Here is a 48,953-nt window from a genome sequence, read left to right as displayed (position 1 = left end):
CTTGAGGTCCACGGTTACCTTCTTCGACGCTGAAAGTTACTGCTTGTCCTTCTTCTAAAGATTTGAAACCTTCAGATTGGATAGCTGAGAAATGTACGAATACATCGTCTCCGTTTTCGCGTTCGATGAAGCCAAAACCTTTGTCTGCGTTAAACCATTTTACTGTACCTTGTTCCATAATTGAAAATCCTCCTCGTGCTATTGCACATATATCATACATTGTTGCTAACGCTACGGATCGGAATTTTCGTAATGCAATTCTTTTCTCTAACCCAACAAAATGTTAAATTCATTGTATCATGATTAATTCAATAATGCAAATCGAAATGGCAAACAAATTCGCAATACCGATACAAAATCTTTTTCCAGCGTGCCATTCTGCAATTTTTCGTCAAAAAAAGAACCCGATCCGAAGATCAGGTCCCTATAAGTTTAATTTGAATTAAGCTTTAGTAACGTTTGTTGCTTGAGGTCCACGGTTACCTTCTTCGACGCTGAAAGTTACTGCTTGTCCTTCTTCTAAAGATTTGAAACCTTCAGATTGGATAGCTGAGAAATGTACGAATACATCGTCTCCGTTTTCGCGTTCGATAAAACCAAAACCTTTTTCTGCGTTAAACCATTTAACTGTACCTTGTTCCATAATTGAAAATCCTCCTCGTGCGTTTTGCACTTTATGATACATTGTTGCTAACGTTACGAATCGGAATGTTTTGAAACAATTCTTTTCTGCGCTTCACAAAATGTTAAAGTCATTGTACCATGGATTTTTTGATTGTGCAAGCCCTAACCTCTTTCTTGTGGTTTCAAATTATATAAAAAGAAGCAATCTTTGCGGGATCGCTTCTCTCTTTTTCTTTATTTTTTTTCTTTATCAAGAATTTCGGATATTTTTCTGTCGACATAATTTAAGCCCATACCCATGAAATATTCAGCCAGATCTTCATCGCTGATATCTTTTACATCGTATCCGCCCTGTTTTCTTTTAGCGGCATACCCTTTTCTCATTTTTTCAAGCATATCTTCGGGTAGCTCCACTTGGAATTTCTTCATTGTCATCGCAACCGCCTCCTATGTCGTTGTTAGCCTGAACGATCGGATAAGGTAATGGTACTTCCGCACTGATCAGGTAACGCTTTCATTATACCCTTCTTTTCAAAATATATACAGAATTTTATGTCTGAAGCAGCAATATATTCGATAATTGTTATTTGAATATGACAAAAACCCTTGAAGAGAGTGGATTTTTCAACTCTTCATTCAAAAGATGTGACCGATGCCTACATGATCATCCTCTTTTCCGAGTTACCTGAGCCGATTCATCAAAATCCAGACCGGAAACGCTGGTTAAGGAACTGCGCCTCAACAACGCCTGCATCCTGCTGAAGAATACCGATACCCCAATTGAAACCATCAGCGAACAGATTGGGGTATCGGAACGTCACTTTCTTCTACCAAAAATTCAAACAAGCCTATGACATGACGCCGCATGAATATCGGATGAGTGTGAATTGACCTTGCATTTTCGGGCAAAAAAATGACCGCGCTCCAACTAAAGAGGCGGTCATCGTCATTATTGACTTATTTTCTTTTCTTGAACAGATCCCAAATCGAGAACGTGGCTTTTTTATATATCCGGTTATAGGCGGTCCTTTTGGCGTCACGGATCAAGCCCATTCCTTTTTTACCGTAGAACGGATTTGTTTTTCGCTTGATTGCCCGCTTCACCTTTCCGGTTGTCCTAGCCTTAAATGAACGTTTCAGGCTTGGTTTGCGCATACCGAATTTCATAATGACCAGTCCTTTCTTGCGTACAGATATATTTCTGTTTGATTTTGCTGCGTTTATGGCTCTTGAATCTGCTCAAGTTCCATCTCAGTCACCCACTTGTGGTTTTTGATCGTTTCCCCAGTGACCGTATCTGTATAATCCACCATATAGACTGTTGTCGTTTCAGAGGCATCGATAGTGGCAGTCGCACCGCTCATGCCTTCCGTGTGCTCCGCTTCCAGCACCACTTCACTGCCAACGCCGAATGGGTCTGTTCCGGCATCCATGATTTCCTCCTGGATAACCCATTGATGGTTTTCAACGCGTGGATCCCCGTTGGTTGGATCATAGGAAACTTCGTAAACGATTGTGTCGAAGGCTCCAACGATTGTCGCTTCCGCACCTTCCATGCCTTCCATATGTCCTGCCTGCATGATGACGGAATCGCCAACTTTATATGTAGGATTTTCAGCTTCCATCAACCCTTCAGGAATTACACCGGAATCGTCATGCACCATATCCCCCATGCCTTCTGAACTGCTGGTGGAAGACTCCTCAAGCATGCTTTCCATCGAGACACTTTCCGATCCGACAGAAGCTTCCTCTGTGCCGGTGTCCGTTGAACAAGCGGCCAACAATACGGCAGCCGATAGACTGAACAAACTCATCAACATTTTTCTTTGTTTCATTTCTATCCATCCTTTCTTAATGGTAATGCTTCGCTCTTATTTATAGTGTACTGAAAGTGATTGCGCATTTCAAAGAATAGCCCTTTCAGAAAACCACTGTGATACGCATTAAGCTCCAGAAACCCTTCACTCCGGTTCTGCACAGCTTTGCGATTCTTTTTTGTTTGCGGCAGGCTGCCAAAATATTTTGTGCATAATCCTTGCTTTTTGGAATGGATGCCGTATAATATGAAATGCAAGATAACTCTGTGCATTCCCATAACGGGGACGTTACGGATTCGACAGGTATAGGTCGAGCTTTTGATGCGCTCCGTAGGTTACGTCTACGCTAAAACGTTACAGTTAAAACAACTGACAAAACACAAAACAACACTTTAGCTTTCGCTGCTTAATTGTAGCTAGCTAAGATCCTCCTGGTATCGCCCATGTACTCAGATCAGGGTCTCAATGATGTGGGATACGCTGTGACCTTCCATCTGGAGGAATCAGAAGAGATCAATCAGATTAGCCAACAATAATGCCTGTTAAACGGCTAGTTCAAGGCGAATTCCAATAGTTTAACTATGAGCGTAGACTTGGAAGTGCCGATATGCTTGGACACGGGTTCGACTCCCGTCGTCTCCATACTAGACTAGTATGAAGCAACACCCCACAAGATGCCGATATGAAGCGATTCATTCGACACTTTGCAGGGTGTTTTTTTGTCGTTCAGCAAGTTAGTTGGATTGAGCGGGAGCGGCGGACATCCTGTCTCGGAACAGGATCTCGACTGTTTGGGTTAGTGGCCTGCATCAACGGTCGACATAAGGGCTTTGTCTCGACTGTTTGATTCACCGAAATCCCCAAACAATTGACACATATGCCTTGTCTCGACTGTTCCTGTATCCGGGCCAAGCTAACAGTCGCCATATTCGTCTTGTCTCGACTGCTTAGGTTACCGTCCTGGTCTAACGACCGACACAAACAAATAGAAAAAAAGAGAAGCGGCCGCCCCAACGAGGCAATCGCTTCTCTTTTCTGCTATATTGCTTATTTACTCATGTCTTCCAATTGGAAATGGATGGTTTCCATCGCTTGCAGCAACGCTTCTGCTGTATCCAATGAAGTCAAGCATGGGATGTTGTTTTCGACTGCTTCACGGCGGATCAAGAATCCGTCGGTCTCGCTCGTCTTCCCTTCCGTCATCGTATTGACGACCAGGTTGATGCGTCCGTCGCGGATGGCGTCAAGAATGTCGTTGCTGTTCTCATTGATTTTCTCAATGACGTCGACTTTGATTCCTTCTGCTTCCAACGCTTTGCCGGTACCTGTCGTAGCAACGATGTGGTAGCCCAACGAAATCAAGCGTTTCGCCAATGGGATGATTTCTTCTTTGTCTTTATCCGATACCGTCATCAATGCCGTGCCATAGTCAGGCACATTCACGCCGGATGCGATGAAGCCTTTATACAAAGCTTTCGGCAAGTTGACATCTTTACCGATGATCTCTCCGGTAGACTTCATTTCAGGTCCCAGAACCGTGTCGACTTTCTTCAGTTTACTGAAACTGAAGACTGGCATCTTCACGTATACGCCTGATTTCGACGGAACCAGACCGGTTTTGTAACCCATATCCTTAAGCTTCAGTCCAAGGATTCCTTTTGTGGCCAACTTCGCCATCGGAATGCCGGTCACTTTGCTCAGGAACGGAATTGTCCGGCTCGCACGCGGATTCACTTCGATGATGTAGACGACGCCTTCGCTGATGACGAACTGGATGTTCACCAAACCGATGGTGTTCAGCCCTTGCGCCACGCGGATCGTATAGTCTTCGATCGTTTGGATCAGTTCAGGTGAAAGGTTTTGCGGCGGGTAAACCGCGATCGAGTCGCCCGAGTGGACGCCGGCGCGTTCGATGTGTTCCATGATGCCCGGGATCAGGACGGTTTCGCCGTCGCAGATCGCATCGACTTCCAACTCTTGTCCGATCAGGTAATGATCGACCAGGACCGGACGTTCCGGACTGGCCACGACCGCTTCGCGCATGTATTTCTCAAGGTCGGCTTGGTTGTAGACGATCTGCATCGCCCGTCCGCCCAATACATAGGACGGACGCACCAAGACCGGATACCCGATTTCGTCGGCAACTGCGACCGCTTCTTCAACGGTCACGGCTGTTTTGCCGGGTGCTTGCGGGATATCCAAGTCGCGCAACAACTGTTCGAACAATTTGCGATCTTCTGCGCGGTCCAGATCTTCCAGGCTCGTGCCCAGGATCTTGACGCCGTGTTTCACCAATTTGTCAGCCAGGTTGATGGCCGTTTGGCCACCGAACTGCACAACGACACCCAGCGGTTGTTCCAGATCGATGATGGCCATCACGTCTTCTTCGGTTAAGGGTTCGAAATACAGCTTGTCGGAAATCGAGAAGTCCGTCGAAACGGTTTCCGGGTTGTTGTTGACGACGATTGCTTCATAGCCGGCTTCCTGGATTGCCCAGACAGCGTGCACGGTTGCGTAGTCGAACTCGACCCCTTGGCCGATGCGGATCGGACCGGAACCTAAGACGATGACTTTTTCGCGGTCGCTCGGGAACGATTCCTGTTCCATCCCATATGTGCTGTAGAAGTACGGTGTGAAGGATTCGAATTCGCCCGCACACGTATCCACCATTTTGAAGACAGGGACGATGCCGTTGGCTTTGCGCAACGCGTAGATGTCTTCCGAAGCCATGCCCCACAATTCCGCGATGATTTCGTCGCTGAAGCCGTATTTCTTGGCTTCGCGCAGGATTTCCAGGTCTTTCGGTTCGGCTGCCGCCACTTCCTTCTCCAAGTCGATGATGTGCTTGAATTTGTACAGGAAGAAGTAGTCAATTTCGCTCCATTCATGGATCGTTTCCGGTGTCACGCCGCGGCGCAACGCTTCTCCCAGATAGAACAGGCGCTCGTCGCAAGCGACACGGATATTCTGTTCGATTTCTTCCATCGTCACGGTCTGGCCTTGGTCTTTCGGCAATGCCAGATGGTTGACGCCGTATTCCAAAGAACGGACGGCTTTCAGCATCGATTCCTCGAACGTATGGCCCATGGCCATGACTTCGCCTGTCGCTTTCATCTGTGTGCCGAGGGTGCGGTCGCCCTTTTCGAATTTATCGAACGGGAAACGCGGGATTTTGGATACGATGTAATCCAAAGCCGGCTCGAAAGCTGCGTAAGACGTGCCGGTTACCGGGTTCTTCATTTCATCCAAAGTCAGGCCGACGGCGATCTTCGCCGCCATCTTGGCGATCGGGTAACCGGTCGCTTTACTCGCCAAAGCCGAAGAACGGCTGACGCGCGGGTTCACTTCGATGATGTAGTAGTCGAACGAGTAGGGATCCAATGCCAACTGGACATTGCAGCCGCCTTCGATTTTCAGGGCGCGGATGATCTGCAGGGAGACATCACGCAGCATGTGGTACTCTTTATCGGATAAGGTTTGGGAAGGCGCCACGACGATGGAATCGCCCGTGTGGACGCCGACCGGATCGATGTTTTCCATATTGCAGACGACGATCGCATTGTCGTTGCTGTCGCGCATCACTTCGTACTCGATTTCCTTGAAGCCGGCGATCGATTTCTCCAACAGGCATTGCGTCACGGGTGAGTAGCGCAAACCGTTCGCCACGATTTCGCGCAGGTCAGCTTCATTGTGGCAGATGCCGCCACCGGTGCCGCCCATTGTGAAGGCGGGACGGACAATCAGAGGATATCCGATTTCCGCCGCGAAGCGAAGCGCTTCGCCCACAGTATGGATGATGTCGCTCTCGGGAACCGGCTGATTCAATTCCGCCATCAATTGGCGGAACAGATCACGGTCTTCGGCTTGTTGGATGGAACTCAATTTTGTTCCCAACAGCTCGACATTGAATTCTTCCAATACACCTGCTTTATCCAATTCCACGGCCATGTTCAGACCGGTCTGGCCGCCCAATGTCGGCAATAAGGCATCCGGGCGCTCTTTGCGGATGATGTTCGTGATGAATTCTACAGTGAGTGGCTCCATGTAGACTTTATCGGCGATTTCAACATCCGTCATGATTGTAGCAGGGTTGGAGTTGACCAGGATGACTTTGTATCCTTCTTCTCTTAAAGCCAAGCATGCTTGCGTTCCGGCATAGTCAAATTCAGCGGCTTGGCCGATGATGATGGGGCCTGAGCCGATTACTAAGATGGATTGAATGTCGGTACGTTTAGGCATGTTGTTTTCCTCCTTGGACTGCTTTCATCATATTTACAAAATGATCGAACAAGTAATTGGCATCGTGCGGTCCGGGCGCTGCTTCCGGATGGTATTGAACCGAGAAGACCGGTTTGGTTTTGTGTTTGACGCCTTCATTCGTGCCGTCGTTCAGGGCGCGGTGAGTTGCGACCAAGTCTGTTTGGCTAAGGCTGTCTTCATCCACGGCATAGCCATGATTTTGGCTCGTCAGGCTGATTTTTCCAGTTGCAAGATCCTTCACCGGATGATTTGCGCCGCGATGACCGAATTTCATTTTGTAGGTTGTCGCACCGCCGGCTAATGAGATCAGCTGGTGGCCTAAGCAAATACCGAACATCGGCAGATTATCCTGTGAAATCAATTGCTTGATCGTTTCGATCGCTTCCGGAACGGATGTCGGATCTCCAGGTCCGTTGCTCAACATGATGCCGGCAGGATTGAAGGCTAGAATTTCGTCTGCGCTTGTGTTCCAAGGAGCCAGAATGACTTCGCAGCCTCTTTTCAATAATTCTGCAAGGATGTTGTCTTTGAAGCCGAAATCGAGCAAGACGACGCGTGGGCCTTCACCCGCAAATATTTTGATTTCTTTTGTTGAATTCAATTGGATTTCGTCAACCGGTAATACGTAGGCTTTCAATGATGCAACAATCGCATCCAAGTTGTCCGCATTGCTTACCATTGTGCCACGCATAACGCCGGCGTTACGGATTTTTTTGGTGATGCTGCGTGTGTCCACGCCGTAGATTCCTGGTACATCAAAGTCCTTCAAAGCTGCATCCAATGTTTTGGTGGAGCGGAAGTTGCTTGGATGTTCCGCCACTTCATGCACGACCATCCCTTTCAAGCCCGGAAGCACGCCTTCATAGTCGTCTACGTTGATGCCGTAATTGCCGATCAACGGATAGGTGAAAGTGATGATTTGGCCTGTGTAGGAAGGGTCTGACAAAGTTTCTTGGTAACCTGTCATCCCTGTGTTGAATACGATCTCCCCGATTGCATCCTTTTCTGATCCGAAAGCATATCCTGGATAGCAGCTGCCATCTTCTAAAACTAAAAATCTACGTTGTTTCATGTTGTTCCTCCTGATTTCTGATTGACAAGGTACGTACCTCACTTGCATGAAAAATAGGAAAATGTAAAAAAAACACACCTATTATTGGGCGTGTTTCAACGGTTGTTTACATTAATCGTTTCACATGCCTTGTTAGCCTCTCTGTGCTAATTTAAAGACGTTCTAGCCACGCTGTATCCCGTACAGTATTGTGGATTACGTTAATTTTAGACTATCCGGACGGAATTTTCAATTGATATTTCCAAAAAATGAAAAAAAGATGTGATTTTTAATTGTTCTTGACTCTAAAATACAGAAAAACCCTTGGAAACAAAGGGTTTTGTTCCAAGGGCACTACTTCAATTTATTTGACGTCCTCTTCGACTTTATCGGCAGGCGTCACTTTATGGACTTCCGGTTCCTGCTCATCGCCGGGCGTGAAGTCATCGACAAAATGGTCGGTGCCGTTGTAAAGGTCCAAGTGATAGAAGCCATCCTCATAGCGGACGACCGAAATGCTGGCATTATCCAAATGGCGGTCGATCGAGAAATCAGGAATGACGGCATGGATCATGTTCCGGATCGTCATCCCGTGGGAAACGATCAGAATGTTTGTTTCGGAATCACGGTGCTCGCTGATCAGTTTAATCAAGCCGCGTTCGACACGCAGCCAGAAAGTCATGTAGTCTTCCGCTTCATGGTAAGGATCCATTTCCTTCAATCCGTTCAACTCTTCAATGACGGAGCGGTGGGCATCATAATTAGGCTCACCATCCGCGCTTCCCAGGAATTTATTCAGGTTCCCCCAAGTTTCGGCCGCATCCAGCCCTTCAAAAGAGCCAAAGAATATCTCCCTGAATTCGGGCATGGCCACCACTTTCAAATGGTCGGCATGTTGGTTTTCCTTCAAAATAATCTGCGCTGTTTCAAATGTCCGTCTCAAGTCGCTGCAGTAGACCGCATCGAACTTGACATCGCCCAAGCCTGCTCCGCTTCTCATGACGTCGCGTCTGCCTCTGGGCGTCAATGGGGTGTCGGACCAGCCTTGCATCCGATTGTATTTATTAAGATAAGTTTCTCCGTGTCGCATAAAATAAAACGTTACTCCCTTTTTCAAGGTTAACCCGCCTCTCTCAAGCTACTTTCGCATTAGGATACTTGCTTTCCTTCTCTTATCTTAACAATTCCGGCGAATGATTGCATCTATTTCGTGCAACTATTTGTCGCTGAGCAGATCTTCGACGATTTCGCCGGATTTGTAGGCGCGCAGCAGCTGCTGCAGGTCGATGACTTGCTGGGTCAGCCTCTTGCCGACATCCGTCTGCCTTACCGTCTTGCGCTCCAATTCCTTGTCGACGATGCGTCGGGTCGAAACGATGTCCTTTTCGTTTTCAATGGCATCCTGACGGGAAGTGAACGGCTGATGCGAAACCAGCTGCATCCCGAAGGAGTTGTACAGCAGCGTATAGCCTGCCAGCCCTGTCGTATTCTGGTAGGCTTTCGAGAAGCCGCCGTCGATGACGATCAGTTTGCCGTCCGCCTTCAACGGATTCTCGCCGATCTTTTCTTTGACAGGCGTATGGCCATTGATGATATGGCCCTTCTTCGGATCCAAGCCGAATTCCTTCAGTATTTTGTAGGACATTTCCACATTGTCGCGCTGCTCGTAATACAGGTTCTTCTTCTCGACATGGGTTTCCTTGTCGGCGACGTAGAGGCGCTCGAAAGTCGTCATCTTATCCTTCCCGAACAAGGACGAAGCTTTTCCTTCCCACAGATACCAGATCAAATCGAGCGTGCGGGTGTTGTGCCTCGTTGCTTCGCGGTTCAGATAGCCTCTGCGCAGCACTTCTTCGTATTTGTCCAGGAGGGCTTTACCGCTGTACTTGACATTGGCGATTGCCATCTCCATGAAGCTGCCGTCCGGATTAAGCGGCACACAGCCGTGGAACAAAAGGTTGTCGTTGTAGCTCAAGTACATGCTGCCTTTGCTGAAAAGGAACTGGACATGCTTCTGCAGCCTTTCCGAATTCAGGAACCCGGTCATGAGCCTTTCGACAACCAATATTTCCTCTTCAGTCAAGCGGTAAGGGTCGGCTGGATCGACCGTCGGGAAATAATCGCACAGCATCGGATATTCCTTCCCATCCAACTTCACCGTGCCTTTTTCGTAATCAATGAAGTCCATCACCATCCGGTCGGCCATGTCGAATTCAGGGTGGCGTTTGATGATTTCACCTTCGAGCTTGAACTGGATGATCGAAATGGCTTGGTTCATTTTAGCGATCTGACGGATCTCTTCCGGGAAAATCTTGCTTTCGTCCTCGGTGTTGATTTTCGGCATGAACGGATCGTAACGGTCCTCTTTGTAGATCATTTCGGCAAACGTGATCAGCGGACGCAACGAGATGCCATAAGCGTCCTCGATGATCTCCAAGTTGTTGTAGCGGGCAGAGATGCGGATGACGTTGGCCATGCAGGCTGCTGACCCGCTCGCGGCACCCATCCAGAGTACATCATGGTTGCCCCATTGGATATCCAGCTCGTGGCCATCCATGAAGGTATCTATGATTTTGTCAGGGAATGGGCCTCTGTCGTAGATGTCCCCGACAACATGCAGGTGGTCGACCACAAGGCGTTGGATGACATGCGAAATGGCAGCTATGAGTTCAGTCGCGCGGTCCAAGGAAATGACGGTCTTGATGATTTTTTCGTAATAATCCTCTTTGTTTGTCATGATCGTGTCTTTGAAAAGCAGCTCTTCGATGATGTAGGCATAATCGGCCGGGATCGCCTTTCTGACTTTCGAGCGCGTGTATTTTGAAACGGTGAACGCACAAAGTTCCGTGATGCGCAGCAAGGTCAACGAGTAAAATTCATTGATTTCCTCTTCGGAGTCCAAGCTGTCCACGATCATGTCGATTTTGTCTTCCGGGTAGTAGACGATCGTCGCAAGCTGGTTCATCTCACGGGTGCTCAGCCTCCCTTGGAAAATTTCCCGGATTTTTTCTTTGACGTTCCCGGATCCATTCCTGAGTACATGTTGCACGGCATCGTATTCCCCGTGCAGATCGCTGATGAAGTGCTCGGTTGCTTTCGGCAAGTTCATGATGGCTTCCAAGTTGATGATTTCGGTTACTGTTTTTGCTGCTGTCGGATATTCCTTTGCCAGCAATCGAAGATACTTGTCTTTCGTTATCATTACAATTACACCCCTACTTTTGTCATTTCACTTAGAACGGAACCCCGCAAGGCAAACGTTGCTCACAGGATTATCTTTATTTTTCCTGACAAGATGATTACTTCTATCATAGCTTGAATTAAAAAAAAATGATAGACAAGATACAAAAATTACACAATTGGTCACAATTTCGACAGTGTACCTGTCCGGGGCGGCTTATTTGGATCAAGTCAGCTCCGTTCTGGCTGCCAACTCCGGCGAGGATTGCCTCGTCGGAGTTGGGGGTGGATTTCGCCGCCCTCCTCCTGCGAAACCTGCCTTATCGGAGGTGAGTACGGATTTCGCCGCCCTCCTCCTGCGAAGGGCGGCTTCGCCGGAGCTGGCGTTATCATCCTACCGCCATACAGACACCAAAACCGCAAAAAACGCGCCTGCACTCCATCAGGAATGCGGGCGCGTACGTTGTTCACATTTATGCTTATCTTTCTTTCATCGCTCTGTCGATTTCGCGCTTCATATCTTTCTGCTTCAATGCGTCACGCTTGTCGTAGCTCTTCTTCCCTTTTGCGAGTCCGATGAGCACTTTCGCGACACCATTCTTGAGGTAGACCCGCAACGGCACCAATGTAACACCGGTCGTCTTCGTCTCCTCGATCAGGTATTTGATCTGCTTTTTGTGCAGCAATAATTTCCTGGTGCGCAGCGGATCATGGTTGAAGATATTGCCCTGTTCGAATGGGCTGATATGCACATTCTGCAGGAACACTTCCCCGTTCCGGATGCTTGCGTAGCCGTCCTTTAGGTTGATTTTCGCTTTGCGGACGGATTTGATTTCCGTTCCGGTCAGCACCATCCCGGCTTCTATCGTGTCGAGGATGATGTAATCATGGCTGGCTTTTCTGTTCTGCGCTAAAACTTTTCCTTCGCCTTTTGGCATAATCGGACACCTTCATTTCGTTAGCTTACTTCTTTTTGCCTCTTTCCTTTTTCCCTTTGGCTTTTTTGCCTGGACGGGAATAGAACGGCTCTTTTCCTTTTTCGGTCTTTTTGCGCGGTCCGCTGTCGCGATCGGATTGGCCCGGTTTCCGTTTTTTGCCCTTCGGAATCTTCGCGCGGATCTGTTTGACCAGATCCTGGTCGCTCTGGCTCTGGGTCTTTTCCTTGTCGATGACCAGCGAGAAATCGATGGCGCGCGTGACAGGATCCGAATTTTCTACTTTGATTTTGACCTTTTGGCCGATACGATAGATAACGCCAGTGCGTTCGCCCATCAGAAGCAGATGGCTTTCGATGTAGTTGAAATAATCTTCCGTCATTTTCGAGATGTGCACGAGGCCTTCCACTGTGTTAGGCAACTGCACAAAGATGCCGAATTTCGTGACGGAGCTGATGACACCTTCGAACTCTTGGCCGATTTTGTCCATCATGAACTCTGCCTTCTTGAGCGATTCGGTTTCGCGTTCCGCATCAACCGAGCGGCGTTCCATCTGCGAACTCTGAACGGCGATATCCGGCAATTGCCCTTTCCATTTCTCAATCAACTTCGGATCGACGACGCCTTTTCCATATGTGCGGATCAAGCGGTGGACAATCAAATCGGGATATCTTCTGATCGGTGAAGTGAAATGGGTATAATCTTTCGCAGCCAAACCATAGTGGCCGACCGGAACAGCATCATATTTCGCTTGCTGCATGCTGCGCAACAGCGTGGTCGAAACGACGGCTTCGTATGGTTCGTCCTTGACTTTCGCCAAAACGGCCTGCAGTTGCTTCGGTTTTACGTTTTCATGGGTACCGGTCACCAGAATGCCGAACGTCGTCACGAATTCCAGGAAGCGCATCATTTTGGTCGGGTCCGGTTGATCATGGATCCGGTAGATGAACGGCAGGTTCGCCTTCGTGAAATGATGGGCGATCGTCTCGTTCGCGCTCAACATGAAGGATTCGATTAGGCGTTCCCCGACACCGCGATCCGTAACATAGATGTCCAACGGGTGGCCATTTTCGTCCACGATGATTTTTGCTTCATCGGATTCGAAATCGATGGCACCGCGTTTTTGGCGTTTCTTCAGGAGGATCTCATGCAGGATACCCATTTCTTCGAACATCGGCACAAAATCGCTGTATTTTTCGCGCAGTTTCTTGTCGTGGTCCGTCAAAATAGCATTGACATCGGAATAAGTCATCCGTTGTTTGGACTCGATGATGCTCGGGAAAATATCATAGGCGACCACTTCCCCATCCGCATCCAATTCCATTTCACAAGACATCGTCAAACGGTCTTCATGCGGCAACAAGGAACAGATACCGTTGGATAATTTCTGAGGCAGCATCGGCACGACGCGGTCCGTCAAATAAACGCTGGTGCCGCGTTCATAGGCTTCGCGATCGATTGGGGAATTCTCAGTCACATAAAAGGAAACATCCGCGATGTGCACGCCCAGCAGATAATTGCTATTATCTAGTTTCTTCAAGGAAATCGCATCATCCAAGTCTTTGGCGTCAGCACCATCGATCGTGACGATCTGTTCCGAACGCAAATCCCGTCTGCCTTCCAACGCCTCGGCAGGAATCTCCAATGGAATGCTTTCAGCTTGAGCCAACACATCTTCCGGGAATTCGGAAGGAATGCCGAACTTATAGAGAATGGCAAGAATATCAACGCCCGGTGCATCCTTGTGGCCAATTTCTTTCGTGACCAGCCCTTCCATCTTGACTGGATTCTGCGGTGTAGGGTAGCTAGTGATTTCCACCAGGCAGACACTGCCTTCAACCGGATGTATGCCTTCCGGTTTGATGTAGACAACGATACTGTTGATTTTCGTGTCCCGCGGAACAACGAATCCCAAAAAGCCGGTTTCTTCACGGCGATCGGAATCGTAAGGCACAAATTCACCGACGACTTGATTCGATTTGCGCGTCAAAACAGCCGTTACTTCAGCTTCGACTCCTTTGTCATTCCAAGGCTCCGCTTCTCGGGTGATCTTCAACTCGACCGTATCGCCGTCCATCGCGCTGCCTGTTTTGCCCCGCGGGACAAAGAGGTCACTTTCGTTCGGATCGACCGTCACAAAGCCGAATCCGCGGTCGTTGCTGCGGAAAGTCCCCGTCAAAGTGGCGCCTTGCACCTTCAGACGGAATTGCCCGGTCTTGTTCAGCAACAGGATACCTCTTTCCTCCAATTGCGCAAAAACTTTGACCAATGCTTTGAATTCTTCGGAATCGGTGTAGCCCAACGCTTCACTTACTTCCTTCAATGTCATGCTCTTTCCGGCATGCTCCTGAAAATAGGCTAGAACGTCAATTTGGATCTGATCTATCTTTCTCATACTTATCCCTCATTCCAATTTAGTCGGTTCAAAAATGCCAATACTGTTTCTTCAAATATGTTTCTGTCTTTCCCAACGGTGATGACATGCGTTGCTTCCGGGAAAAAATGATAATCCACTTCAGCATCCACGAGGCTATCCGCCAACAACTTCCCGCAGTCGGCGCTGATCATTTCATCCTTGCCGGACTGTGCGATGTAATAGGGGACGGTGATGTCAGCCAGATTCGCCTTAATCAGTTCCGTAAAGGCATCAATTTGGGCAAGCTGGGCACTCAATTTTGGCTTCATCAACGCCAGTTCGTGTTCGATTTCCAGATTTGCCATGCCGAGTTTCTTCTTCGAAAGCTTGGCGAAATGCATAAAACTGATCGGCACCCGCGATTCCCCAAAGCTGATGATTGGTGAGTTGAAGGAGCCTCCACCGATGAATCCTCCCGTTTCGATGGCCCTTGTCGCCATAATGCCGCCCATTGACAACCCGAATACGGCAAGCTGATTGTAGCCCTTTTCCATCAGTTCATCTTTTGCGCGCATGGCATCAGCGAACCAGGCATCCGGGCCTCCCAAATCAAGAATGTCCTCAAAACGGCCGGTCGCATGCCCCGTAAAATTCGGTGCATATACAGTATACCCGTTCCGTTCCAAAAAACGTCCCAACAAACGCACATCATTTGCGCTGCCGGTGTAGGCATGCAGCAAAAGGACGGCGCGCGGGCCAGCTTCGAAGAAAAAGGGTTCTGGTAAATTGATTGCTTTCATAATATTCCTCCCAACTCGTTCATCTTCATTTTACTGTATTTACAGCTTTTTTCCTAATATATCAGATATTTGCGGACGAAATTTTTTAGCAATTCATAAGCTTCGCCGCATACTTTCGACCAGCTCTCTTTTCAGGCGAAAAAAAAGCAGAACCCGGAAATGTGGTTTCTGCCTGCAATAGTTAATTTGAGGATAGATAGGTTAAAGCCAGGGCGATCAGGATGAACAGTGCTCCCAGAACGACTGTGATCTGACGCAATACCGCTTCAAAGCCTCTTGCCTTTTGTTTGCCGAATAATTGCTCCGCTCCACCTGTAAGTGTGCTGGCTGCGTTTGTTTTTGATGGCTGCATCAGCACAACAATGATCAACAGCACAGAAACAACCAACAGGGCCGTTAATAGTACATCGTATAATGACAAAGGATGGACCTCCCTATAATAATTTTCTACTACTAACTTTAGCACAAACTATAGGGTTTTGCTAGCAATTTCCGAAAAGAAAAGCGCCCGGGCCCGCTCACCTCCACTGGAGGGAACAGCCCGAACGCTTTCGCACTTTTTAAACGTGTTCTGGATCCCAGAAATCTGTGCCTAAGCTGACTACCACACACGGACATAAAGCGTCCGCTTTGTGTTAGTCCTCTTAGTGCTCGATTTCTGACCCGGGATCCATCACACTCTCTTATCTTCTGATGACGCGGACGTTTACGATGCCGTCGATTTTTTTGAAATTTTCAACGACTTCAGCAAGTACTGCTTCTTCTGTTTCGGCGATATCGATGACAGTGTAGGCATAATTGCCACGGCTGCGGTTCAGGATATCTTCGATATTGATGAAGTACTTAGCCAAACCGGAAGAAATCTGGCCGACCATGTTCGGGATGTTCTTGTTGATGATCGTCAAACGGATCGGTGATTGCATCGCGATATCGACTCCCGGGAAGTTCACGGAATTCACAATATTCCCTGTTTCCAGGAAGTATTTCAATGTTTGGGCTGCCATGATTGCGCAGTTCACTTCAGCTTCTTCAGTGGAAGCTCCCAAGTGAGGCATTACAATGATAGCATCGTTGTGAAGCAAAGCTTCGTCAGCGAAATCCGTTACGTATTTGCGGATGCTCTTTTCTTTCAAGGCTGCCAGCATATCAGCCGTGTTGACCAATTCGCCGCGGGCAAAGTTCAAAAGAACAGCATTATCTTTCATTTGAGCCAGGAATGCAGCGTCAACCATGCCTTTTGTTTCGGCATTGACTGGTACGTGAATGGAAATGTAGTCCGCTTTAGCCAGCACTTCAGCGATTGAAGCAGCTTTTTGGACACGACGATTGATGTTCCATGCAGTTTCCACGGAAACATATGGGTCATAACCGATGACTTCCATGCCTAAACGGAAGCCGTCATTCGCCAACATAGCGCCGATAGCTCCCAAGCCGATGACACCCAATGTTTTTCCGGATATTTCTGTCCCCGCGAATTGGCTTTTGCCTTTTTCGACTTGTTTCTCGACATCGTCACCGCTTAATGTTTGGACCCATTCCATTCCTTCTTTGATCGGACGGGCAGCCATGATCAAAGAAGCCAAAACAAGTTCTTTGACCGCATTGGCATTCGCGCCAGGCGTGTTGAAGACAACAACGCCTGCTTCGGAGCATTCTTCAACGGGTACGTTGTTGACGCCGGCGCCGGCACGGGCAATAGCTTTCAAACTTTCAGGAAATTCCATGCCATGCAGTTTTTCGCTGCGCAGGATGATGCCGTCAGGGCTTGCGCCTGAGTTAAGGACGAATTGATCTGCATTCAGTAAATTTAAGCCTTCTGGGGCAATCGCATTGTAAGTTTTAATCTCGAACATTATTTGAATTTCCCTTCTTTAGCTTCAAAAGCTTTCATAAATTCTGTTAATTCTTTAACGCCTTCATAAGGGAATGCATTGTAGATACTTGCGCGCATACCGCCAACGGAACGGTGGCCTTTCAAGTTCAGGAAGCCCAAAGCTGTAGCTTCTTTGACGAACTTCGCATCCAAGTCTTTGTTTCCGGTAACGAATGGGATATTCGTCAATGAACGGGAATTGACTGCAACTGGAGAAGAGAACAAGTCTGATTCTTCGATTGTGCGGTACAGTAAGCCCGCTTTTTCTTCGTTCATTTTCACCATAGCTTCAACGCCGCCCAAGTCCTTCAACCATTCGAAGACTAATTTAGCTACATAGATGGAGAAGCTTGGTGGTGTATTGTATAACGAATCATTTTTGATGTGTGTACGGTAATCAAGCATGCTTGGTAATTTATTCTCAGTCTGGATCAGATCTTCTTTCACGATCACGATCGTCAATCCTGCAGGCCCGATATTTTTTTGTGCGCCAGCATAGATCAAACCGAAGTCATTGACATCGTAACGGTTGGACAGAATGTTGGAAGACATATCGGCAACGATCGGTGCATTCACGAAACGAGGGATCGTTTGGAAAGCTGTACCTTCGATTGTGTTGTTTGTTGTGATGTGGATGTAATCGTAGGCTTCGTCTGTTTCCGGAATTTCAGGAATGTAAGTGAAATTATCCTCTTCGGAACTAGCCAATACTTCCATATTCGGTACTTTTAAGATTTTAGCTTCAGAGATGGCTTTCTTAGCCCATGATCCGGAGTTGATGTAACCGACTTTGCCGCCTTTTCCAAGATTCATCGGAATCATGGAGAACTGCAGGCTTGCGCCACCTTGCAAGAACAAGACTTTATAGCCTTCAGGGATATTCATCAATTCCCGTAATAATTGCTCTGCGTCTGAAATGATCTCTTCGAACAAGGAGGAGCGGTGACTCATCTCCATAACTGACATGCCACTATCTCTGTAGGATAGCATTTCACTCTGTACTTTCTCTAAGACTGATTCTGGTAGTATTGCTGGACCAGCGGAAAAATTTCTTGCTCTTTTCATCCTTTTGTCTCCCCCTTATCAATTGTCCTCATTATTTATTAATAATAATTTAATCTTATTATAGCAGATTACACGGCGAAAGGAAGCGAAAATGCCTATTTCCCGAAAATAATTACATGCGGATGTTAGGAACAAACCTCAAAAATATGAATAAATCGGAGTCTGAGTCAAATTATTCGACTCAAATCCGAACATTAAAGGTTCAGAAAACAAAAAAAGTCCGGCGTTCCAAGCGCCGGACTTCCTTTCGCGTCTGGTTGTTCCAGACGGTCTTTATGTGAAGACAGTGTTCCAAGCAGCTGTCTTCCTGTTAATCAATTAAAATTATTTGTTTTTTAGGTTGTAGAAAGATTTCAAGCCATCGTATACAGCCAATTCGCCTAACTGATCTTCGATGCGTAACAATTGGTTGTATTTAGCGATACGGTCAGTACGGCTTAATGAACCAGTTTTGATTTGTCCAGCGTTTGTTGCAACAGCGATGTCAGCGATTGTAGCATCTTCTGTTTCGCCTGAACGGTGAGAAACAACTGCAGTGTAACCAGCTTTTTTAGCCATTTCGATAGCTTCAAAAGTTTCAGTCAATGAACCGATTTGGTTAACTTTGATCAGGATTGAGTTAGCAACGCCTAATTCGATAGCTTTAGAAAGTTTTTCAGTGTTTGTAACGAACAAGTCGTCACCAACGATTTGAACTTTGTCGCCTAAAACTTCAGTTAATTTCTTAGTACCTTCCCAGTCATTTTCATCCAAGCCATCTTCGATGGAGATGATTGGGTATTTTTTGCATAGGTCAGCGTAGAATTCGATCATTTCATCGACAGTCTTTTCGCCTTCGCCTGAATCAGCTAAGTCGTAAACACCTTTTTCTTTGTTGTAGAATTCTGAAGAAGCAGCATCCATAGCAAGAACAACGTCTTTACCAGGTACATAGCCAGCTTTTTCGATAGCTTCGATGATTACTTCGAAACCTTCTTCGTTTGAACCCAAGTTAGGAGCGAATCCACCCTCGTCACCTACAGCAGTAGAGTAACCTTTAGATTTCAAGATTGCAGCCAATGCGTGGAATACTTCAGCACCCATACGTAGAGCTTCTTTGAAAGTAGGCGCGCCTACTGGCATGATCATGAATTCTTGGAAGTCGATGCTGTTGTCAGCATGTGATCCGCCGTTGATGATGTTCATCATTGGAGTTGGCAAAGTTTTAGCGTTGAATCCGCCTAAGTATTGGTACAATGGGATATCCAGGTAATCTGCTGCAGCGCGAGCTACTGCGATGGATACTGCCAAGATTGCGTTTGCGCCCAATTTTTCTTTGTTAGGAGTGCCATCTAAGTCGATCATTGTTTTGTCGATAGCTAATTGGTCACGTACGTCGAAACCTAAGATAGCGTCAGCAATGATGTCGTTTACGTTTTCTACAGCTTTCAAAACACCTTTTCCAAGGTAACGTGCTTTGTCTCCGTCACGTAATTCGATTGCTTCGTGTTCGCCAGTGGAAGCTCCTGATGGAACCATTCCGCGTCCGAAAGCGCCGCTCTCTGTGTAGACTTCAACTTCAATAGTTGGGTTACCGCGTGAATCTAGTACTTCTCTAGCTAAAATATCTGTAATGTATGGCATGGTTTTCTCTCCTTTGAGTTGGCTGGATTACTTGTCTTACCAAGTATCATTTTAGACAATTTTCTTACTTTATGCAATAGCTGAATCGTTTTGCTTACGCTTTAACGATCAGCGATTCGCCTGTCATTTCTGCTGGTTTTTCTACGTTCAATAAATCAAGCATAGTTGGAGCAACATCGGCCAATTTGCCGTCTGTGCGCAACGTGACGCCTTTTTTGGTTACGATTACTGGAACCGGTACGGTTGTGTGCGCAGTATGCGGCTGTCCATCTTCAGTGGACATAGTGTCCGCGTTACCGTGGTCAGCGAAGATGATGGCATAACCATCTTTTGCAAGGATTGCATCCACAACTGCTCCAAGGTTTTCGTCAACTGCTTCGATCGCTTTGATTGTAGGTTCCAACATACCTGAATGGCCGACCATGTCAGGGTTCGCAAAGTTAAGGATGATGGCGTCGTATTTGTCGTCATTTATCTCTTTCACTAATGCTTCGCCCACTTCATAAGCGCTCATTTCAGGTTTCAAATCATAGGTTGCAACTTTCGGTGAAGGGATCAGGATGCGTCCTTCGCCTTCGAAAGGCTCGTGACGTCCGCCGTTCATGAAGAACGTTACATGCGGATATTTTTCGGTTTCAGCGATACGCAATTGTGAAAGTTTGTGTTGCGCCAGAACTTCACCCAAAACGTTTGTCATCGGGATCGGCTTGAAGGCGATATCCGCGATTACAGTATCTTGGTAAGAAGTCATCGTCACAAATTTCACATTTTTAGCGCGTTCCCCGCGTTCAAAGTTCGTCCACTCTTCGTTGGTGAAGGCATTTGAAAGTTGGATTGCACGGTCCGGGCGGAAGTTGAAGAAGATGATGGCATCATTATCTTTCAATGTTCCGATCGGTTCGCCATCTTTGACGATGACAGTCGGCAATACAAATTCATCCGTTTTGCCATCTGCATAGCTTGCTTCTACAACAGCTTGCGCAGATTCAAATTTCTCGCCTTCGCCGTGTGCGATGGCGTTGTATGCCAATTCCACACGTTCCCAACGGTTGTCACGGTCCATAGCGTAGTAACGACCTGAAACAGTCGCGATTTCGCCCAGTCCGATCTCTTCCATCGCTTTTTCTACTGTTTCGATGTAGCCAGGTGCAGCGTGTGGATCCACGTCGCGGCCATCAAGGAAAGCATGCAGATAAAGTTTTTTGACGCCTTTTTCTTTTGCGCTCTTGATCAAAGCAATGATATGGTTGATATGACTGTGCACACCACCGTCAGAAAGCAGACCGAAAAGGTGCAAAGCAGAATCATTATTGTTGGCGTGATCGTAAGCGCCAACCAACGCTTCGTTCGTCAAGAATTCACCATCGATGATGGCTTTGTCGATTCTGGTCAAACTTTGGTAGACAACTCGTCCGGCACCAATGTTTGTATGCCCTACTTCGGAATTACCCATTTGGCCTTCAGGCAGTCCAACAGCAAATCCGGAAGCTAGCATCGTTGCATGCGGAAAATTGTTCCAATAACGGTCAAAGTTCGGTTTCTTAGCTAGCTTAACCGCATTGCCCATCATTTCGTTTCTCCAGCCGAAACCGTCTAAAATAATTATTGCTACCGGTGTTTTACTCATTATTTAATAGCCTCCAATAATGCTAAGAATGAATCAGTAACTAAACTAGCACCACCAACCAACGCGCCATCAATATGTTCTTCAGCCATGTATTCTGCAATGTTTTCAGGTTTAACGCTGCCGCCGTATTGAATGCGGACTTTATCAGCCACTTCTTGGCCGAAGATTGTAGCAACAGTTGCGCGCACTACGCCGCAAGTGTCGTTCGCATCTTTTGCAGTAGAAGATTTGCCTGTACCGATTGCCCAGATTGGCTCATAAGCGAGAACAAGGTTAGCCACTTGGTCTGCAGTCAGATCTTTCAAAGCAGCCGTAATTTGTCCTGATACCCACTCGTTTGTTACGCCTGCTTCACGTTGTTCCAACGTTTCGCCGCAGCAAACGATAGGCGTCATGCCGTTACGCAGAATAGCATGTGCTTTTTTATTGATGTCTTCATCTGTTTCGTGGAAGTACTCACGTCTTTCAGAGTGTCCGATAATGACGTAGTCGACGCCTAAGTCGCCTAAAGCTTTCGGGCTGATTTCACCTGTGAAGGCACCCTCTTCTTCAAAGTAACAGTTTTGCGCGGCAACTTTCAAATCTGTTCCCTCTGTCGCTGCTACCATGTTTTCTAAAAATAAAGCCGGTGATCCAATAACAGCTTCTACTTTATCAAAAGCAGGAACCTTAGTTTTTACAGCCTCGATGAATGCTTGTGCTTCCTTAGCTGTTTTGTTCATTTTCCAGTTACCGGCAATAATCGGTTTACGCAATATAATCACTCCTTAAGAATAGGTTGCTTATTTGTCAGAAATTGATGCTACACCTGGTAATTCTTTGCCTTCAAGGTATTCCAAAGATGCGCCGCCACCTGTTGAGATGTGCGTGAAATCATCAGCAAAGCCTAATTGCATAGCAGCTGCAGCTGAGTCTCCGCCGCCGATGATTGTTACAGCATCGCTTAATTTAGCGATTGCTTCGCAGACACCGATTGTTCCTTGAGCAAAGTTAGATAATTCGAACACACCCATAGGTCCGTTCCATACGACAGTTTTCGCGCCTTCAAGCTCTTTAGTGAACAATTCGATGGAAGCAGGTCCGATATCCAATGCCATTTGGTCAGCAGGGAATGCTTCGTTTTTAGCGATTGTGATTTCTCCATCGTTGCCGAACTCATGAGCCATTTTAGCATCGATTGGTAAGATCAATTTATCGCCAGCGCTCTCCAACAATTCTTTAGCCAATTCAACTTTATCAGCTTCCAATAAGGATTTTCCGATTTCCAAGCCTTGTGCCTTCATGAATGTGTAAGCCATGCCGCCGCCGATAAGTACTTTGTCGGCTTTGTTCAATAAGTGTTTGATAACACCGATTTTGTCGCTTACTTTTGCTCCGCCAAGGATAGCTACGAATGGACGAACAGGCTCGTCAACAGCTCCGCCGATGAATTTGATTTCTTTCTCCATCAAGAATCCAGCTGCACTTTCAAGGTTAGAAGCGATTCCGACGTTGGAAGCATGAGCACGGTGAGCCGTACCGAATGCATCGTTAACGAACAGGTCGCCTAGGCTAGCCCAGTATTTGCCCAATTCAGCATCGTTTTTGCTTTCTTTTTTGCCGTCAACATCTTCGAAACGAGTGTTTTCGAATACCAAAACATCTCCGTCTTTCAATGCTGCGATAGCAGTTTCCAAAGCTTCTCCGCGTGTTTCAGGAACGAAAGTGACTTCTTTGCCCAACAATTCAGCTAAACGGTCAGCTACAGGCTTCAAGCTCAACTTCGCTTTGTCTTCTTCAGTTTTTACTTTTCCTAAGTGAGAGAAAAGGATGACTTTTGCGTTATTTTCGATTAAGTAGTTGATTGTAGGAAGAGCTTGAACGATACGGTTGTCGTTAGTGATTGCTCCATCTTTCATAGGAACATTGAAATCAGCACGAACCAATACTTTTTTTCCAGCTACATCTAAATCTGTTACAACTTTCTTTGTCATTACGTCGCCTCCTGATATGTGTATCTACATAAGAAAAGCGAGGAAGCGCGTTGCCTCCCCGCTTTTGTTATCTTCTACGATTCAGCTTTCATTAGATGAAAGACTTGATCTTATAAGCTAGCAAATTCTACTAAAGTACGTACTAATTGTGAAGCGTAAGACATTTCATTGTCGTACCAAGAAACAGTTTTAACTAATTGCTTGTCTCCAACTGTCATTACTTTAGTTTGTGTAGCATCGAATAAAGAACCGAAGTTGATGCCTACGATATCGCTTGAAACGATTTCGTCTTCAGTGTATCCGTAAGATTCGTTAGAAGCAGCTTTCATAGCAGCATTGATTTCTTCAACAGTTACAGTTTTTTCCAATACAGTAACTAATTCAGTCAATGAACCGGTAGGAACTGGAACACGTTGAGCAGCTCCATCTAATTTGCCTTTCAATTCAGGCAATACATCGCCGATAGCTTTAGCAGCACCAGTCGTGTTAGGAACGATGTTTGCAGCAGCAGCACGTGCACGACGGAAGTCACCTTTAGGATGTGGAGCATCCAAAGTGTTTTGGTCGCCAGTGTAAGCGTGGATTGTAGTCATTAAGCCTTCAATGATTCCGTATTCGTCGTTCAATACTTTAGCCATTGGAGCCAAGCAGTTAGTTGTGCAAGATGCGCCAGAAACGATAACATCTTCAGCATTTAATTCGTTATGGTTAACGTTATAAACGATTGTTTTAACGTCGCTGCCTGCTGGAGCAGACAATAGAACACGTTTAGCGCCTGCATCAACGTGAGCTTGAGCTCCTGCTTTGCTCATGAAGAAACCAGTACATTCTAATACGAACTCTACGCCAAGTTCTGCCCATGGAAGATCTGCTGGGTTACGTTGTGATAACACTTTGATGTCTTTTCCGTTTACAGTGAAGAATCCGTCATTAACTTCTACATCACCATTGAATCTGCCTTGAGTTGTATCATATTTCAATAAGTGAGCTAACATTTTAGCGTCAGTCAAGTCATTGATTGCTACAACTTCGATTCCTTCTACTTCTTGAATACGGCGGAATGCTAAACGTCCAATACGTCCAAAACCGTTAATACCAACTTTTACTGTCATACTGAGATTTCCTCCTTAGGATAAGTCAAAATTTTTATTTTAAAGGGTTACCCCTTTTAAAATCAGATTAGCTGCGCCCTCATCCGTAATCAGCCAGGTTTGATGCGGGGCATATTTCATAAACGCTTTAATAGCCTTGGCTTTTGTGCTTCCCCCTGCAATGGCCATTGCGTACGGGATCTTCTCGATATCTTCAATCTGAAGTCCGAACCGGGACAATCGATAGACGATTTCACCGTTCTCATTGAAGTAACAACCAAAGGCTTCACCTACCGCATTATGCGCTTCCAGGGACGAAATCAACCCGTGCGACATCCTGCGTCTTTCCATCATTACTTTAGCATTACCGATACTATATAACAAGCAGTTTGCCTTTTTCATGACGGATAAAGTATGTTTGATTGATGGCTCGGATTTCATGGATGCATAAGCCTTATCGCTCAAATTATCGGGAACGAAAAGTGCCATGTTCTCACCGCCGACCAATTGCGCCATACGGTCGCTGACACTGTTGGCTTGTATCGACATGGATTCGCCTAAACCGCCTCGTGTCGGGACAAAAATGAACTCCCTATTCTGTGACAATTCAGGTGAAAAATGTTCGGCAGCCTGTGCCATTGTACTTCCGCCAGCAACAGCTACGATAAATTCGCCTGCCGGCAATAAAGCATGTAATTCTTTGGCTGCAGTTTTTCCGATCTCATCCAGAACAGATGCATCTTCATCACTATCGCCAGGAACAATCCTACAAAACTGGATGTTCAGATAATCCGCTAACGCCTTTTCTTTCGCATTCATATTCAGCAATAACCGCATGAACCTTTCCAGCTGACGAAAGATGTCTTCGCCTTCCTCAGTCAATTCCATCCCGTTCTTCGAACTGGAAAGAAGACCTTGTTTCCGCAAAAAATCTGTCTCAGTCCGCAAAGTCCTTTCTGATAAGGAAACTTTATCGGCCAGGATGCGTCTCCCGACTGGAGCATACATTTGGATATTACGCATGATATGGTAACGATTTTGAAGGACTGACATAATGTCCGGGACTATTTGCTGCAAGACTGAAATAGACTCTTCCATAAAAACCCTCTTCATTTGCACGTGGACGCTTTTCGCCCCGCTGCAATCTTAGGCGGTCCTCGTTTATTTCATATCAGGAGAGATGGAATAGGACTGCTGAAGCTTTTTGCATCCGTCTATTCTCCCTCGTCTTTACTTCATCATTTTAACAGTAAACACTAGACGTTTCAAGCATTTTGGCAAATATATTCGATTTCCTTTAAAATAGATTCGTTCAATATATCACGAGTAACCTATAATCCGATTGCCTTTTAGACGTACGCTTTCAGAAAACCTTGATACAGCAACTTTTTGATAAGGGTCGATAATCGTCCCGTTATTGTTTAGGGTTTCGCATCTTTTTCATTTATTATTGTCGACTCACAGCCTATTCACCGCATAACTGGTGCAACAAAAATGTCCCGCGGTCCGTTTCGATCGTTTTCTCCAATATTTCTTCGCGCATGACAGTCACCGGGATCGCCAAATCTTCTGCCAAACGAATCACATCGAGCGGCTCCAATTCACGGCCTTCAAGGAAAAAACCTTTCTGCAAGCCGCAGATCAATTCTCCCGCTGCAAGCAACAACTCTTTTCTGAATGCCACTGCCGACCGCAGCTGCTCCCACTCCGTTTTCTTAGCTGCCAGAAATTGTTGCACATCCTCATCTTCGTGCTGCATCATCTCTTCATAATAATCTTTTTGGAAAACAACGAAAGGAGAAGCCCACTCATTGTATTTCACTGTCAGATGCCCATCAACCAGTTGCAGATAAAGATCCGGTCTGGGCAATGAAATGCTGGTATCGCCGAATGCTGATCCCGGTGTCGGATCCAAGGTTTGGGCATACTCGAATACCGCTTTCACGTCGGACAGTTCCACATCCATCTCGTCCGCAATTGCTTGCCAGTTCTTGTCACTGAAGGCCGTAAAGTAATTCTCCAGAATATAATAGGCGATTTCCGGTGCATATTCATCGCGCTCCGTTTGCAGCATCAGACATTCCTGCAGATTTCGGGCCCCGACACCCGGGGGATCCAATTGATGCAGCAGCGTCAACGCGTCCAGCATCACAATCGGTTCGACACCCTTCTGTTCCGCGGCTTCATCCAGATCGATTGTGACATACCCTTCCGGATTGATGAATGCCACCAAAAATAAAACCAACTCGCGCAAGGGCGTGTCCCGCATATTTGCATAGATTTGTTCCAACAAGAATGTATCCAGAGCCGGCACTTCTTCAAAGACTTGATCCATAGCGGAAACCGTATCCATCGAATCATCTTTATCCGGCTTATACACTACCGTTTTTTCTTTTACAGCGCGTTCATCGAATTCTTTATTGATTTTCACTTCAATCAAAGGATTGCCTAACGCTTTTTGTTGAAGATAAGCGAACAATTCTTCATTGTCGTACCCCACCAGCCTCAGCGATTCCTCCAAGCTTTCCTTATCCATATGCATACTTGATATAACCGACACACCAATCCCTCCTCACCTTTTCAGAATCATTTTATCACACACAGACTTTTATTGAAATCGTTTTCAATGTTAGGGAGTTAATTTCGGGAGGAATGGGACTGTTGTTTTGACAGGACCTTAGAGGTTCTGCAAAGTAGAATTAGTGCCAAAACCATCGTGCGGATATAGGTCACATTTTCCTCTTGCTATCTTTCACGCTATGGGTTATAATTTTTGATGTTGCTTGTCTCCTTGGTGTAATGGATATCACGTAAGATTCCGGTTCTTGAGATGGGGGTTCGATTCCCTCAGGAGACGTACTATTTTATTGATGCATCAACGTTTTCGGACTTTGAATGCAAATCAAATGCAAAAAATCTCCTTTCCCTAGCGGAAGCGGAGATTTTTTTTATTCCCTTCTTGCCTCACCCTAAATCCGATCTGCATTTTCAAAATCTATTTTTGGACATTTGCTGACTGAAACGATATGATTGACTAAGGTATATTTCATCAGAAAACGCAAGGCTAAAGGCCAAACATTACAATTGACCTTTTCTGACCAATGAGTTAAAATAAACCATGTAAAGAAAAACTGTTCATTCAAACGAACGAGGAGGAAACATATATGAATTTAATCCCTACAGTAATCGAACAATCATCCCGTGGTGAACGTGCGTATGACATTTATTCCCGTCTTCTGAAGGATCGCATCATCATGTTGAGCGGCCCGATCGATGACAACACAGCAAATTCAGTCATCGCCCAATTGCTATTCTTGGATGCACAAGATTCAGAAAAAGACATCTACATCTACATCAACTCTCCAGGCGGCAGCGTTTCTTCTGGCTTGGCCATCTTTGATACGATGAACTTCATCAAAGCGGACGTTCAGACCATCGCAATGGGCATGGCAGCTTCAATGGGCAGCTTCTTGCTGACTGCCGGCGAGAAAGGCAAACGTTTTGCGTTGCCGAATGCTGAAATCATGATCCACCAACCTCTTGGCGGTGCTCAAGGCCAAGCAACCGAAATCGAAATCGCAGCCCGTCATATCCTGCAGACACGCGAACGCCTGAACAAAATTTTGGCAGAACGCACAGGACAACCGATGGAAGTCATCGAACGCGATACAGACCGCGACAATTACATGACCGCCCAGCAAGCGAAAGAATACGGCTTGATTGACGAAGTCATGGTCAACTCAAAATCATTGAAATAAAAATATGCGAAAAAAGCGAAGACGACCAGCAGAGTGATGCTGATTGTCTTCGCTTTTTGTTTGGGGGGTGCGCAGGAAGCAAGGACCTGGCCGTTTATCATGAGCACAGTAGCGGAAGCGATCCCCAGCTCCGGCGAGGCCGCCGCTTGCCGGAGGAGACCGATAGATATCGGTGCGAACTCCTGAGAGGCCATCCTCGCAGGAGTTCGCTCGCCAAATCGCGTCTGTGCTCCGGTAAAGCCTTCATTCACCGGAGCACAGCAAAATAACGGAATGCAAAAAGATCCGAAAGCCCACCACCCGCTCATCTCTGATTCAACAAAAAAGGCAGACGGAACGCAATCGTCCCTTTCTGCCCTTCTTGTTTCCTTAACGGATATAATTGAAGATATGTTCCCAAGTATGTCTGCTGAAGACAAGCATCGGATCGCCGTCACCAAGGACGCCATACCCGACCATCAGACCGGCTCCGAACAGGATGAAGGCCATCAACATGAAAATCAAAACCCACATCACTGTTGACAGTACAGGTTTGAAATCAAATTTCACAGCGATCACCTATCTTCCTTTTTTGATTTTGGTTTTTTGGATCAATCGTGCCAACAATCCGAAAAGCCCACTGGATGGACGGTTCTTTTGATCGATGTTATTCAAGAGGATACCCGTTCCCAAAGCGACAGCATCCAAAGGTTTTTCCGCAGCGAAGACAGGAACTTTCAGCTCGCTCGAGAAAAGTTTCTCGATTCCGCTGATCAAAGCACCCCCGCCTGTCAAAACGATTCCGGTATTGATGATGTCCGCAGCCAATTCAGGAGGCGTCATTTCCAATACTTCCTTCGCTTGTTCCACGACAAGCACCAAGGTTTCGTGCATCGCTTCGTAGATTTCTTTGGAAGTGATGTAGATGGTGCGCGGAAGGCCCGTCACCATGTCACGTCCGCGGATTTCCATTTTTTCTTCCTTTTCAGGTTCCAAAGCGGTTCCGATCGTGATTTTGATCTTTTCAGCTGTCCGCTCGCCGATCAACAATTTGTGTTCCCTTTTTACGAAGTTCATGATGTCGGCATCCAGTTTATCGCCGGCTGTTTTGATTGAGCTGCTCGTTACGATGCCTCCCAATGACAAGACTGCGATATCACTCGTTCCGCCACCCATATCAATTACCATGTTTCCGTTCGGCTGAAAAATGTCAAGACCGGCTCCGACAGCCGCAACTTTCGGTTCTTCCTCCAGATACACATTTTTGCCGCCGCTCTTTTCTGCGGCTTGGATGATTGCTTTTTGTTCGATTGTTGTGATGTTCGTCGGACAACAGATCAAAATATTTGGCTTGGTCAAAAAGCCCTTTACATTCAAACGATCAATAAAGTGGGTCAGCATTGCTTCTGTGATGTCAAAGTCTGCGATGACGCCGCCTTTCAACGGACGGATCACTCTGATGTTTGCCGGCGTACGACCGACCATCATATAGGCTTCTTCCCCAACTGCTAAAACTTTTCCGGTCTTTGTGTCTACTGCTACGACGGAAGGCTCGTTCAAGACGATACCCTTCCCTTTAACGTGAATCAGTACGTTCGCTGTACCTAAATCGATCCCTATATCTCTGGCCACGTTGTTCCCCTCTCAAACATTCATCATTTAGCGATAGCTATCTTGCGGACGACAGTTGTCCGACTTATTTTGAAAAAAGTGCTTCAACATCTGAATCACTGAAAGCCTTCTGTTCATCTTCTGTTACACGTTCGACGTCAGCTCCCAATGCCTGCAGCTTTTTATCGAATTCATAATAACCGCGATCCAAATGCGATAGGTTTGTGACGCGCGTATAGCCCTTGGAAACAAGGCCAGCGATGATCAAAGCAGCTGCCGCACGCAAATCCGATGCGGCCACTTCTGCACCTTGCAGATCCGTGTTGCCATGAATCAGGACCGTCTGCCCTTCGACTTTGAAATCAGCGTTCATACGGCGCATCTCTTCCAAATGCATGAATCGGTTTTCGAATACTGTTTCAGTCATCGTGCTGGTACCTTGGGACACCAATTGCGCAATCGTCATTTGCGCTTGCATATCAGTAGGAAACCCTGGATGCGGCATCGTTTTGACGTCAGTCGCTTTCAAAGTACGCGGACCGATGACACGCAGGCCATTTTCTTCTTCCTGGAAGGCAACGTGCATTTCCTTCAGTTTTGAAATCAGCGGTTTGTTGTGTTCGGCAATCGCATCTTCAATGAACACATTCCCGTTCGTGACTGCAGCTGCGATCATGAACGTTCCTGCTTCGATACGGTCCGGGATGATCGAATGCTCCGTTGCTTTCATGGATGAAACGCCTTCGATACGGATCGTTTCTGTTCCGGCTCCGACCACTTTCGCGCCCATGCGGTTCAAAAAATTCGCCAAGTCAACGATTTCAGGTTCGCGTGCGACGTTTTCGATGATAGTGGTTCCTTCAGCCAAAGTAGCGCCCATCATGATGTTCTGGGTAGCACCGACACTCGGGAAGTCCAAGTAGATGCGTGCGCCGACTAATCTGTCGACTTTCGCTTCCACAAAACCATTTTCGATCTTGATGTCAGCTCCCATCGCTTCAAACCCTTTCAGATGAAGATCAATAGGACGTGTTCCGATGGCACAGCCGCCCGGCAAAGCGATGCGCGCATGCCCCAGACGTGCCAAAAGCGGACCCATTACGACGATCGATGCACGCATTTTGCTGACATAAGCAAATGGTGCTTCAAAATTAATGTCGTTTGATGCATCCGCTAAGATGGTGTTGTTGTTTTCTTGAAATTCAACGCCGACATTCAGATGTTTCAGAACATTATTCATTGTGAATACATCAGACAGTATCGGAACGTTCGTCAATACAGATTGCCCTTCGCTTGCCAAAAGTGTGGCTGCCAAAATCGGCAAAACTGCGTTTTTTGCGCCTTCAACTTTAACTGTTCCTTCAAGACGGTTACCGCCGCGAACAATTATTTTTTCCATAAAAAAATCCCTCCGAAAGTCAATTGTGATCTCATTTGTATGTTTGTATGCAACTATTTGAAAAACCTGGAACTCCGACCTGCCCGCACAGCAACAATGTCTTGTGCAACCGTGAGCGGATCATGAGAACAATAAGTAACTGATGTTCCGCGAAGTCGTCACCAACTCGAGCAGAAACGTACTTACTGTGTAGCCTAAAGCAATCGACAGAAAGAAATAGAGCACCCGTGCTTCGCGTATGTGCCCCTTCCTTATCCATTTCTCCAATCTGATGGCTTTCATCGACCAGAAAGAAATGAAAATGAATATCATATGGGATAGCAATACTATTATACCGTTAAACATCGTTATGTCCAAGCGACGCACTCCTCCCATATTCTCAAACTATACTAACATAAATATTGTGAAAAAAAAACCAGCAAGCTCGTTTTTGTCGGACTATCTCCTAAGAATTCACTAAGAAAATCGTTTACATTTGTTTTCCTAATCAGGTATAATAATATGTTACAACACATCAAGATGAAATTGTGGGCTATTTCTGCAGATGATTTGTTCCTGTTATCTCATCCACTAAACTAATTGTCAGAAAATACATGAATCTACAAAAAAAAGAGGCCGACGATGGCCTCTTTTTTCAGCTGGATCTGTTTTTCGAAACACCGATACGGTTGACGGCTTTCGAAAGCGAGATCTTCGCACGTTGGAATTCTTTTTCGTTTTTGATGTCGCGAGCCTCTGCCATTCGTCTTTCGGCGCGTTCTTTCGCGACTTCGGCACGGTCGATATCGATATCCTTTTCGCGTTCCGCACTGTTCGCAATGATGTTGACGATATTGTCGCGCACTTCCATGATGCCGCCGTTGACGGCAATATGGTTCTGCGCCAGTTCATCGGTCACACGCGTTACGATCAGGTCAGCGATTGCCAATGGCACAATGATCGGGGTATGGTTTGGCATGATGGTAATGCCGCCGTCCGTTGTCTTGGCGGTCACCGCTTTAGCGCGATGCTGAAAGGCGATCCCATCCGGCGTCACTACATTGACTTGCAGGTATGCCATCTTATTCCCCTCCTTTATAGCCTAGTTCTTTCGCTTTGTTCAGGACTTCTTCAATCGTACCGACGTTACGGAAAGCTTCTTCCGGAACTCCGTCGTATTTACCTTCCACAATCCCTTTGAAGCCGCGTACGGTTTCAGCTACAGGGACGTATGAACCAGGAACGCCGGTGAAGGCTTCGGCCACATGGAAGTTTTGGGACAGGAAGAATTGGATTCTTCTTGCCCGGTTGACAGTGATTTTTTCGGAATCGGACAGTTCGTCCATCCCAAGGATAGCGATGATGTCCTGAAGTTCACGGTAACGTTGCAAGATGCGTTGCACTTTTGTGGCCACATCATAATGTTCATCCCCGACGATTTCCGGAGATAAGGCACTGGATGAGGAAGCCAATGGGTCCACAGCAGGATAAATCCCTTGTTCAGTAAGTTTACGCTCCAAGTTGGTCGTTGCATCCAGATGGGCAAAGGTTGTTGCCGGTGCCGGATCGGTATAGTCATCCGCCGGTACATAGATTGCTTGGATGGAAGTGATCGAACCATCTTTAGTGGAACTGATACGTTCCTGAAGTTGTCCCATTTCTGTCGCCAATGTCGGTTGATACCCTACTGCTGAAGGCATCCGGCCCAAAAGCGCGGAAACTTCGGAACCAGCTTGGGTGAACCGGTAAATATTATCGATGAACAACAGCACATTCTGTTTTTCTACATCACGGAAATGTTCCGCCATCGTCAAACCGGACAAAGCGACGCGCATACGTGCACCAGGCGGTTCATTCATTTGACCGAACACCATGGCCGTCTTTTCGCCGACGCCTGACTCCTGCATTTCGTGGTAAAGGTCGTTACCTTCACGCGTACGCTCGCCGACACCCGTGAACACAGAGATGCCGCCATGCTGTTCCGCTACGTTATGGATCAATTCTTGGATCAGTACCGTCTTACCGACACCGGCTCCACCGAAGAGACCGATTTTTCCGCCTTTCAGATAAGGCGCCAGTAAATCGATGACTTTGATGCCTGTTTCCAGGATTTCAAAGTTACTGCTCAACTGATCAAAAGTCGGTGCTTTTCTGTGAATAGATTCACGACGGAAATCATCAGGGATATCGCCCTTCAAATCGATCGCTTCACCCAACACGTTGAACACACGGCCTAATGTGCCTAAACCAACCGGTACTTTGATGGGTGCGCCGGTATCGACGACAGTCAAGCCTCTTTGCAGGCCATCGGTCGATTCCATTGCGATTGCGCGAACAATACCATTCCCCAGTTCGAGCGAAACCTCCAAAACGATGGTTTCCCCTTCTTCATTACTCCCAGCTTTGGGTGCCTTGTGTACGATCAGCGCATTGCGGATGTCCGGGACACCTTCTTCCAATGGGAAGCCAACGTCGACTACCGGCCCGATTACTTGTACAATATGACCTTTTTTCATGCCTTTTCCTCCCATTTTCTAATCTTCCAGAGCAGAAGCTCCACCGACGATTTCGGTGATTTCTTGCGTGATTGCAGTCTGTCTCACTCGGTTGTATTGAATCGTCATATCGTTGATCATATTGGTTGCATTATCGGTGGCACTCTTCATGGCCGTCATGCGCGAAGCATGCTCGGATGATTTAGCGTCGATAATGGCTCCATAAATCAAACTTTCCGCATATTGCGGAAGTAAAATTTCCAAAATTTCTTCTTTGTTTGGTTCAAAAAGATAATCGACTTCGTAACCGACCGCTTCCTGGGAATCCAAGTCCGTCAACGGCAGCATTTTTTCAGCCCGATACTCAGAGATCAAAGCGTTGACATGATGTTTGTAACAAACGTACAACTCGTCAAAAGCTCCATCACGATAAAGCTGGATTGCTTTCACTACTATATCGCTGACTTCCGTAAAGCTGGGTTGGTCGTTCAGATCCCTGATTTCGAACGCAACTTCGATGCCGCTCTTTCTAAGATCATCAGCAACCGCTCCGCCGACAGACAGCACAACAAACTCATCGTTTGAAGCGTGGTCAATCGCAAGCATATCTTTTGTCGCTTTCAGGATCGAGCTATTGTATCCTCCAGCTAAGCCTTTATCGGAGGAGATGATCAGATAGCCTGTTTTACGGATTGGGCGTTCAATCAACATGTCGTGAAAATCGACCAGAACTTGATCGCTCGCTGACACATGCCCGTGCTCTTCAAGCAAAGATAATTGCGTGCTGGCTATGTGTGTTACGATTTCGCGTATTTTTGCTGCATAAAGCTGATATCCCCGCACCTTTTGTTCGGCGCGGATCAGTTTGGAGGCAGAAACCATTTGCATGGCGCTTGTTATTTGACTTGTCTTCTTTGTGGAAGCTATGCGTTTCCGGATGTCTATTAAAGACTCTGCCATATTATCACCTCAATATTATCTGTACATGCTATCCAATCTACTCAACATGCGGAATAAAGATGCCCGCGAATGCACTCAGCGCTTCATCCATGTCTTCCGCAGGCGGTAAGTCTTTTGTTTCCGTGATGATGGAGAACAGATTTGGATAGGACATTTTGACGAATTTGAACAGTTCAGACTCATATCGTTCGATGTCCTGCACCGGAATGGAATCGATAAATCCGTGCGTCAAGGCATAGAGAATGAGAACTTGTTTTTCGACATCCAAAGTCTTGTGCAAGTCCTGCTTCAGTATTTCGACGGTTCTGCGGCCGCGGCTAAGGCGTTTTTGTGTGGAAACATCCAGGTCCGAACCGAACTGGGTGAATGCTTCCAACTCGCGATAGCTGGCCAAATCGATGCGCAACGTTCCCGATACTTTTTTCATGGCTTTGATTTGAGCAGATCCACCGACACGGGAAACGGACAGACCAGCAGATAGAGCCGGACGGATTCCTGAGAAGAACAGATCGCTTTCAAGGAAGATCTGACCATCCGTGATGGAGATGACGTTCGTCGGAATATAAGCGGAGATATCCCCAGCTTGTGTTTCTACGATCGGCAGGGAGGTTATGGAACCGCCGCCCAACTCATCATTCAATTTTGCTGAGCGTTCCAACAGACGGGAATGCAAGTAGAAGACATCCCCTGGATACGCCTCGCGACCTGGCGGACGGCGCAAAAGCAAGGACATTTCACGGTAAGCAGCCGCCTGTTTGGAAAGATCATCGTACACGATAAGAACGTGTTTGCCTTTGTGCATGAACTCTTCTGCCATCGCTGTAGCAGCATAAGGCGCGATATAGAGCATCGGCGCGGATTGCGAGGCACTGGCAGTCACGACAATCGTATAATCCATTGCATGATATTTTTTCAACGTTTCCGTCATATTACGGACTGTCGATTCCTTTTGTCCGATTGCGACGTAGATGCAGATGACATCTTTTCCGCGTTGGTTGATGATTGCATCGATTGCGATGCTTGTTTTCCCGGTTTTGCGGTCACCGATGATCAGTTCGCGCTGGCCTCGACCGATCGGAACCAAAGCATCCAATGCTTTGAGACCGGTCTGAAGAGGTTGTCTGACGGACTGACGATCCATAACGCCTGGCGCTGCATTTTCAACCGGTCTTGTGCCGGTTGTTTCGATGCTGCCCAAGCCATCGACCGGGCTGCCTAAAGCATCCACAACGCGCCCGATCAAAGCATCTCCGACCGGCACTTCCATGATTTTACCTGTACGTTTGACGATATCGCCCTCATGGATATTTTCATAGGCTCCAAAAATGATGATACCGACATCAGTCATCTCCAGGTTTTGGGCCATACCGATGGAACCGTTGGAGAACTCCAACAATTCACCGGACATAACGTTCTCCAAACCTTTCGCGCGTGCGATTCCATCACCGATGTAGGTAACTTTTCCAATTTCTTCAAACTCTGATACAGATTGAAAAGTGTTGATCCTATTTTTGATCAATGAACTTAAATCTTCGTTTTCAGTAGCCACATTATTCACCTCTTCAACCCTATTAATCTTTCAGGATATGTCTCTTCATTTCTTTCAACTTCTTAGCGACGGTGTTGTCGAAGTAGTGGTTTTCCGACTCCAAACGGACGCCACCCATCACCGTGGGATCGACCTCTTCAGTCACAAAGAAGGTCGCTTCCCCGATTTTTTTTGCCATTTTGTCCATGATGCGCGTTTTTTGATCTGCCGTTAAAGGCACCGCAGAAATCAGTTTCATATTCACGAACTCTTTTTTATTTTCATACAATCCATTGAACGCTTTGATGGCAGCCAAGATACCTTCGTTATCAAGATTATCTTGGAGTCCCTCGAGAAAATGGAGCGTCTCAGGAGCGAGATACTTCACTGCCAAATTAAGGTTTGGCTTCTCGCCCACAGCGGCGTCTGCATGATTTAAGGCATCCTTTAACTGTGATAGATCAAGATGGATTCTATCCGCAATCTTCGAGTCTGCCAGGCGGTTATAGTAGGCTTGCACATAGGCTTCTACAGTAGCAATTGCTTTACCGTCCTTGTCCATATCAATCATCCAGCCCTTCAATGAAAGCTTCGATCAAAGTTTGTTGATCCGCTTGATTGATTTCCTTGCCGAGGATCTTTTCAGCGATTTCCACTGATATGACTCCGATTTCGGCGCGCAATCCTTCAAGAGCTTGTTTTCTTTCAAGTTCGAGTTCTTTCTGGGTCACTTGTTTGATCCGTAGTGCATCTTCTTTTGCTTCTTTGATGATGCTCTTTTGAATTTCATTGCCTTCTGCTTGAGCTCTGTTTAAAATATCGCTCGCTGTTGTTCTGACTTCTATCAGCTGCGCATCGACTTCCGCGTGTTTCTTCTCGGCATTCTCGCGCGCTGTTGCCGCTTTATCAATATTTGTGTGTATCATTTCTTCCCGATCCGTTAAGATCTTCATCAAAGGCTTCCATGCGAATTTTTTGATAAGAGCCATCAATATCAGAAATGACAACAGCGTGACAATCGTATCACCTAATGCGGTAATCTCTCCCAATACGAGATTGGCTGTCATTCTCATCCCTCCTGTAGTTATCGGTCTTGCTGGTCCCTATTATTGGAAAATCAGTAAGAAAGCTATAACTACCGCCATGATGGGAACAGCTTCGATCAAGCCGACACCGATAAACATCAAAGTCTGTAATTTGCTTTGTAATTCCGGTTGTCTTGCGATCGCTTCGATTGTAGTAGAGATAACCTTTCCGTTTCCTAATGATGCTCCGATGGCCGCACCGGCAACCGCAATAGCAGCTCCTATAAAGTTCATAATAATAATCTCCTTTTTTTCATATAATAATGCATAGTTATTAAGCTCATGGATCAGCAGCTTATTCCGCTTCGATCTTATGAGCGAGGTAAACCATAGTCAACGTAGTGAAGACGAAAGCTTGGATCGATCCGATAAAGATGGAAAATCCTTGCCAAACCATTTGGAGAGGAATCCCGACTACCCAAGTCAACAAGCCGTAAGAATTCGCTAATGAAGCAATCAACCCCAACAAAATTTCGCCGGCATAAATATTTCCGTAAAGACGCAACGCCAATGTCAATGTGTTCGTAAATTCCTCCAAAATTTTGATCGGCATGAGAGGTGCAACTGGGCGAACATAACTGTTCATGAAATATTCCTTGAACCCATTTTCCTTAATACCAAAGTAATGCGTCAGCAAAATCACCATCAAGGCCAAGCCTAATGTGACGATTGGACTGGCTGTTGGACTCTTCCAATAGGAATGGCCATCGATGTTCAAAATGAACACAAGCCCCAACATATTGGCAACCCATACAAATAGGAACAAAGTGAATCCCAACAAGTGGAATTGTTGCCCGACTTTCCAGTGAAGCGAGCTGGAAATCATGTTCCGGATAAAATCAACCAAATATTCAATCGCCAATTGGCTTTTGGATGTTGGCCTCACCGACAGTTTCCGGGTAGCAATAAAACAAAATAAAAAAACAATGATGCAAGTCGCCAATACACTTATGATGATATTCAAACTGAAACCCAATCCCATAATATGGATGACTTTAGATTCAGCTTCCAATATTTTCACCTCTTTTCAATACAAATAAAAAAACAGCTATGCCAAACCTAATCCATGCTACATTATTTTAAAAGACAGTCGTAAAAGTAGACAACTAATTTAGCTGGACCTCCCATACTCTAGTCACAATAAGTGGCTATTTCATAAGTTTCTCTGCACATCTGTTCAACATCGCTAATCATAACACCAAGTTTATCGAAATTCAAAGCAAATCTACAGAATATAAGGATATTTTCGGCCTTTTCATGAAAATGATGAAAAGATACCGCCTTCATAATCAAAGATACTCAATACATAAATATACTTATAGGATTATGAAAATCCGATGGCTAACCAAAAAGTGATTCGACTGGGGAAATAAAAGCAAATTTATTGTCTTTCATACTACCCTTCAAACCCGTCGGCACTGTAGCATTAAGAGATTTAAGTATAACGAACTTAACTTGCACAAAAAAACTGAGCCAGAAATACCCATTGGGTTTCTGGCTCAGTTCTTTATTTTCATTTTTCAAGATTATGTAAATGGGAAGATCGTTCTCATGATAATATTGACTGTTCGACAATTATGGACACAATTGCCTCGCTGCCATTTTGAACGCTTATTTTGTGCCGAACAGTCGGTCACCAGCATCTCCCAATCCAGGCAGGATGTAGCTGTTTTCGTCCAATCTTTCATCCAAAGAAGCTGCATAGATATCTACATCCGGATAAGCGGCGTGCAATGCTTCCACTCCTTCAGGAGCTGCCACAAGGCAGATGAATTTCATGGAAGATGGCGAAGCGCCTCTCTTTTCCAACGCTTCGATGGCTGCGATAGCAGAGCCGCCTGTCGCCAACATTGGGTCAACGATGAACAATTGACGTTCTTGGATATCTGTCGGCAATTTCACGAAATACTCGACAGGTTCCAATGTCTCATGGTCGCGGTACATTCCGATATGGCCGACTTTTGCAGCAGGCAACATCGCCAAGAAACCATCAACCATCCCTAAACCTGCACGCAGGATCGGAATGATGGCAACCTTTTTACCGGATAATGTTTTTTGAGTCGTTTTCACCAATGGCGTTTCGATCTCGATGTCTTCCAAAGGCATGTCCCTTGTTACTTCATAAGCCATCAACATCGCGATTTCGCTTACTACTTCACGGAAAACCTTTGTTCCGCACTCTTTCTCGCGGATGATTGTTAATTTGTGTTGAATCAACGGGTGATTCATTACATGGAATTCTCCCATATACTTTTGCCCCACTTTCCTATTTTTGCTCAACTTATTGTAATGGAAAACCGCTACAAATACCAGAAATAAAACGATGAGAAAACACTGAATGGTATGTTTAGAGATGCACCAACTCCAGTTATGCTTGTTTTTGGGATAAAAGATGAGGTTGTCGGCTGTTCGGTGTTCTCAATTCCACGTTCAGCCGACATCACGGACTTTCGTCGACTGTTCGGTTATCCTCACTCTGCGTTCAGCAAACACACCGGTCTTTCGTCGGCTGTTCGGTAATCCTCACTCAACGTTCAGCCGACGACGCGGCCTGCTAAGGGCAAATCCTGCTCCGACCGAAGAAAGGAGCCGCCTCATAGAGGCAGCTCCTGGGTAATCTATTTATGCTTCAGTTGCAGCTAATTTTTTATGCAATGGGAAACCTTGCGTGATGGCTTTGACAGCCGCACGGACTTCATCCAATTTCGCTTCATCTGTGTGGTTTTGGATAGTCTCCACGATCAATTCAGCAATCTTGCGTGCTTCTGCTTCCTTCAGGCCTCTTGTTGTGATGGCAGGTGTGCCGATACGGATGCCGCTGGCTTTGTTGGCGCCAAGCGTTTCAAAAGGAATCGTATTTTTGTTGACAGTGATTTCAACGGTATCCAATAATTTTTCTACTTGTTTTCCGTTCAAGCCGCTGCTTGTAACATCCAACAACAATAAATGATTGTCTGTTCCGCCACTGATGACGCGCAAGTCGGATGCATTGAAGACATCAGCCATTGCTTGGGCATTTTTGATGACTTGTCCGATATATTCCGTGTACTCTGGTGTTGCAGCTTCAAAGAATGATACAGCTTTAGCAGCGATGACGTGCTCCAGAGGACCGCCTTGGATGCCTGGGAACACAGCGCTGTTCAACTTTTTGCCGAATTCTTCTTTGGCCAAAATTACGCCGCCGCGCGGGCCGCGAAGTGTTTTGTGTGTTGTTGTGGTTACGATGTGGGCATATTCAACCGGATTTTGGTGATGTCCTGTTGCGCAAAGTCCTGCGATATGAGCCATATCGACCATGAAGTAAGCGCCGACTTCATCAGCGATTTCTCTCAAACGTTTGAAATCGATTGCGCGCGAGTAAGCGCTAGCGCCGCCAACGATCAATTTTGGTTGTTCTTTCAGGGCAATCTCTCTGACAGTGTCATAATTGATTGTTTCTGATTCTTTTTCCACACCGTAAGCAACGAAGTCGTAGGTCTGACCGCTGAAATTCACGGATGCGCCATGCGTCAAGTGACCGCCGTGGCTCAAATCCATACCCAAAATTTTATCGCCTGGTTGAACTAATGCACGGTAAGCTGCCATATTTGCTTGCGAACCGGAATGCGGTTGTACGTTGGCGTATTCTGCACCAAAAATTGCTTTTATGCGATCGATCGCCAAATTTTCGATGATATCGATAAATTCGCAACCACCATAGTAACGACGACCAGGGTAGCCTTCAGCATATTTGTTGGTCAAGATGCTGCCTTGCGCTCTCATAACATCTTCAGATACGAAGTTTTCGGAAGCAATCAGCTCGATTCCGTTCTCTTGTCTTTCGCGTTCTTTTTCAATTGCTGCAAATAATTCTTTATCCATGTTTGCACCCTTCCATCACATTATTCCAAAATTTTAAACATATAAAAAATGTAAGTTGAGTATAGCATAAATTTTCAGAAATAAAACATATAAGCTCCTGGATTTGAATATTTTGTATGAAAAGTAAGCTAAAGACGGATATTAGGCGATTATTTCGCCTGTTTTTTCGGATATTTTGAAGAAGCCGCCTTTTCCAGACGATTCATGAATGCCTTCCCGAGGCCGGCAAGGTCATAAGCTTCCGCCAAAATTACATCGACCGGCTGTTCATCGAGATAACGCAATCCAGCATAGAGACGTTGCGATGCAGCCGCCACATCATCCTTCGATCCCAATGAATAGGTAGCTAGCGCTGCATCCTTATGCACAGCCAGGCGCTCTTCAGATGCTAAAATGCCGATTTGCTTGCCTTCACCGCGATACGCTTCGATGACTGCTTCCCAATCAGCGGCCCTACCATCGATCAGGACGACCGGTTGCGCAGGGGCATAATGTTGGTACTTCATCCCTGGCGCTTTCGGAGCCTCTGCTTCATTTATTGATTGCGCACTGCCCGCCAGTTTGCCGATGATCGGCTCCAACTGCGCTTCCGTGATGGCACCAGGGCGCAAAATGACGGGACCCGCAGCATTCGTCAAATCAAGCACGGTTGATTCCAAACCGATTTGCGTTTCCCCTCCATCAAGGATGCCCGCAATTTTCCCCGAAAGATCGTGCATCACGTGTTGGGCTGTCGTCGGACTCGGTTTGCCTGATGTGTTCGCACTAGGTCCGACCAAAGGAAAGCCGGTTTTTCTGATCAATTCCAGCGTCTGTTCTTGCGCGGGCATCCGCAGCGCGACGGTATTGTGCCCTGCAGTGACGGTCGGCGCAAAAACCCCTTCTTTCATCGGAAAAATCAAAGTCAACGGACCCGGCCAAAAAGCCTCCATCAAGGCTTCCGCCTGTTTCGGCACAAAGGCAACATATTCAGCAATCTCCCGATCGGATACATGAACGATCAATGGATTATCGCTGGGTCTTCCTTTTACTTTATATACATTTTTGACGGCTTCATCATTTGATGCGACAGCGCCCAGACCGTAGACCGTCTCTGTCGGGAAGGCGATCAATTGTCCGGCTTTCAGCAATTCGGCTGCCTCATCGATTGTTGCTGTTTCGTATATTTTTGTTTCCATAATAAATGCTCCTTTCTGAATGGTTTGGCACGCAGCGTCGCCGTTCAGGTTAAAAAAATAGCCGGGGCAATTGCCCGCAGCCATTTTTTTGCCCATGGATAACAGGCGACTCTTTTCATCATAAAATGCTTAATAAACCAGTTGGCTAGCTTCACGAGTTAGTTTTTCTTATTTGACTATCAGCATGCGATCGAGGCCGGACAGATCTTTTTCGATCGTGACCGTTTTATCCGGGAAAGCTTTTTTGTAGAGTTCCAATAGTTTTTCGCCTTGGTTGAATCCGATCTCCATGAACAGGCACCCGTCCGTTTTCAAATGGAACGGCAGCGTGAAGGCCATCTTTTGGTATAGGTCCAACCCGTCGTGATCGGCGAACAAAGCCGAATGCGGTTCGTACTCCAAAACGGAGCGGTCCATCAAGCCAATCTCGTCTTCGCTGATGTAAGGTGGATTGCTGAGGATGCAGTCGAACGTCTCCAGTTGCACGGGTTCCAGCAGATCCCCTTGCAGGAAACGGATGTCGGCATCCAATTGCTTGGCGTTTTCTTTCGCGACAGCCAACGCTTCATCAGAAAGGTCGGTGGCTGTCACTTCATCCTGTGGGCGTTCTTTTTTCATCGCGATGGCTATAGCGCCGGACCCTGTCCCGATGTCGAGGACCTTCTGCGGCCCTTTCCCTTCCAGGCATTTTAGCGCCCGTTGCACGAGCTCCTCCGTTTCCGGCCGCGGAATCAAGGTAGCTTCTGTGACTTTCAAGGGATAGCCGTAGAACCATTCGACGCCTACGATGTACTGGATCGGTTTGCCCGCGACATACTCATTTATGTCGCTGAAATACTGCTTGTATTCCTGCTCCGTTATCGGATCTGCAAAACGCATCAACAGATCCGTCTTCGTCCAACCCAAGCGATCCAAAAGCAGCCTTTCAGCAGCCAATGGACTTTTCTCGTTTTGTTCCAAAAAAAGCGCGCCATTCTGCAATGCTTGTTGGTAAGTGAGCTCCTTAGATTGACCCATTGTTCAAGGACTCCAATTTTTGCGTTTGATCTGCCATGATCAACGCATCGATGATTTCATCCAATTTTCCGCTCAAAATCGTATCCAACTTCTGCAAAGTCAAGCCGATGCGGTGATCCGTGACACGGTTTTGCGGGAAGTTGTAGGTGCGGATCCGTTCGGAACGATCGCCTGTCCCGATTGCGGATTTGCGCGTCGCATCGTATTCTGATTGTGCATCTGAAGAGATTTTGTCGTAGACACGCGTGCGCAAAATTTTCATCGCTTTCTCGCGGTTTTTGATTTGGGAACGCTCATCCTGCATGGCAACGGCGATTCCTGTCGGCAAGTGGGTCAATCGGACCGCTGATGCCGTCTTGTTGACGTGCTGTCCGCCGGCTCCGCTGGCATGATAGATGTCCGTGCGGATGTCTTTGTCTTCGATGTTCAATTCGACCTCTTCCGCTTCCGGCAAGACGACAACGGTAGCCGTGGAGGTGTGCACACGCCCTTGTGATTCGGTTTCCGGAACACGTTGGACACGATGTGCGCCGCTCTCATATTTCAGTTTGGAGTAGGCACCGTTTCCGCTGATCATCAGGATGATCTCTTTGTAGCCGCCGATACCGGTGATGTTCGCATCCATGACCTCAACGCGCCAGCCCTGGCTTTCAGCAAATTTGCTGTACATTGTGAACAGCTTCCCAGCGAATAAAGCAGCTTCATCCCCACCGGCAGCCCCGCGGATTTCCATGATGATGTTTTTGTCATCGTTCGGATCGGTAGGGAGCAACAGAACTCTGATGCGCTCTTCAAGTACGGTCTTCTCTTTCTTTAAGTCGCTCAATTCCTCTTTGGCCATGGCAGCCATGTCATCATCCAAATTTTCTGACAACATCTCTTCTGTGTCGGCGATTTCTCCTTCCACCTCTTTATAGCGATTGAAGGTCGCGACTTTCTCGCGCAGCCCTGCTTCTTCTTTGGTCAATCCCAAGAACCGTTTTGTGTCAGCCTGGACTTCCGGATCACTCAACAATTCGGAAAGCTCTTCATAACGGATAATGAATGCATCTAATTGATCATACATAACTTTTTCAAACTCCTCTTTTTTTGTTTCTGATTATCTGATCTAGGCCAATGGCGGATGGTGGTAATGGTTACGGCAGACGGGAAGGTAGGATTCGTTTCCGCCGATCTGGATTTGTTCGCCGGCATATACTGGTTTTCCGTCCACGACACGCATGTTCATGATCGCTTTTTTGTGACAGTACCAGCAGATGGTTTTGATTTCTTCTATCTTATCCGCGTAAAGCAACAGATATTTGGAGCCTTCGAACAATTCGTTCTGGAAATCATTCTTCAATCCGAACGCCATCACCGGGATTGCCAATTCATCCACGATGCGTGCTAGTTGGATGACATGCGCTTTGGATAGGAATTGGGATTCATCTATCAAAATGCAGGCCGGCTTTTTCGGATTTTTGCTGACTTCCAAGAATACATCCGTATCATCCGCAATCGGAATAGCTTCGCGTTTCAATCCGATCCGACTCGAGACATACCCAACGCCATCACGGTCATCTATCGCGCTCGTAAAGATCATCACCGATTTGTTCTGCTCTTCATAATTGTAGGCAACCTTCAGGATCTCGATCGATTTCCCGCTGTTCATCGCCCCATATTTAAAAAATAACTGTGCCATTATGTCCACCTTTCCAACAGCGTCTTGCCTATTTTTCATCAATCGGTCGGAATTTCCTGCAAAAAGAAAGGATGCCCTTGTGTCATCCTGCTTCCGACCCGCTATTATCTCACCTTCATCATCCCGCTCCGGCAAGGTTACCGAATGATAAAAAAACTGAATAACATCCCGTATAATGATAGTAGGAAATGGCTCCAAAGTCAATAAAATTCACGCTCACCAGCCATCCAGAGGCAATCGGAACACCCATTCCTGACACGAAGAGGCATCTAAAAATATTCAATCCGGGCAAATTCTGCTATACTAACGCTATCGAAAAAAGCCTTGTTATATGCTATGATGGCAAGAGATACATAAGTAAGGAGCGAATTTATTTGACTATCCGCGGTTCACTAGCAATCAATATCGGCAAAATCGCCCAGTGGGGTCTTCAGACATTCACTAAAGGCGGAACCAGTCTGCCCGGCAAACTGGCCGTCAAATTGGATCCCGACGTGTTGCAACACCTTTCTGAAAATTTTGATGTCGTCATCATCACCGGCACGAACGGCAAGACACTGACGACATCGTTGACTTATCATGTCCTGCAGCAAAAATACCCGCATATCTTGACGAATCCTACCGGCGCCAACATGGAGCAAGGCATCATCTCCTCGTTCCTGGAAGGCTATTCGCGTAAAGTAAAAAAGGAAAGAGCCTTTGCTGTCCTTGAGGTTGATGAAGCCAGCCTGGTCAAGGTGACGAAGTTCATCAAGCCGAAAGTCATCGTGAACACGAATGTTTTCCGCGATCAGATGGACCGATTCGGCGAAATCTACACAATCTACCAAAAAATGGTCGATGGCGCTGCTTTAGCACCGGATGCCGTCATCCTGGCAAACGGCGACAGCCCAATCTTCAACTCCAAAGAGTTGGTCAACAAACAAATCTATTTCGGTTTCAATCACGAACCGGATGGCGACACCTTGGCGCATTACAACACGGACGGCGTACTTTGTCCGAAATGCCAACACATTTTGCGCTACAAATTCAATACCTACAGCAACCTAGGGAAATATTACTGCCCGCATTGCGATTTCAAACGTCCGGAATTGGCTTATGCTGTCACCAAAGTGGACAAATTAACGCACAAGAGTTCTTCCTTTGAAATCGATGGACATCCGTTCCACACGAATGTCGCCGGTCTCTATAACGTATACAACGCCTTGGCTGCCTACTCAGTCGGCAAACATTTCGGGTTGACTCCGGAAGAGATCCAAGCCGGTTTCTCGGCTGCCCAGCAAAAATTCGGGCGTCAGGAGACGATCACCGTCGAAGACAAGGAAATCATCCTGAACCTGATCAAAAATCCGGTCGGGCTGAATCAGGTCATCGATCTTCTGCATTACGAAGAAGAACCGTTCAGCGTCGTCTCGATCCTGAATGACCGCCCGGCAGACGGAACCGATGTCAGTTGGATTTGGGACGGGAATTACGAGAAGTTTTTGGATTTTGACATCCCGAAAGTAACCGTCAGCGGCATCCGCCAAAAAGAGTTGACTTTACGCATGAAGGTTGCCGGCATTCCGGAAGAAAAACTGGAAGTTTTGCCGGAAATCACGGATGTCATCAAAGCTTTCAAAAAGGCTCCGACGAAAAAAATCTATGTGATGGCAACTTACACCGCTGTGCTGCAACTCCGTAAAGAGCTAGCGAACCAAGGCTATATAGCGGAAAGGATGAAATAAATGCGACTACGTATTTGCCACTTGTACGGCAACCTGCTGAACACATACGGCGACAATGGGAATCTCTTGATGCTCCAGTACTGTGCCCGTGAAAAAGGCGTTGATTTCGAAACAGAAATCATCAGTTTGGACCAGCCTTTCGATCCAGAAAAATATGACCTCGTCTTTTTCGGAGGAGGCCAGGATTACGAACAGTACATCGTCTCCAAAGACATTCAGGACAAAGCAGAAGGAATCAAGGAATACATCGAAAATGATGGCGTGGTATTGGCCATCTGTGGCGGTTACCAATTATTGGGCCACTATTATATGGATGCATCCGGCAACAAAATTTCCGGCATCAGCGCCCTGGATCACTATACATTGAGCCAGGACAACAACCGGTTCATCGGCGACATCACGATCCGCAGCGAGGAATTCAACGAGACCTACGAGGGGTTCGAAAACCATAACGGACGGACCTTCCTTGGCGAAAACATGCGCCCGCTCGGGAAAGTCGAAAAAGGCATGGGCAACAACGGGGAAGATAAGACCGAAGGCGCCCGTTACAAAAATGTCTTCTGTTCCTATTTCCATGGGCCCTTGTTGGTCCGCAACATCCACTTGGCTAACCGCATCGTTGATATGGCCATTGCCCAACATAACAAAAAGATTGAAAAATAAATCGAAGAAGAGGAGCTACCCCGGAATGGGGCAGCTCCTCTTTTTTGGTTATAGCGCCCTAGTTGTCCGATTCTTCCACATTATCGGACAACCCCATAAGACGACGCCTGCCGCTTGTCCGACTCTTCCGCATAATCGGACAACCCCATAAGATGACGCCTGCCGCTTGTCCGATTCTTCCACATTATCGGACAACCCCATAAGACGACGCCTGCCGCTTGTCCGATTCTTCCACATTATCGGACAACCCCATAAGATGACGCCTGCCGCTTGTCCGACTCTTCCGCATAATCGGACAACCCCATAAGATGACGCCTGCCGCTTGTCCGATTCTTCCGCATTATCGGACAACCCCATAAGATGACGCCTGCCGCTTGTCCGATTCTTCCGCATTATCGGACAACCCCATAAGATGACGCCTGCCGCTTGTCCGATTCTTCCACATTATCGGACATCATCCTGTATTCCTATAAGTGTGGCATCACAAAAAAGGCTGCACCAGAATGATGCAACCTTCTGTCCTTTGCTTAGACAGATTCCTATTCCATCGCGAACGAAAGCACGATCGTCAGCACTACAAAGGCCAACAGTCCGGCGATGAACGCCCATGATTGCCATCTGGCTATATTCAGCGTGCTTCCGATGCCAAAGCGTTTTTCGACAAATATCGATGGATCTTCCGGGTTGTAATACCATACGCCCCACTTCCAGTAGCGCTCTTCGTCCGCTTCCGTCACTTCATCCGGCAGTTCACCCGCTTCATTCAGGAACAATTTTTCGCCTCCTTGGCCATACTTCCAAGTCAGATAGACGCTGTACCCAACTATGATGACCACGAACGGAATCGTCATGCCGATGACCCACTGGGCACCCTTGTCTGCGAAGAACAAGGAAAAGAAATGGATGCCACTCAACAAGAGCTGCGTCAGCACCGTCACGACGAGGAAGTAATAGGACCAAGCCTGACGGAACAATTTGCTCTGCTTGCTGGAGAGATCGGACAGATAAGGCGAAATCTTCTGTTTCGATTTGATGAAGGAATAGTGGCTGAAAAACATCATCGGAATCATCAATAATTGTATCGCCGGCAACATGAATACATTCACATACGTTTTATCGACGATCCGATCCGGTTCATTCGAGCTGTTCCAGTGAACCGGGAACCGCTCGGGTATCAGGTCATAGAAATAAAGCGTGACAGCCACCGTCACCAACAGGATAAATAATTGCGCCGAAACGAAGACCGAATGGGAGACCACCTTCAGATCTTTTTGATAGGCGGTATCGATGACGATTTTGGCTTTTTTCGGTTCAATTTTGATGTCGTTTGCTGTTTTCCAACTGCGGAGCTGCTTCCGTTTCTGCAGGTAAAGCAGGAACGAAAGGAAGATGAAAACGAACATCGCGACCGTCACATAGATGCTGGTGACCATCTCCACTTTCTCCTCATCATCCCAGAGAAGGAAGAAAAAGATTGGCGCAGCGAGCAGTATACTCCCGAATATATTTTGATAAAGATAGACCTTTTTAAGCTTCAAAACATAGGGGTCCTTTTGATGCGATGTCGGAACGGTCACTCCAAACGGCGTACCTAACCGGCTATAATATGGCGTGATGCCGTTGACAACCCCAATAATCAAAAACAGTATCACCATGAACCAACTAAATATCAGCATCTGCTTCCCCTTCCCCTTCCAACTCTTTCTCAATTTCGTTCAGCCATCCGTTGAACGTTTCTTCATCGACCTCAAAAATCT

At 46.7% G+C, this 48,953-nt stretch carries 46 protein-coding genes, 1 tRNA gene, 1 other RNA gene and 1 pseudogene (1 of these 49 only partly in view); 6 read left to right on the top strand and 43 right to left on the bottom strand.

Features of this window, described 5'->3' with window-relative positions; genetic code table 11:
* The 3 genes from PH235_RS09820 to PH235_RS09810 form a co-directional block, all read right to left on the bottom strand.
* Positions 1 to 178, bottom strand: a 178-nt coding sequence (locus PH235_RS09820) for a cold-shock protein (RefSeq protein WP_272162241.1), incomplete at its 3' end; no start/stop codon positions are given.
* Positions 179 to 442: 264 nt separating this feature from the next.
* Positions 443 to 643: a cold-shock protein gene (locus PH235_RS09815; RefSeq protein ID WP_086629031.1), complete on the bottom strand. Its 201-nt coding sequence runs from the start codon at positions 641 to 643 to the stop codon at positions 443 to 445.
* A 215-nt stretch (positions 644 to 858) separates the two neighbouring features.
* Positions 859 to 1,059, bottom strand: coding sequence for a hypothetical protein (locus tag PH235_RS09810; protein ID WP_086627496.1), 201 nt, complete (start codon positions 1,057 to 1,059; stop codon positions 859 to 861).
* A 345-nt stretch (positions 1,060 to 1,404) separates the two neighbouring features.
* Here PH235_RS09810 and PH235_RS14585 point away from each other — a divergent pair, with 345 nt between their 5' ends.
* Positions 1,405 to 1,515 (top strand): AraC family transcriptional regulator, encoded by a 111-nt coding sequence (locus PH235_RS14585; protein ID WP_443080868.1) that lies wholly within the window; start codon positions 1,405 to 1,407, stop codon positions 1,513 to 1,515.
* A gap of 66 nt (positions 1,516 to 1,581) precedes the next feature.
* Here the strand turns inward: PH235_RS14585 and PH235_RS09805 are convergent, their stop codons facing one another.
* Entirely contained in the window at positions 1,582 to 1,791 is a 210-nt protein-coding gene (locus tag PH235_RS09805) for a hypothetical protein (protein WP_108033852.1), read from the bottom strand.
* Positions 1,792 to 1,844: 53 nt separating this feature from the next.
* Positions 1,845 to 2,459, bottom strand: coding sequence for a YdhK family protein (locus tag PH235_RS09800; RefSeq protein WP_272162161.1), 615 nt, complete (start codon positions 2,457 to 2,459; stop codon positions 1,845 to 1,847).
* Between the two features lie 263 nt (positions 2,460 to 2,722).
* On the opposite strand from PH235_RS09800, the gene ssrA reads away from it, so the two are divergent.
* Positions 2,723 to 3,086: a transfer-messenger RNA gene (gene ssrA / locus PH235_RS09795) on the top strand.
* A 402-nt stretch (positions 3,087 to 3,488) separates the two neighbouring features.
* Here ssrA and carB read toward each other — a convergent pair.
* From carB to PH235_RS09710, 17 genes are all read right to left on the bottom strand, one after another.
* Positions 3,489 to 6,680 carry a carbamoyl-phosphate synthase large subunit gene (gene carB / locus PH235_RS09790; RefSeq protein ID WP_272162160.1) on the bottom strand — a complete coding sequence of 1,064 codons (3,192 nt, stop codon included), beginning with the start codon at positions 6,678 to 6,680 and terminating at the stop codon, positions 3,489 to 3,491.
* Positions 6,673 to 7,773, bottom strand: a complete 1,101-nt coding sequence (carA, locus tag PH235_RS09785; protein WP_272162159.1) for a glutamine-hydrolyzing carbamoyl-phosphate synthase small subunit — start codon at positions 7,771 to 7,773, stop codon at positions 6,673 to 6,675. Before carA ends, carB begins: the two co-directional genes overlap by 8 nt.
* A gap of 343 nt (positions 7,774 to 8,116) precedes the next feature.
* Positions 8,117 to 8,842: a histidine phosphatase family protein gene (locus PH235_RS09780; RefSeq protein WP_334223639.1), complete on the bottom strand. Its 726-nt coding sequence runs from the start codon at positions 8,840 to 8,842 to the stop codon at positions 8,117 to 8,119.
* A 126-nt stretch (positions 8,843 to 8,968) separates the two neighbouring features.
* Entirely contained in the window at positions 8,969 to 10,954 is a 1,986-nt protein-coding gene (locus PH235_RS09775; RefSeq protein WP_272162157.1) for a fructose-1,6-bisphosphatase, read from the bottom strand.
* A gap of 457 nt (positions 10,955 to 11,411) precedes the next feature.
* On the bottom strand, positions 11,412 to 11,870 hold the full coding sequence (gene smpB / locus PH235_RS09770; RefSeq protein ID WP_086627473.1) for an SsrA-binding protein SmpB: 459 nt from the start codon (positions 11,868 to 11,870) through the stop codon (positions 11,412 to 11,414).
* A 25-nt stretch (positions 11,871 to 11,895) separates the two neighbouring features.
* Positions 11,896 to 14,262: a ribonuclease R gene (rnr, locus tag PH235_RS09765; protein ID WP_272162156.1), complete on the bottom strand. Its 2,367-nt coding sequence runs from the start codon at positions 14,260 to 14,262 to the stop codon at positions 11,896 to 11,898.
* 2 nt (positions 14,263 to 14,264) lie between these two features.
* Positions 14,265 to 15,023 carry an alpha/beta hydrolase gene (locus PH235_RS09760; RefSeq protein WP_272162155.1) on the bottom strand — a complete coding sequence of 253 codons (759 nt, stop codon included), beginning with the start codon at positions 15,021 to 15,023 and terminating at the stop codon, positions 14,265 to 14,267.
* Between the two features lie 181 nt (positions 15,024 to 15,204).
* Positions 15,205 to 15,444, bottom strand: a complete 240-nt coding sequence (secG, locus tag PH235_RS09755) for a preprotein translocase subunit SecG (protein ID WP_068561081.1) — start codon at positions 15,442 to 15,444, stop codon at positions 15,205 to 15,207.
* A gap of 262 nt (positions 15,445 to 15,706) precedes the next feature.
* Complete coding sequence (locus PH235_RS09750) at positions 15,707 to 16,876, bottom strand: phosphoglycerate dehydrogenase (RefSeq protein WP_272162154.1); 1,170 nt, start codon at positions 16,874 to 16,876, stop codon at positions 15,707 to 15,709.
* On the bottom strand, positions 16,876 to 17,961 hold the full coding sequence (gene serC / locus PH235_RS09745) for a 3-phosphoserine/phosphohydroxythreonine transaminase (RefSeq protein WP_272162153.1): 1,086 nt from the start codon (positions 17,959 to 17,961) through the stop codon (positions 16,876 to 16,878). Before serC ends, PH235_RS09750 begins: the two co-directional genes overlap by 1 nt.
* Positions 17,962 to 18,285: 324 nt before the next feature.
* Positions 18,286 to 19,584 (bottom strand): phosphopyruvate hydratase, encoded by a 1,299-nt coding sequence (eno, locus tag PH235_RS09740; protein WP_106450750.1) that lies wholly within the window; start codon positions 19,582 to 19,584, stop codon positions 18,286 to 18,288.
* A gap of 94 nt (positions 19,585 to 19,678) precedes the next feature.
* On the bottom strand, positions 19,679 to 21,211 hold the full coding sequence (gene gpmI / locus PH235_RS09735; protein WP_272162152.1) for a 2,3-bisphosphoglycerate-independent phosphoglycerate mutase: 1,533 nt from the start codon (positions 21,209 to 21,211) through the stop codon (positions 19,679 to 19,681).
* Positions 21,211 to 21,966 (bottom strand): triose-phosphate isomerase, encoded by a 756-nt coding sequence (tpiA, locus tag PH235_RS09730; RefSeq protein ID WP_272162151.1) that lies wholly within the window; start codon positions 21,964 to 21,966, stop codon positions 21,211 to 21,213. Before tpiA ends, gpmI begins: the two co-directional genes overlap by 1 nt.
* 27 nt (positions 21,967 to 21,993) lie before the next feature.
* A complete protein-coding gene (locus PH235_RS09725; protein ID WP_272162150.1) occupies positions 21,994 to 23,184 on the bottom strand; it encodes a phosphoglycerate kinase in 1,191 nt (396 codons plus the stop codon).
* A 110-nt stretch (positions 23,185 to 23,294) separates the two neighbouring features.
* The gene (gap, locus tag PH235_RS09720; protein ID WP_086987629.1) at positions 23,295 to 24,296 is read right to left on the bottom strand and encodes a type I glyceraldehyde-3-phosphate dehydrogenase; all 1,002 of its coding nucleotides are present in this window, start codon (positions 24,294 to 24,296) and stop codon (positions 23,295 to 23,297) included.
* Positions 24,297 to 24,335: 39 nt separating this feature from the next.
* On the bottom strand, positions 24,336 to 25,373 hold the full coding sequence (locus PH235_RS09715; protein WP_272162149.1) for a sugar-binding transcriptional regulator: 1,038 nt from the start codon (positions 25,371 to 25,373) through the stop codon (positions 24,336 to 24,338).
* Between the two features lie 367 nt (positions 25,374 to 25,740).
* Positions 25,741 to 26,835, bottom strand: a complete 1,095-nt coding sequence (locus PH235_RS09710; protein ID WP_272162148.1) for an RNA polymerase factor sigma-54 — start codon at positions 26,833 to 26,835, stop codon at positions 25,741 to 25,743.
* A 225-nt stretch (positions 26,836 to 27,060) separates the two neighbouring features.
* On the opposite strand from PH235_RS09710, the gene PH235_RS09705 reads away from it, so the two are divergent.
* Both PH235_RS09705 and clpP read left to right on the top strand, forming a co-directional pair.
* Positions 27,061 to 27,132: transfer RNA gene (locus PH235_RS09705), tRNA-Arg, on the top strand.
* Between the two features lie 280 nt (positions 27,133 to 27,412).
* Complete coding sequence (gene clpP / locus PH235_RS09700) at positions 27,413 to 28,033, top strand: ATP-dependent Clp endopeptidase proteolytic subunit ClpP (protein ID WP_272162240.1); 621 nt, start codon at positions 27,413 to 27,415, stop codon at positions 28,031 to 28,033.
* A 369-nt stretch (positions 28,034 to 28,402) separates the two neighbouring features.
* Here the strand turns inward: clpP and PH235_RS09695 are convergent, their stop codons facing one another.
* The 18 genes and pseudogenes from PH235_RS09695 to PH235_RS09610 form a co-directional block, all read right to left on the bottom strand.
* Positions 28,403 to 28,591: a DNA-directed RNA polymerase subunit beta gene (locus PH235_RS09695; RefSeq protein ID WP_272162147.1), complete on the bottom strand. Its 189-nt coding sequence runs from the start codon at positions 28,589 to 28,591 to the stop codon at positions 28,403 to 28,405.
* An 81-nt stretch (positions 28,592 to 28,672) separates the two neighbouring features.
* Positions 28,673 to 29,644, bottom strand: a pseudogene (locus PH235_RS09690) (rod shape-determining protein); the annotation flags it as partial.
* Between the two features lie 64 nt (positions 29,645 to 29,708).
* On the bottom strand, positions 29,709 to 31,022 hold the full coding sequence (gene murA, locus PH235_RS09685) for a UDP-N-acetylglucosamine 1-carboxyvinyltransferase (RefSeq protein ID WP_272162146.1): 1,314 nt from the start codon (positions 31,020 to 31,022) through the stop codon (positions 29,709 to 29,711).
* A gap of 120 nt (positions 31,023 to 31,142) precedes the next feature.
* The gene (locus PH235_RS09680) at positions 31,143 to 31,379 is read right to left on the bottom strand and encodes a DUF1146 family protein (protein ID WP_233436831.1); all 237 of its coding nucleotides are present in this window, start codon (positions 31,377 to 31,379) and stop codon (positions 31,143 to 31,145) included.
* 277 nt (positions 31,380 to 31,656) lie between these two features.
* Positions 31,657 to 32,082 carry a F0F1 ATP synthase subunit epsilon gene (locus PH235_RS09675; RefSeq protein WP_108032118.1) on the bottom strand — a complete coding sequence of 142 codons (426 nt, stop codon included), beginning with the start codon at positions 32,080 to 32,082 and terminating at the stop codon, positions 31,657 to 31,659.
* Between the two features lies 1 nt (position 32,083).
* On the bottom strand, positions 32,084 to 33,517 hold the full coding sequence (gene atpD / locus PH235_RS09670; RefSeq protein WP_272162145.1) for a F0F1 ATP synthase subunit beta: 1,434 nt from the start codon (positions 33,515 to 33,517) through the stop codon (positions 32,084 to 32,086).
* A gap of 18 nt (positions 33,518 to 33,535) precedes the next feature.
* A complete protein-coding gene (locus tag PH235_RS09665) occupies positions 33,536 to 34,456 on the bottom strand; it encodes a F0F1 ATP synthase subunit gamma (protein ID WP_272162144.1) in 921 nt (306 codons plus the stop codon).
* A gap of 37 nt (positions 34,457 to 34,493) precedes the next feature.
* Complete coding sequence (atpA, locus tag PH235_RS09660) at positions 34,494 to 36,005, bottom strand: F0F1 ATP synthase subunit alpha (RefSeq protein WP_272162143.1); 1,512 nt, start codon at positions 36,003 to 36,005, stop codon at positions 34,494 to 34,496.
* A 22-nt stretch (positions 36,006 to 36,027) separates the two neighbouring features.
* Positions 36,028 to 36,555, bottom strand: coding sequence for a F0F1 ATP synthase subunit delta (locus tag PH235_RS09655; protein WP_272162142.1), 528 nt, complete (start codon positions 36,553 to 36,555; stop codon positions 36,028 to 36,030).
* On the bottom strand, positions 36,548 to 37,051 hold the full coding sequence (gene atpF / locus PH235_RS09650) for a F0F1 ATP synthase subunit B (RefSeq protein ID WP_272162141.1): 504 nt from the start codon (positions 37,049 to 37,051) through the stop codon (positions 36,548 to 36,550). Before atpF ends, PH235_RS09655 begins: the two co-directional genes overlap by 8 nt.
* A 39-nt stretch (positions 37,052 to 37,090) precedes the next feature.
* On the bottom strand, positions 37,091 to 37,303 hold the full coding sequence (gene atpE, locus PH235_RS09645) for a F0F1 ATP synthase subunit C (RefSeq protein WP_086627433.1): 213 nt from the start codon (positions 37,301 to 37,303) through the stop codon (positions 37,091 to 37,093).
* Between the two features lie 61 nt (positions 37,304 to 37,364).
* Positions 37,365 to 38,081 carry a F0F1 ATP synthase subunit A gene (atpB, locus tag PH235_RS09640; protein ID WP_272162140.1) on the bottom strand — a complete coding sequence of 239 codons (717 nt, stop codon included), beginning with the start codon at positions 38,079 to 38,081 and terminating at the stop codon, positions 37,365 to 37,367.
* Between the two features lie 599 nt (positions 38,082 to 38,680).
* Positions 38,681 to 39,316, bottom strand: a complete 636-nt coding sequence (gene upp, locus PH235_RS09635) for a uracil phosphoribosyltransferase (protein WP_086627427.1) — start codon at positions 39,314 to 39,316, stop codon at positions 38,681 to 38,683.
* A 375-nt stretch (positions 39,317 to 39,691) separates the two neighbouring features.
* Entirely contained in the window at positions 39,692 to 40,930 is a 1,239-nt protein-coding gene (gene glyA, locus PH235_RS09630; RefSeq protein ID WP_106450731.1) for a serine hydroxymethyltransferase, read from the bottom strand.
* Between the two features lie 149 nt (positions 40,931 to 41,079).
* Positions 41,080 to 42,108, bottom strand: a complete 1,029-nt coding sequence (locus PH235_RS09625) for an L-threonylcarbamoyladenylate synthase (protein ID WP_272162139.1) — start codon at positions 42,106 to 42,108, stop codon at positions 41,080 to 41,082.
* Between the two features lie 168 nt (positions 42,109 to 42,276).
* The gene (gene prmC / locus PH235_RS09620; protein ID WP_272162138.1) at positions 42,277 to 43,125 is read right to left on the bottom strand and encodes a peptide chain release factor N(5)-glutamine methyltransferase; all 849 of its coding nucleotides are present in this window, start codon (positions 43,123 to 43,125) and stop codon (positions 42,277 to 42,279) included.
* Positions 43,112 to 44,191, bottom strand: coding sequence for a peptide chain release factor 1 (gene prfA, locus PH235_RS09615; RefSeq protein ID WP_272162137.1), 1,080 nt, complete (start codon positions 44,189 to 44,191; stop codon positions 43,112 to 43,114). The genes prmC and prfA overlap by 14 nt, the downstream gene beginning before the upstream one ends.
* A gap of 42 nt (positions 44,192 to 44,233) precedes the next feature.
* Positions 44,234 to 44,806 carry a thymidine kinase gene (locus tag PH235_RS09610; RefSeq protein WP_272162136.1) on the bottom strand — a complete coding sequence of 191 codons (573 nt, stop codon included), beginning with the start codon at positions 44,804 to 44,806 and terminating at the stop codon, positions 44,234 to 44,236.
* 374 nt (positions 44,807 to 45,180) lie between these two features.
* On the opposite strand from PH235_RS09610, the gene PH235_RS09605 reads away from it, so the two are divergent.
* Both PH235_RS09605 and PH235_RS09600 read left to right on the top strand, forming a co-directional pair.
* The gene (locus tag PH235_RS09605) at positions 45,181 to 46,533 is read left to right on the top strand and encodes a Mur ligase family protein (protein ID WP_272162135.1); all 1,353 of its coding nucleotides are present in this window, start codon (positions 45,181 to 45,183) and stop codon (positions 46,531 to 46,533) included.
* Positions 46,534 to 47,196, top strand: coding sequence for a type 1 glutamine amidotransferase (locus PH235_RS09600; protein WP_272162134.1), 663 nt, complete (start codon positions 46,534 to 46,536; stop codon positions 47,194 to 47,196).
* Between the two features lie 48 nt (positions 47,197 to 47,244).
* On the opposite strand, the gene PH235_RS09595 is transcribed toward PH235_RS09600, so the two are convergent.
* From PH235_RS09595 to PH235_RS09585, 3 genes are all read right to left on the bottom strand, one after another.
* Positions 47,245 to 47,589 carry a hypothetical protein gene (locus PH235_RS09595; RefSeq protein WP_272162133.1) on the bottom strand — a complete coding sequence of 115 codons (345 nt, stop codon included), beginning with the start codon at positions 47,587 to 47,589 and terminating at the stop codon, positions 47,245 to 47,247.
* Positions 47,590 to 47,735: 146 nt separating this feature from the next.
* The gene (locus PH235_RS09590) at positions 47,736 to 48,872 is read right to left on the bottom strand and encodes a DUF1648 domain-containing protein (RefSeq protein ID WP_272162132.1); all 1,137 of its coding nucleotides are present in this window, start codon (positions 48,870 to 48,872) and stop codon (positions 47,736 to 47,738) included.
* Positions 48,859 to 48,953, bottom strand: partial view of a GntR family transcriptional regulator gene (locus tag PH235_RS09585; protein ID WP_272162131.1) — the 3' portion only. The gene runs 307 nt beyond the window's last position; only the last 95 of its 402 coding nucleotides appear in the window; the start codon falls outside the window, past its right edge; the stop codon is at positions 48,859 to 48,861. Before PH235_RS09585 ends, PH235_RS09590 begins: the two co-directional genes overlap by 14 nt.

It is taken from the genome of Trichococcus sp. K1Tr, assembly GCF_028309625.1.
In the GTDB taxonomy this organism is placed as follows: Bacteria; Bacillota; Bacilli; order Lactobacillales; family Aerococcaceae; genus Trichococcus.
Note: the sequence above shows the minus strand (reverse complement) of the source record. Positions and strands in the feature narration are given on the sequence as shown.

Coding starts and splice junctions, on each gene's coding strand:
- PH235_RS09815 (WP_086629031.1), bottom strand. CDS start 643: ATGGAACAAGGTACAGTTAAATGGTTTAACGCAGAAAAAGGTTTTGGT.
- PH235_RS09810 (WP_086627496.1), bottom strand. CDS start 1,059: ATGACAATGAAGAAATTCCAAGTGGAGCTACCCGAAGATATGCTTGAA.
- PH235_RS09805 (WP_108033852.1), bottom strand. CDS start 1,791: ATGAAATTCGGTATGCGCAAACCAAGCCTGAAACGTTCATTTAAGGCT.
- PH235_RS09800 (WP_272162161.1), bottom strand. CDS start 2,459: ATGAAACAAAGAAAAATGTTGATGAGTTTGTTCAGTCTATCGGCTGCC.
- carB (WP_272162160.1), bottom strand. CDS start 6,680: ATGCCTAAACGTACCGACATTCAATCCATCTTAGTAATCGGCTCAGGC.
- carA (WP_272162159.1), bottom strand. CDS start 7,773: ATGAAACAACGTAGATTTTTAGTTTTAGAAGATGGCAGCTGCTATCCA.
- PH235_RS09780 (WP_334223639.1), bottom strand. CDS start 8,842: ATGCGACACGGAGAAACTTATCTTAATAAATACAATCGGATGCAAGGC.
- PH235_RS09775 (WP_272162157.1), bottom strand. CDS start 10,954: ATGATAACGAAAGACAAGTATCTTCGATTGCTGGCAAAGGAATATCCG.
- smpB (WP_086627473.1), bottom strand. CDS start 11,870: ATGCCAAAAGGCGAAGGAAAAGTTTTAGCGCAGAACAGAAAAGCCAGC.
- rnr (WP_272162156.1), bottom strand. CDS start 14,262: ATGAGAAAGATAGATCAGATCCAAATTGACGTTCTAGCCTATTTTCAG.
- PH235_RS09760 (WP_272162155.1), bottom strand. CDS start 15,023: ATGAAAGCAATCAATTTACCAGAACCCTTTTTCTTCGAAGCTGGCCCG.
- PH235_RS09750 (WP_272162154.1), bottom strand. CDS start 16,876: ATGTTCGAGATTAAAACTTACAATGCGATTGCCCCAGAAGGCTTAAAT.
- serC (WP_272162153.1), bottom strand. CDS start 17,961: ATGAAAAGAGCAAGAAATTTTTCCGCTGGTCCAGCAATACTACCAGAA.
- eno (WP_106450750.1), bottom strand. CDS start 19,584: ATGCCATACATTACAGATATTTTAGCTAGAGAAGTACTAGATTCACGC.
- gpmI (WP_272162152.1), bottom strand. CDS start 21,211: ATGAGTAAAACACCGGTAGCAATAATTATTTTAGACGGTTTCGGCTGG.
- PH235_RS09725 (WP_272162150.1), bottom strand. CDS start 23,184: ATGACAAAGAAAGTTGTAACAGATTTAGATGTAGCTGGAAAAAAAGTA.
- gap (WP_086987629.1), bottom strand. CDS start 24,296: ATGACAGTAAAAGTTGGTATTAACGGTTTTGGACGTATTGGACGTTTA.
- PH235_RS09715 (WP_272162149.1), bottom strand. CDS start 25,373: ATGGAAGAGTCTATTTCAGTCTTGCAGCAAATAGTCCCGGACATTATG.
- murA (WP_272162146.1), bottom strand. CDS start 31,022: ATGGAAAAAATAATTGTTCGCGGCGGTAACCGTCTTGAAGGAACAGTT.
- PH235_RS09675 (WP_108032118.1), bottom strand. CDS start 32,082: ATGGCATACCTGCAAGTCAATGTAGTGACGCCGGATGGGATCGCCTTT.
- atpD (WP_272162145.1), bottom strand. CDS start 33,517: ATGAAAAAAGGTCATATTGTACAAGTAATCGGGCCGGTAGTCGACGTT.
- PH235_RS09665 (WP_272162144.1), bottom strand. CDS start 34,456: ATGGCAGAGTCTTTAATAGACATCCGGAAACGCATAGCTTCCACAAAG.
- PH235_RS09655 (WP_272162142.1), bottom strand. CDS start 36,555: ATGATTGATATGGACAAGGACGGTAAAGCAATTGCTACTGTAGAAGCC.
- atpF (WP_272162141.1), bottom strand. CDS start 37,051: ATGACAGCCAATCTCGTATTGGGAGAGATTACCGCATTAGGTGATACG.
- atpE (WP_086627433.1), bottom strand. CDS start 37,303: ATGAACTTTATAGGAGCTGCTATTGCGGTTGCCGGTGCGGCCATCGGA.
- upp (WP_086627427.1), bottom strand. CDS start 39,316: ATGGGAGAATTCCATGTAATGAATCACCCGTTGATTCAACACAAATTA.
- glyA (WP_106450731.1), bottom strand. CDS start 40,930: ATGGATAAAGAATTATTTGCAGCAATTGAAAAAGAACGCGAAAGACAA.
- PH235_RS09625 (WP_272162139.1), bottom strand. CDS start 42,108: ATGGAAACAAAAATATACGAAACAGCAACAATCGATGAGGCAGCCGAA.
- prmC (WP_272162138.1), bottom strand. CDS start 43,125: ATGGGTCAATCTAAGGAGCTCACTTACCAACAAGCATTGCAGAATGGC.
- prfA (WP_272162137.1), bottom strand. CDS start 44,191: ATGTATGATCAATTAGATGCATTCATTATCCGTTATGAAGAGCTTTCC.
- PH235_RS09610 (WP_272162136.1), bottom strand. CDS start 44,806: ATGGCACAGTTATTTTTTAAATATGGGGCGATGAACAGCGGGAAATCG.
- PH235_RS09600 (WP_272162134.1), top strand. CDS start 46,534: ATGCGACTACGTATTTGCCACTTGTACGGCAACCTGCTGAACACATAC.
- PH235_RS09595 (WP_272162133.1), bottom strand. CDS start 47,589: ATGCGGAAGAATCGGACAAGCGGCAGGCGTCATCTTATGGGGTTGTCC.
- PH235_RS09590 (WP_272162132.1), bottom strand. CDS start 48,872: ATGCTGATATTTAGTTGGTTCATGGTGATACTGTTTTTGATTATTGGG.